General features: G+C 41.8%; 57 protein-coding genes and 1 pseudogene (1 of these 58 running past the window's edge). 24 read left to right on the top strand and 34 right to left on the bottom strand.

Annotated elements, in window-relative coordinates; genetic code table 11:
• Positions 1–192 precede the first annotated feature (192 nt).
• The 5 genes from cysZ (at position 193) to crr (ending at position 5020) form a co-directional block, all read left to right on the top strand.
• On the top strand, positions 193–963 hold the full coding sequence (gene cysZ, locus VRUMOI_RS08690) for a sulfate transporter CysZ (RefSeq protein ID WP_089140106.1): 771 nt from the start codon (positions 193–195) through the stop codon (positions 961–963).
• Positions 964–1155: 192 nt separating this feature from the next.
• Positions 1156–2124, top strand: coding sequence for a cysteine synthase A (cysK, locus tag VRUMOI_RS08695; protein WP_089140105.1), 969 nt, complete (start codon positions 1156–1158; stop codon positions 2122–2124).
• Positions 2125–2416: 292 nt separating this feature from the next.
• Complete coding sequence (locus tag VRUMOI_RS08700) at positions 2417–2674, top strand: HPr family phosphocarrier protein (protein WP_027696971.1); 258 nt, start codon at positions 2417–2419, stop codon at positions 2672–2674.
• 59 nt (positions 2675–2733) lie between these two features.
• A complete protein-coding gene (gene ptsI / locus VRUMOI_RS08705; RefSeq protein ID WP_089140104.1) occupies positions 2734–4458 on the top strand; it encodes a phosphoenolpyruvate-protein phosphotransferase PtsI in 1725 nt (574 codons plus the stop codon).
• 52 nt (positions 4459–4510) lie between these two features.
• The gene (crr, locus tag VRUMOI_RS08710; protein ID WP_089140103.1) at positions 4511–5020 is read left to right on the top strand and encodes a PTS glucose transporter subunit IIA; all 510 of its coding nucleotides are present in this window, start codon (positions 4511–4513) and stop codon (positions 5018–5020) included.
• A 205-nt stretch (positions 5021–5225) separates the two neighbouring features.
• On the opposite strand, the gene VRUMOI_RS08715 is transcribed toward crr, so the two are convergent.
• Both VRUMOI_RS08715 and VRUMOI_RS08720 read right to left on the bottom strand, forming a co-directional pair.
• Positions 5226–6128 carry a Dyp-type peroxidase gene (locus VRUMOI_RS08715; RefSeq protein WP_089140102.1) on the bottom strand — a complete coding sequence of 301 codons (903 nt, stop codon included), beginning with the start codon at positions 6126–6128 and terminating at the stop codon, positions 5226–5228.
• Between the two features lie 54 nt (positions 6129–6182).
• Positions 6183–6665, bottom strand: a complete 483-nt coding sequence (locus VRUMOI_RS08720; RefSeq protein WP_089140101.1) for a DUF2919 domain-containing protein — start codon at positions 6663–6665, stop codon at positions 6183–6185.
• A gap of 75 nt (positions 6666–6740) precedes the next feature.
• Between VRUMOI_RS08720 and VRUMOI_RS08725 the strand changes: the two genes are divergently transcribed.
• Positions 6741–7085, top strand: coding sequence for a DUF2956 domain-containing protein (locus tag VRUMOI_RS08725; protein WP_089140100.1), 345 nt, complete (start codon positions 6741–6743; stop codon positions 7083–7085).
• 13 nt (positions 7086–7098) lie between these two features.
• Here the strand turns inward: VRUMOI_RS08725 and VRUMOI_RS08730 are convergent, their stop codons facing one another.
• On the bottom strand, positions 7099–7386 hold the full coding sequence (locus VRUMOI_RS08730) for a helix-turn-helix domain-containing protein (protein ID WP_089140099.1): 288 nt from the start codon (positions 7384–7386) through the stop codon (positions 7099–7101).
• Between the two features lie 281 nt (positions 7387–7667).
• Here VRUMOI_RS08730 and VRUMOI_RS08735 point away from each other — a divergent pair, with 281 nt between their 5' ends.
• Genes VRUMOI_RS08735 through VRUMOI_RS08750 form a run of 4 tightly spaced genes read left to right on the top strand, consistent with a single transcriptional unit; the run spans position 7668 to position 10121 of the window.
• Positions 7668–8015, top strand: coding sequence for an ArsC family reductase (locus VRUMOI_RS08735; RefSeq protein WP_089140098.1), 348 nt, complete (start codon positions 7668–7670; stop codon positions 8013–8015).
• 13 nt (positions 8016–8028) lie between these two features.
• Positions 8029–9168, top strand: coding sequence for a succinyl-diaminopimelate desuccinylase (dapE, locus tag VRUMOI_RS08740; protein WP_089140097.1), 1140 nt, complete (start codon positions 8029–8031; stop codon positions 9166–9168).
• A 5-nt stretch (positions 9169–9173) separates the two neighbouring features.
• Positions 9174–9860: a M15 family metallopeptidase gene (locus VRUMOI_RS08745; RefSeq protein WP_089140096.1), complete on the top strand. Its 687-nt coding sequence runs from the start codon at positions 9174–9176 to the stop codon at positions 9858–9860.
• A gap of 24 nt (positions 9861–9884) precedes the next feature.
• Positions 9885–10121: a DUF2897 domain-containing protein gene (locus VRUMOI_RS08750; RefSeq protein WP_089140095.1), complete on the top strand. Its 237-nt coding sequence runs from the start codon at positions 9885–9887 to the stop codon at positions 10119–10121.
• Between the two features lie 75 nt (positions 10122–10196).
• Here VRUMOI_RS08750 and VRUMOI_RS19680 read toward each other — a convergent pair whose 3' ends face one another.
• The 4 genes and pseudogenes from VRUMOI_RS19680 to dapA all read right to left on the bottom strand — a co-directional run bounded on the left by VRUMOI_RS19680 (position 10197) and on the right by dapA (position 14065).
• Positions 10197–10625, bottom strand: coding sequence for a group II intron maturase-specific domain-containing protein (locus tag VRUMOI_RS19680; protein WP_331813021.1), 429 nt, complete (start codon positions 10623–10625; stop codon positions 10197–10199).
• Positions 10626–10733: 108 nt separating this feature from the next.
• Positions 10734–11235, bottom strand: a pseudogene (locus VRUMOI_RS19685) (reverse transcriptase domain-containing protein); the annotation flags it as partial.
• 869 nt (positions 11236–12104) lie between these two features.
• Entirely contained in the window at positions 12105–13133 is a 1029-nt protein-coding gene (gene bamC / locus VRUMOI_RS08760) for an outer membrane protein assembly factor BamC (protein WP_089140620.1), read from the bottom strand.
• A 53-nt stretch (positions 13134–13186) separates the two neighbouring features.
• The gene (gene dapA / locus VRUMOI_RS08765) at positions 13187–14065 is read right to left on the bottom strand and encodes a 4-hydroxy-tetrahydrodipicolinate synthase (RefSeq protein WP_089140619.1); all 879 of its coding nucleotides are present in this window, start codon (positions 14063–14065) and stop codon (positions 13187–13189) included.
• A 495-nt stretch (positions 14066–14560) separates the two neighbouring features.
• On the opposite strand from dapA, the gene VRUMOI_RS08770 reads away from it, so the two are divergent.
• Positions 14561–15109: a glycine cleavage system protein R gene (locus VRUMOI_RS08770; RefSeq protein ID WP_089140618.1), complete on the top strand. Its 549-nt coding sequence runs from the start codon at positions 14561–14563 to the stop codon at positions 15107–15109.
• A gap of 61 nt (positions 15110–15170) precedes the next feature.
• The gene (gene bcp, locus VRUMOI_RS08775; RefSeq protein ID WP_089140617.1) at positions 15171–15641 is read left to right on the top strand and encodes a thioredoxin-dependent thiol peroxidase; all 471 of its coding nucleotides are present in this window, start codon (positions 15171–15173) and stop codon (positions 15639–15641) included.
• Positions 15642–15756: 115 nt separating this feature from the next.
• Here bcp and VRUMOI_RS08780 read toward each other — a convergent pair whose 3' ends face one another.
• Both VRUMOI_RS08780 and VRUMOI_RS08785 read right to left on the bottom strand, forming a co-directional pair.
• Complete coding sequence (locus tag VRUMOI_RS08780) at positions 15757–16833, bottom strand: AI-2E family transporter (protein WP_089140616.1); 1077 nt, start codon at positions 16831–16833, stop codon at positions 15757–15759.
• A gap of 6 nt (positions 16834–16839) precedes the next feature.
• On the bottom strand, positions 16840–17064 hold the full coding sequence (locus tag VRUMOI_RS08785) for a sulfurtransferase TusA family protein (RefSeq protein ID WP_089140615.1): 225 nt from the start codon (positions 17062–17064) through the stop codon (positions 16840–16842).
• Between the two features lie 233 nt (positions 17065–17297).
• Between VRUMOI_RS08785 and bepA the strand changes: the two genes are divergently transcribed.
• From bepA to VRUMOI_RS08805, 4 genes are read left to right on the top strand one after another with little or no spacing between them, the layout of a single operon-like run.
• Positions 17298–18749 (top strand): beta-barrel assembly-enhancing protease, encoded by a 1452-nt coding sequence (bepA, locus tag VRUMOI_RS08790; protein ID WP_089140614.1) that lies wholly within the window; start codon positions 17298–17300, stop codon positions 18747–18749.
• A gap of 25 nt (positions 18750–18774) precedes the next feature.
• Complete coding sequence (arsC, locus tag VRUMOI_RS08795) at positions 18775–19125, top strand: arsenate reductase (glutaredoxin) (RefSeq protein WP_089140613.1); 351 nt, start codon at positions 18775–18777, stop codon at positions 19123–19125.
• Complete coding sequence (gene wrbA / locus VRUMOI_RS08800; RefSeq protein ID WP_089140612.1) at positions 19122–19739, top strand: NAD(P)H:quinone oxidoreductase; 618 nt, start codon at positions 19122–19124, stop codon at positions 19737–19739. Before arsC ends, wrbA begins: the two co-directional genes overlap by 4 nt.
• Positions 19740–19751: 12 nt before the next feature.
• The gene (locus VRUMOI_RS08805) at positions 19752–20186 is read left to right on the top strand and encodes a DUF2069 domain-containing protein (protein WP_089140611.1); all 435 of its coding nucleotides are present in this window, start codon (positions 19752–19754) and stop codon (positions 20184–20186) included.
• Positions 20187–20197: 11 nt separating this feature from the next.
• On the opposite strand, the gene VRUMOI_RS08810 is transcribed toward VRUMOI_RS08805, so the two are convergent.
• Complete coding sequence (locus VRUMOI_RS08810) at positions 20198–21112, bottom strand: LysR family transcriptional regulator (protein WP_089140610.1); 915 nt, start codon at positions 21110–21112, stop codon at positions 20198–20200.
• Positions 21113–21223: 111 nt separating this feature from the next.
• Between VRUMOI_RS08810 and VRUMOI_RS08815 the strand changes: the two genes are divergently transcribed.
• Both VRUMOI_RS08815 and VRUMOI_RS08820 read left to right on the top strand, forming a co-directional pair.
• The gene (locus tag VRUMOI_RS08815; protein WP_089140609.1) at positions 21224–22234 is read left to right on the top strand and encodes an NADP-dependent oxidoreductase; all 1011 of its coding nucleotides are present in this window, start codon (positions 21224–21226) and stop codon (positions 22232–22234) included.
• Between the two features lie 99 nt (positions 22235–22333).
• Positions 22334–23482: an iron-containing alcohol dehydrogenase gene (locus VRUMOI_RS08820; RefSeq protein ID WP_089140608.1), complete on the top strand. Its 1149-nt coding sequence runs from the start codon at positions 22334–22336 to the stop codon at positions 23480–23482.
• Positions 23483–23553: 71 nt separating this feature from the next.
• Here VRUMOI_RS08820 and VRUMOI_RS08825 read toward each other — a convergent pair whose 3' ends face one another.
• Together VRUMOI_RS08825 and upp are read right to left on the bottom strand one after the other, a co-directional pair.
• Positions 23554–24741, bottom strand: a complete 1188-nt coding sequence (locus tag VRUMOI_RS08825) for a DUF2066 domain-containing protein (protein WP_089140607.1) — start codon at positions 24739–24741, stop codon at positions 23554–23556.
• A 188-nt stretch (positions 24742–24929) separates the two neighbouring features.
• Positions 24930–25556 (bottom strand): uracil phosphoribosyltransferase, encoded by a 627-nt coding sequence (gene upp, locus VRUMOI_RS08830; protein WP_089140606.1) that lies wholly within the window; start codon positions 25554–25556, stop codon positions 24930–24932.
• Between the two features lie 210 nt (positions 25557–25766).
• On the opposite strand from upp, the gene purM reads away from it, so the two are divergent.
• Entirely contained in the window at positions 25767–26807 is a 1041-nt protein-coding gene (purM, locus tag VRUMOI_RS08835) for a phosphoribosylformylglycinamidine cyclo-ligase (protein WP_089140605.1), read from the top strand.
• Positions 26808–26965: 158 nt separating this feature from the next.
• Positions 26966–27622, top strand: coding sequence for a phosphoribosylglycinamide formyltransferase (purN, locus tag VRUMOI_RS08840; RefSeq protein WP_089140604.1), 657 nt, complete (start codon positions 26966–26968; stop codon positions 27620–27622).
• Between the two features lie 86 nt (positions 27623–27708).
• On the opposite strand, the gene VRUMOI_RS08845 is transcribed toward purN, so the two are convergent.
• Together VRUMOI_RS08845 and lpcA are read right to left on the bottom strand one after the other, a co-directional pair.
• On the bottom strand, positions 27709–28542 hold the full coding sequence (locus VRUMOI_RS08845) for a class II glutamine amidotransferase (RefSeq protein ID WP_089140603.1): 834 nt from the start codon (positions 28540–28542) through the stop codon (positions 27709–27711).
• Between the two features lie 29 nt (positions 28543–28571).
• Positions 28572–29150 (bottom strand): D-sedoheptulose 7-phosphate isomerase, encoded by a 579-nt coding sequence (gene lpcA, locus VRUMOI_RS08850; protein ID WP_089140602.1) that lies wholly within the window; start codon positions 29148–29150, stop codon positions 28572–28574.
• Positions 29151–29567: 417 nt separating this feature from the next.
• Here lpcA and fadE point away from each other — a divergent pair, with 417 nt between their 5' ends.
• Positions 29568–32042: an acyl-CoA dehydrogenase FadE gene (fadE, locus tag VRUMOI_RS08855; protein WP_089140601.1), complete on the top strand. Its 2475-nt coding sequence runs from the start codon at positions 29568–29570 to the stop codon at positions 32040–32042.
• A 109-nt stretch (positions 32043–32151) separates the two neighbouring features.
• On the opposite strand, the gene dnaQ is transcribed toward fadE, so the two are convergent.
• Entirely contained in the window at positions 32152–32901 is a 750-nt protein-coding gene (dnaQ, locus tag VRUMOI_RS08860; RefSeq protein WP_089140600.1) for a DNA polymerase III subunit epsilon, read from the bottom strand.
• 68 nt (positions 32902–32969) lie between these two features.
• Between dnaQ and rnhA the strand changes: the two genes are divergently transcribed.
• A complete protein-coding gene (gene rnhA / locus VRUMOI_RS08865) occupies positions 32970–33431 on the top strand; it encodes a ribonuclease HI (protein WP_089140599.1) in 462 nt (153 codons plus the stop codon).
• Between the two features lie 9 nt (positions 33432–33440).
• Here the strand turns inward: rnhA and VRUMOI_RS08870 are convergent, their stop codons facing one another.
• A complete protein-coding gene (locus VRUMOI_RS08870; protein ID WP_089140598.1) occupies positions 33441–34196 on the bottom strand; it encodes a methyltransferase domain-containing protein in 756 nt (251 codons plus the stop codon).
• Positions 34197–34362: 166 nt separating this feature from the next.
• Here VRUMOI_RS08870 and gloB point away from each other — a divergent pair, with 166 nt between their 5' ends.
• Entirely contained in the window at positions 34363–35145 is a 783-nt protein-coding gene (gene gloB / locus VRUMOI_RS08875; protein ID WP_089140597.1) for a hydroxyacylglutathione hydrolase, read from the top strand.
• A 233-nt stretch (positions 35146–35378) separates the two neighbouring features.
• The gene (locus VRUMOI_RS08880) at positions 35379–36926 is read left to right on the top strand and encodes a LysM peptidoglycan-binding domain-containing protein (protein WP_089140596.1); all 1548 of its coding nucleotides are present in this window, start codon (positions 35379–35381) and stop codon (positions 36924–36926) included.
• 94 nt (positions 36927–37020) lie between these two features.
• Here the strand turns inward: VRUMOI_RS08880 and VRUMOI_RS08885 are convergent, their stop codons facing one another.
• From VRUMOI_RS08885 to pyrH, 18 genes are all read right to left on the bottom strand, one after another.
• Positions 37021–37872 carry an endonuclease/exonuclease/phosphatase family protein gene (locus VRUMOI_RS08885; protein WP_089140595.1) on the bottom strand — a complete coding sequence of 284 codons (852 nt, stop codon included), beginning with the start codon at positions 37870–37872 and terminating at the stop codon, positions 37021–37023.
• 88 nt (positions 37873–37960) lie between these two features.
• Entirely contained in the window at positions 37961–38299 is a 339-nt protein-coding gene (gene glnB, locus VRUMOI_RS08890) for a nitrogen regulatory protein P-II (RefSeq protein ID WP_027696925.1), read from the bottom strand.
• A gap of 90 nt (positions 38300–38389) precedes the next feature.
• On the bottom strand, positions 38390–39739 hold the full coding sequence (tilS, locus tag VRUMOI_RS08895) for a tRNA lysidine(34) synthetase TilS (protein WP_089140594.1): 1350 nt from the start codon (positions 39737–39739) through the stop codon (positions 38390–38392).
• 80 nt (positions 39740–39819) lie between these two features.
• Positions 39820–40779, bottom strand: coding sequence for an acetyl-CoA carboxylase carboxyl transferase subunit alpha (gene accA / locus VRUMOI_RS08900; RefSeq protein WP_089140593.1), 960 nt, complete (start codon positions 40777–40779; stop codon positions 39820–39822).
• Between the two features lie 167 nt (positions 40780–40946).
• A complete protein-coding gene (gene dnaE / locus VRUMOI_RS08905) occupies positions 40947–44426 on the bottom strand; it encodes a DNA polymerase III subunit alpha (RefSeq protein WP_089140592.1) in 3480 nt (1159 codons plus the stop codon).
• Between the two features lie 218 nt (positions 44427–44644).
• Entirely contained in the window at positions 44645–45268 is a 624-nt protein-coding gene (gene rnhB, locus VRUMOI_RS08910) for a ribonuclease HII (RefSeq protein WP_089140591.1), read from the bottom strand.
• Positions 45265–46437, bottom strand: coding sequence for a lipid-A-disaccharide synthase (gene lpxB, locus VRUMOI_RS08915; protein ID WP_089140590.1), 1173 nt, complete (start codon positions 46435–46437; stop codon positions 45265–45267). Before lpxB ends, rnhB begins: the two co-directional genes overlap by 4 nt.
• Before the next feature lie 90 nt (positions 46438–46527).
• Positions 46528–47316 carry an acyl-ACP--UDP-N-acetylglucosamine O-acyltransferase gene (gene lpxA / locus VRUMOI_RS08920; RefSeq protein ID WP_089140589.1) on the bottom strand — a complete coding sequence of 263 codons (789 nt, stop codon included), beginning with the start codon at positions 47314–47316 and terminating at the stop codon, positions 46528–46530.
• Positions 47317–47326: 10 nt separating this feature from the next.
• The gene (fabZ, locus tag VRUMOI_RS08925) at positions 47327–47779 is read right to left on the bottom strand and encodes a 3-hydroxyacyl-ACP dehydratase FabZ (RefSeq protein WP_089140588.1); all 453 of its coding nucleotides are present in this window, start codon (positions 47777–47779) and stop codon (positions 47327–47329) included.
• A 197-nt stretch (positions 47780–47976) separates the two neighbouring features.
• Positions 47977–48996: a UDP-3-O-(3-hydroxymyristoyl)glucosamine N-acyltransferase gene (gene lpxD / locus VRUMOI_RS08930; protein WP_089140587.1), complete on the bottom strand. Its 1020-nt coding sequence runs from the start codon at positions 48994–48996 to the stop codon at positions 47977–47979.
• Between the two features lie 12 nt (positions 48997–49008).
• Positions 49009–49518 carry an OmpH family outer membrane protein gene (locus VRUMOI_RS08935; RefSeq protein ID WP_089140625.1) on the bottom strand — a complete coding sequence of 170 codons (510 nt, stop codon included), beginning with the start codon at positions 49516–49518 and terminating at the stop codon, positions 49009–49011.
• Positions 49519–49545: 27 nt separating this feature from the next.
• Positions 49546–51969: an outer membrane protein assembly factor BamA gene (bamA, locus tag VRUMOI_RS08940; RefSeq protein ID WP_089140586.1), complete on the bottom strand. Its 2424-nt coding sequence runs from the start codon at positions 51967–51969 to the stop codon at positions 49546–49548.
• A 54-nt stretch (positions 51970–52023) separates the two neighbouring features.
• Positions 52024–53382, bottom strand: coding sequence for a sigma E protease regulator RseP (gene rseP / locus VRUMOI_RS08945; protein ID WP_089140585.1), 1359 nt, complete (start codon positions 53380–53382; stop codon positions 52024–52026).
• Complete coding sequence (ispC, locus tag VRUMOI_RS08950) at positions 53382–54584, bottom strand: 1-deoxy-D-xylulose-5-phosphate reductoisomerase (RefSeq protein ID WP_089140584.1); 1203 nt, start codon at positions 54582–54584, stop codon at positions 53382–53384. The genes rseP and ispC overlap by 1 nt, the downstream gene beginning before the upstream one ends.
• Before the next feature lie 63 nt (positions 54585–54647).
• Positions 54648–55493, bottom strand: a complete 846-nt coding sequence (locus tag VRUMOI_RS08955) for a phosphatidate cytidylyltransferase (RefSeq protein WP_089140583.1) — start codon at positions 55491–55493, stop codon at positions 54648–54650.
• A gap of 14 nt (positions 55494–55507) precedes the next feature.
• Positions 55508–56260 (bottom strand): isoprenyl transferase, encoded by a 753-nt coding sequence (locus VRUMOI_RS08960; RefSeq protein ID WP_089140582.1) that lies wholly within the window; start codon positions 56258–56260, stop codon positions 55508–55510.
• Between the two features lie 89 nt (positions 56261–56349).
• Positions 56350–56907 carry a ribosome recycling factor gene (gene frr, locus VRUMOI_RS08965; protein ID WP_089140581.1) on the bottom strand — a complete coding sequence of 186 codons (558 nt, stop codon included), beginning with the start codon at positions 56905–56907 and terminating at the stop codon, positions 56350–56352.
• Between the two features lie 77 nt (positions 56908–56984).
• Positions 56985–57671: the 3' portion of a UMP kinase gene (gene pyrH, locus VRUMOI_RS08970; protein ID WP_089140580.1), read on the bottom strand. Its footprint extends 48 nt past the window's final position; 687 of the gene's 735 nt are visible here — the last part of the coding sequence; its start codon lies off the right edge, out of view; the stop codon is at positions 56985–56987.

A 57671-nucleotide genomic window follows, 5' to 3' on the forward strand; every position in this document is an offset into this window, starting at 1 on the left:
ACCAAAAAATTTATCCTCAAGTCACCTTTAGATATCAGGATTACAATATCTCTCAACGTGAATCAAAGTTTCAATGGAAAATATACCTGTTTTATTGGTGAGATTTTAGACCTCTTCAGCTCATCGCTCTTTTCTTATTTATCTATAACAGTAGAATAAAGATTACGCTTGTACCTTATCCATGGAGTGTTCATGTCATCACCAACCCCTAATTTGAGAGCCCCTCAACCACCCAAAACTGGTTTTGGTTACTTTATTTACGGAGCTCAATTATGTTTCAAGCCGGGCATTCGTCGTTTTGTCATTTTACCACTACTCACAAACATAATGTTATTCGGTGGCTCATTGTTTTACTTATATAGTAATCTCAGCGATTGGCTAGACAATTGGCTAGGCACACTTCCAGATATGTTGTCTTGGTTATCTTATCTATTATTGCCTTTATTAGGTATCACCATCATAGCAACATTCAGTTATTTTTTTAGTACAGTGGCAAACTGGATTGCAGCCCCCTTTAATGGACTTCTTGCCGAGAAATTAGAAATCCAATTAACGGGTCAAGGACCTGCAGACCAAAACTTATTTTCATTAATTAAAGACACGCCCAGAATTCTGCATAGAGAGTGGGTAAAACTAAAATACTACCTGCCTAAAGCTCTAGGATTATTTATTCTGTTGTTAATACCAGCGCTAGGTCAAACACTCGGTCCTGTATTATGGTTTGCTTTTTCAGCATGGATGATGGCAATACAATATTGTGATTATCCTTTTGATAATCATAAAGTTACCTTTCCAAAAATGAAGAATAATCTTAAAGATGACAAATGGAGAGCGTATAGCTTTGGGGGCTCAGTCGCCCTTTGTACTATGGTACCTATTGTCAATCTATTTGTTATGCCGATTGCGGTCTGTGGTGCGACAGCAATGTGGGTAGATCGTTACAAGGCACTGAATAACCAATAAACTTGATTAAACGCTGTGATCCCACCTCTGATTACAGCGTATTTCAGTCACGATACTGCTAGTCAGACTTTTCTCCATATCATATAACCATTTATTCCTTTCACCTTATTGACTGTAGATTTATGCTTTTAACCATGTACTAATAAAGTGCTTATCAATTCACACCCTACCGTGTAATGAAGGAACATCAACATGACAAAGATTTACGAAGATAACTCTCAAACTATTGGTAATACTCCTCTTGTACGCTTAAACCGTGTTAGTAAAGGTAATGTTTTAGCCAAGATTGAAGCACGTAACCCTAGCTTCAGCGTAAAATGCCGTATTGGTGCCAACATGGTATGGGAAGCAGAAAAAGCCGGTTTACTAAAGCCTGGTGTTGAACTAGTCGAGCCGACCAGTGGTAATACTGGTATTGCACTTGCGTACGTAGCTGCCGCTCGTGGTTATAAATTGACCCTTACAATGCCTGAATCAATGAGCCTAGAACGCCGTAAGTTACTAAAAGCACTTGGGGCAAACTTAGAGTTAACCGAAGCCGCTAAAGGTATGAAAGGTGCAATTGCAAAAGCTGAAGAAATTGTCGCAAGCGATCCTAGTAAGTACCTTTTACTGCAGCAGTTTAATAACCCAGCTAACCCAGCGATTCATGAACAAACAACCGGCCCAGAAATTTGGGATGCAACGGATGGACAAGTTGATGTGTTTGTATCCGGTGTCGGTACTGGTGGTACTTTAACCGGTACTAGCCGTTACTTGAAGAATACCAAAGGTAAAGCAGTGACAACCGTCGCGGTAGAGCCAGCTGAATCACCAGTAATCGCTCAAGCACTTGCAGGAGAAGAAATTCAACCCGCTCCACACAAAATCCAAGGCATCGGTGCTGGTTTTATCCCTGGTAACCTTGATTTAGAGTTAATTGATAAAGTTATTTCAGTCACTTCAGATGAAGCGATTGTTATGGCTCGCCGCTTGATGGAAGAAGAAGGTATTCTAGCTGGAATTTCCTCTGGAGCAGCAATTGTCGCAGCCAATAAAATAGCTGAACTACCTGAATTTGAAGGGAAAATGATTGTAGCTATATTACCAAGCTCAGGTGAGAGATATCTCAGCACTGCGCTATTTTCAGGTATCTTTAGTGAGAAAGAGAACGAGCAGTAAAACTGGTCCAAATCAATTTTTCTCGGAAAAAAGCTCCTTTATGGGGCTTTTTTGTTGATCCCTACCACTCCTTTAGTGATAATCGGGATGTTTTATTTTTAGCTTCAAAATAAAGAAGCCTGTTAATTAACCAACTAAGATTAGTTAACTGAAAATAAATAAATGATAAGTGATGACTGAAAGCAATCGATTAGTGCCACTTAATTTCTTCGCTAGCGAAGCGATAAATAAGAAGGTAAGCTAAACTACTTTTCAGTTTCCAACAAAAAGCAAATTAATCGGGGTAACACACATGTATCAGAAGCAAGTAGAAATCACTGCAGAAAACGGCCTTCACACTCGTCCTGCTGCACAATTCGTTAAAGAAGCTAAAGCGTTCGATGCTGATATCACAGTGACTTCTAACGGCAAAAGCGCAAGTGCTAAGAGCCTTTTCAAACTACAAACTCTTGGCCTAGTAAAAGGCACTGTAGTCACTATTTCTGCAGAAGGTCCTCAAGCTGAAGCGGCTGTTGATCACCTAGTTGCTCTAATGGATCAACTACACTAATCACATCTGTGATTCACGGTATTTTTACTTTTTATATTTGAACAAATTAAGGTAAGGCTATGATTTCTGGAATTCTAGCATCTCCTGGTATTGCTTTCGGTAAAGCACTACTTCTTCAAGAAGATGAAATTGTCCTAAATAAAACACCTATTTCGGACGATCAAGTTGAAGCAGAAGTAAAACGCTTCTTTGATGCTCGTAATAAATCTTCTGAGCAATTAGAAGGCATTAAACAAAAAGCACTTGAAACCTTCGGTGAAGAAAAAGAAGCTATCTTCGAAGGACACATCATGTTGCTTGAAGATGAAGAGCTAGAAGAAGAAATTTTAGCCCTCATCAAATCAGACAAAATGTCTGCTGGCCTTGCAATCCATACTGTGATTGAAGAACAAGCGACAGCACTTGAGTCTCTTGATGATGACTACCTTAAAGAACGTGCTACCGATATCCGCGATATCGGTACACGTTTTGTTAAAAATGCACTAGGCATTAACATCGTATCGTTAAGTGCAATCAATGAAGAAGTTATTCTTGTTGCTAATGACTTAACACCATCGGAAACAGCACAAATCAATCTAGAATTCGTTTTAGGCTTTGCGTGTGACATCGGTGGTCGTACATCTCACACTTCTATCATGGCTCGTTCACTTGAACTTCCAGCAATTGTGGGTACTAACGACATTACTAAGCAAGTGTCTAACGGCGACATTTTGATTTTGGATGCAATTAACAACAAAATCATCGTCAACCCTTCTGACTCTGAGCTTGAAGAAGCAAAATCAATTCGCGATAACTTCTTTGCTGAAAAAGAAGAATTAGCCAAATTGAAAGACCTTCCAGCCGTCACTCTCGACGATCACCACGTAGAAGTTTGCGGTAACATTGGTACAGTTAAAGACTGTGACGGTATTATTCGTAACGGTGGTGAAGGTGTTGGTCTATACCGTACCGAATTCCTATTTATGGATCGTGATTCTCTTCCAACTGAAGAAGAACAATACAAAGCTTATAAAGAAGTTGCTGAAGCAATGGGTGATCAAGCCGTCATTATCCGTACTATGGATATCGGTGGTGACAAAGATCTTCCATACATGGATCTACCACAAGAAATGAACCCGTTCTTAGGCTGGCGTGCAGTACGTATCAGCTTGGACCGTCGTGAAATTCTAAAAGACCAATTACGTGGTATTTTACGCGCATCAGCACACGGTAAGCTTCGCATCATGTTCCCAATGATTATCTCTGTTGAAGAGATCCGCGAACTTAAAGCCGCCATTGAAGAGTACAAAGCTGAACTTCGCAGTGAAGGTGTGGCATTCGATGAAGATATCGAGATTGGCGTCATGGTGGAAACACCTGCAGCGGCAGCGATTGCTCACCACCTAGCGAAAGAAGTTTCATTCTTTAGTATTGGCACAAACGACTTAACTCAATATACTCTTGCAGTTGACCGTGGTAATGAGTTAATTTCTCACCTCTATAACCCACTATCTCCAGCTGTGCTAACTGTGATCAAACAAGTTATTGATGCATCACACAAAGAAGGCAAGTGGACTGGTATGTGTGGTGAGCTAGCGGGTGATGAGCGTGCTACCCTACTACTATTGGGTATGGGCTTAGATGAATTCAGCATGAGCGGTATTTCTATCCCGCGCGTTAAGAAAATCATCCGTAACTCAAACTTCGCAGAAGTAAAAGCAATGGCTGAAGAAGCTCTTGCTCTACCAACTGCGGCAGAAATCGAAGCTTGCGTTGATAAATTTATCGCAGAAAAATCGAATTAAGAATATAATCTTTTAATTAAAGATTAAAAAGTTAACTGCTTAGGAGCACAACATGGGTCTGTTTGACAAACTTAAGAAGCTAGTATCTGACGACACAGCTGATGCAGGCGCGATTGAAATTATCGCACCACTTTCTGGTGAAATCGTAAACATCGAAGATGTGCCTGATGTGGTTTTCGCTGAGAAAATCGTTGGTGACGGTATTGCTATCAAACCAAATGGCGACAAAATGGTTGCACCAGTAAACGGTACAATCGGTAAAATTTTTGAAACTAACCACGCATTCTCTATCGAGTCTGACGATGGTATCGAACTATTCGTTCACTTTGGTATCGACACTGTTGAACTAAAAGGTGAAGGTTTCACTCGTATCGCTGAAGAAGGTCAAACTGTGAAAGCAGGCGACACTATCATCGAATTTGATCTTGCATACCTACAAGAAAATGCAAAATCTACACTGACTCCTGTTGTTATCTCTAACATGGACGAAATCAAAGAGCTAAGCAAGCTTTCTGGTAACGTTGTTGTTGGTGAAACACCAGTTATCCGTATCACTAAGTAATTTTCTTTGTGATATAAAAAACGCTGCTCATGGGCAGCGTTTTTTTATATCTGAAATAAACTCATAAGATAAAACTAAGCAACTATCTCATACTCGAAAATCATACTAATTCCAAATAGCACGCTCAACATACAAAAAATATAACCCACTAACTCGCGACTGTTTTACAAGCTCACATGCTAATTAGTGGGCCATACTATTCATATTAAGCTAACGCTAATTTAGACAACATTTCTTCTGATGGTGCAAAGAAATAAGCACCGGTTACAGCTTGAGTAAAACGCAATAAATGGTCAGTCTTACCATCAGTTTCACCGAACATGCTCCCAAGCAATACTTTAAAGTTATGTAGGCGATTACAGTAAGCAATAAACAATAAACCGTGCTCTCCTGATACGCTGCCATAAGGTAAGCTATGGCGAACCATTTTTAACCCTTTACCCTCTTCTTTAATATCAACACGGCCAACATGAGATTGAGCTGGAACGTTATCTAACTCAACCGAATCAGGCTTAGTTCGGCCAATCACTTTTTCTTGTGCGGCAACATTCAAACGATTCCAAGCAGGTAAGTCATGGACATAACGTTGAAGCATAACATAGCTACCACCTGCAAACTCACCATCAGGAATCACTGCAACTTGGCGACGCTCATCGCCTTCAGGATTTTCTGTCCCATCAATAAAATCAGTCATATCACGGCTATCTAAGAAACGATAACCATAAGTTTCATCGACAACCTCAACATCATCACTAATTTCAGTCATAAGCTTACGCAATATATAAAAGTGCAAATCATGGCGGTTGGAGTGGCAATGCAGTAAGACATCGACTTCCGTTGCCGGTGCGATAGTATCTCCTGAACCTAGTTCAACAAATGGCTCTAACTCGTGAGGCATAGTTTGGTTCGTTTTCAACCAGAATGAATGAGTAAAAGCTAATGATAAATAAAGGTTTGAGTTAGGTTGCTGATCATTTAGAGATGACACCAACTCTGGCAATAATTTTAATTGCTTTAATACATGGGAGTGGTTGGTCTTGATCTTCAGCAAGCACTGTAAAGAAAATGGGTTAACTTCAGGTATAATTGCGGATTGTGGTTTCGACATGGATACTTCCTTATTCGATTTTTTATCGTCATGATTAACCTCACAACGCAGGTATTACATTACATTCGGAATGGAAAAAGTGTCTTTTACTCTTTGTGATTGAAATAAATACATTAATAACCACACTAAACCAAGTAAGGTTAATGCATCACTCCAATTAAATAGCCATTGAGTTTGAGATAAATGATAAAGGGTTATGACAAATTGTGCCAATACAATAGCGGCCGTATAACTACGTCCAAAGGCGAGTATTTTATTTAGCCATTGACGCTCAGGCCTGCGTAAGGAAATTGTCCAAGCCAAGATCACAATAGGCAACCCAACCATTAACCCTAAATAAAGGCTATCCGTAACTGGATAAATAATGGATAGCAATTTTGCACTCATCGTCCGACTGGCACTCGCAATGATAAAGACAATCCAAGCTTTCGCTAAAAATAACCAACTTAACCATAACCACATTGGTGGTTTAAGAAAGCCATTTTTATCATAGTCATCGACACTATAAGTTATCGCATATTGCACAGTGGTCTTCATCCCTTTGCTACGGTTATGTTAGTCTAGGGAATATCCCTCGCTTGTACTACTTTAACAAAGAATGATCCCATTAAGATGAAAGTAAATAAAAAAAATATCTCACCAGAAACACAACAAGACGCACTGACTGTCGCAAAGTCGATCCAAAAACCGGGGCAAACTAAAGAGCAAACCAAGTTAATCGCTCAAGGCATTGAAAAAGGTATCGCTTTATATAAGAAGCAGCACAAAGAAAAACTCAGAGAAGCGGATAAATTACGTAAAAAACAATCTCAAAAAACCAACCAATCCCAAGAGAAATTGAGCTCTGAATTAAACGCTAACAACCACGGTGAATCGGTTAATCGCTCTGCATTGCCATGGGTATTTCTCATTATCAGCTGGATTGGTTTTGGCATTTATTTTTTGCTACAGAAATAACACGACAACTGGGCTATTGAGCTAAATCTAAAAACTGAGCAATATCAGATTGCCACTGTTTAAGAATTCTCACATCAAATGGCCCCCAGTTATTTACCGTGTAATATCCATCATTATGACGACGGCCATCTTGTACAAATGACAAATGAATGCCGATCGCTGGCAACGCCTTCAGTACGTCTTGAATGGTTCGTCGTGGCCACCCCGTTCTTTCCATTAATTTAGGCACATTTGGTCGTTCTAAGTCTTTAATCAACAGCGCGATATAAAGACGCCTTGCAAATACAGGGCTAAGCTCCACAGTGATATCCTCAAACAATGACCGATGAGATCAATAAAAACAATTGAGCCTATTATCACCATAAATGCTGAATACCATTTTGCGTAGGATCAATCCGAAGCCATACAAATCCTTGCCTCTTATTTCACCCGATTTATAAGCATGGAAACAAGTGCATTAACACGCTGAATTGTGTACGATTCGTTACATAAATAAAGCTAAGGCTTTAGAAAGTTTAGATTGCTAGATAACAAACGTTAATCCGTAAAACCGGTATCAAACCAAAGTAAAAGGGACCGTAAATAATGATTACCATGTATGGCATACCAAATTGTGACACGATAAAAAAAGCCAAGAAATGGTTAGATGCTAACGGCGTCGAGTATCACTTTCATGATTATCGTAAAGAGGGTATTGATACCGAGTTAGTCTCATTATTTTGCCAACAGTTTGGTTGGGAAACCGTTGTTAATAAGCGCGGAACGACTTACCGCCAATTAACCGATGAGAAAAAAAATACTCTAAATGCAGAAAACGCACTTCTATTACTGGTCGAGAACCCAGCAATGATTAAGCGTCCGATTTTATTGACCGACACAGCAGCATTAATTGGATTTAAAGCTGCTGACTATGAAACTCTATTAAAGTAAGGAAATAACAAGGATGTCAGACAGTCCCGTACTCACTCTTGCGCAAGATTTATTAAAGCGCCAATCGGTAACGCCAGAAGATGCGGGTTGCCAAGATTTAATGATTGAACGTTTAAAAGCACTTGGATTTGAAATCGAAGTAATGGTGTTTGAAGATACCACTAACTTTTGGGCTCGACGCGGCTCTAACGCCCCATTATTTGCTTTTGCAGGGCATACTGACGTTGTCCCATCTGGTCCATTAGAACAATGGCACACTCCTCCATTTGAACCGACGATCATTGATGGTTACTTGCACGCTAGGGGTGCGGCGGATATGAAAGGTTCACTGGCTTGTATGATTGTCGCAGTCGAGCGTTTCCTTGCTGAGCATCCCAATCACCAAGGCTCAATTGCATTTCTGATTACTTCAGACGAAGAAGGCCCTTTCATCAACGGTACAACTCGTGTCGTTGATACTTTAATGGCAAGAAATGAAATTATTGATATGTGTATTGTTGGTGAACCTTCCAGTACGACTCATGTTGGTGATGTAATCAAAAATGGCCGTCGAGGTTCCATTACTGGAGACCTAACGATTATAGGTACCCAGGGGCATGTCGCTTATCCACATTTAGCGAATAACCCAGTACACCAAGCACTGCCAGCACTGGCTGAGCTTGCGGCAACCACTTGGGATAACGGTAATGAGTTTTTTCCACCAACTAGTTTTCAAATCCCTAATTTAGCTTCCGGCACTGGCGCATCGAATGTCATTCCTGGTGAGTTTCATGTTCAATTTAATTTCCGTTTCAGTACCGAATTAACGGATGTAGAAATTAAGCGTCGTGTCCATTCTGTGTTGGATGCTCATGGATTGAACTATGATCTCAAATGGACATTAAACGGCCACCCATTCTTAACCGATAAAGGCCCGTTAATTGACGCGGTTGTTGAAGCGGTGAAATCGGTGAACCATCAACCAGCTCAATTACTCACAACAGGTGGCACTTCTGATGGACGCTTCATTGCACAAATGGGAAGTCAAGTTGTGGAACTTGGCCCTGTGAATGCCACTATTCATAAAGTTAACGAATGCGTTAAAATTGCCGATTTAGAAAAGTTAACCGATATGTACCAAAAAACACTCGAAAATTGTCTCACTGAGAAATAATTTGTATGACACACTATTCACTTGAGCAACTCACAGGATTAACTCAAACTCACTTAACCAGTGTTATGGTGGGAACAAAAGAGTTTCTGATCCATCGTGATATAAAAGCGCCATTACTCGCGCTCATTGACAATGCTCAAGTGAATGGCTTTGATTTTTCGATTGCCAGTAGCTTTCGTGACTACTCTCGTCAAGTCATGATATGGAATGCCAAATTCAGTGGTGACAGAAGTATTTTGGACAGTGATAGCCAGCCTCTTGACGGTTCTACACTCACAGAACTCGAGAAGATTCACGCGATCATGCGTTGGTCTGCTTTGCCTGGTGCGAGTCGCCATCATTGGGGTTGTGAGTTAGATGTCTACGCCCACAATCACTTACCTCCAGATACTCAACTACAATTAGAACCATGGGAGTACCAAACTGGTCATCAAAAAGAATTCAACCATTGGCTAACCGAAGCTATGCCTCAGTTTGGCTTTTATCGCCCTTATCAAAAAGATTTAGGTGGTGTGGCGATTGAGCCTTGGCATATTAGTCATATTACAACCGGGCAAACAATGTTAGCCCAGCTGTCGGTAGAGAAACTCAAACAAACTTGGGATAAGCACCCTTTTTTGGGGGTTAAATCAATATCTCAACACGCTGAAAGCTTATATAATCGCTATATCAGCAATATTAGTGTGGCGTAAATAAAACGCAACTAAGTAGGATTTATGGATATAGACTTACTGCTCAACCCTTGGGTTATTAGTATTATCATTATCGTATTTGTGATCGGTAATTTGGCATCAATGAAATATTTAGGTAAATCTCATTTAGTGCGTAAAAACCCAAAAGCAAAATCCGATCTTGATAAGCTGATCGAAATATATAAACAAAAAGATCAAGATGAAGGGAATGAATCCCCTAGTACTAAAAAGAAAGTCGATTCAAGTAAAACTGAAGATTGATGCTTTTAAACCAAGCTTCACTAGGCCAGTCACTAATTAAATCGAGTAGGAGGGGGCCTCACGGCCTCCGTCCTCTCACACCACCGCACAAGCGTGGGTCGCATACGGCGGTTCCGAATACATTTTCAGTATGTCATATCCATCTAGTAACGAATATAACCCCATCTCAGTGAATCTGACATTTGACATGGCATGATTTACTTGAGGTGTACGTGATAACTTCCACCAACCTTTATCTGACATGGCGATTTTCCAAGCATTACGTTCACTCACTCCATTATTTTGAAGCCATGTCGCTATGCTGTATTTTCGCTTACGTTGTTTTAGGCGGTAGCACCGCAGTCGGCGTCTTATCCAACTGTCTAGGTTTGTCATTACTCTTTTCCTCAGTGCTAGTTTGAAGTAATGCTGCCAACCTCTGAGGTATTGAGTTAGCTCCTTGATTATACGAGATAACTCCCTTCCTCTGTTCCGCTTCGTTATTTGTCTAACTCGTCTTTTCATTCGAGTTAGGGCTTCTGGTGAAATTTGAATTTCACCATTGCTCTTGAAACGGTGGCTTAAATAGCGTCTATTTTCTATTCGGGTGGCTGCACTTTTCTCTCGGTTTACCTTGAGTTTTAACTTGCCTTCCAAGTAGGACGTTATTGAGGCTTTTACCCGCTCTGCTGCTGCCTGACTACCGACATAAATTTGGCAGTCGTCTGCATATCGACAAAACTTATGGCCTCTTCTTTCTAGCTCTTTATCAAGCTCATCTAATACAACGTTTGATAGTAGCGGAGACAAGGGACCACCTTGTGGTGTTCCCTTTTGCCTCTTCTCCATTAAACCATTTCGCATCAGGCCAGATTGTAGATATCTTCTAATTAGTTTTAATACCCGTTTATCCTCAATTTGTTTGGATAAACGATGCATGAGCCGATCGTGGTTCACAGTATCAAAGTACTTTTCTAAATCGATATCAACGACAAAGCTTTTCCCTTTTCGAATGTAATAGCTTCCTTGAACAAGTGCATCGTGCACTTCGGTTCGGGCGAAAGCCAAAACTATTTGAAGAAAATGTTGGCTCAAGGATCTCCGTTAGTTTAATCACGATGGCTTGTTGAACCATACGATCGATCACTGTCGGGATCCCAAGCTGTCGAAATCCTCCAGAGGATTTCGGTATCTCTACACCTAGTACGGGTTGTGGTTGGTAACTACCATCTATAATAGATTGTCGCAGTTGCTGACCATTTCCGTTTTGCTTGAGCAGATTAATGGTTGCTTCAATGTTGAGTTTATCGACACCCGCACAACCTTTATTGCTTTTGACTCGGCGTAGTGCTTCGTTCAGATTAGCTGGTTCGCAGATGCTCTCCAGCAATTGAGATGTGTTTACCAAGACTCGTCCTTCTTTCTACGCCAATTTCGCTTGTCACGCTTCGTCACCCTCAGTGCTACTGGCGGTATTACCGATTGGGACGGAGAGATGGTTTTCATCGTTGCTGTGACTCCACTGAATTTGAGTGTCCTGCGACTGCTTCTTGATGTATTCGGTTCAGGCCTTCTTTTAAGCTGTACTAACTTAAAATACTATGCCTTCGGCTGACTTCTTATCACCCTTCACGACGCCTCACGGCGACGTTAGTCTTCTTGAAGACAGGCGGTAAGATCTCCCGAGGTAAGACGTTGCTCTTTCCTTTGGTTATGCTTGATTTACTTGTACACACTTCCCGTCGAGGCATTGGGCTATTCTATCTGTTGCAAGGTTACCCAAGTTGCACAAGCCTACTATCAAGTTTCTGTTCGTCATAACCAAATTTTGCCATTTGCTTCCTTCAGATTTCACCTCACGGTGAACACCCTTGCATAGGCTAACGGTTCTTGCTCGACTAAGCCCGTAGAGGACTTTCACCTCCTAGATCAACGCCATGCTCGGCGCACAACACAAAAAACACCGCCAACAAGGGCGGTGTTTTTTTATTCAATTTAGAAAAATTAAGGTTGTTTACTTATATCAAACAATACCTCTAACGCGGGAATCAAGGCTTGCAAATCCTCAGGAGGAATTGGTTTACCATTGTCATCCGTCACATTGATAGAGGTACGGTTATCTAAGTCACCAACTAATAACGTGTATTTCTTATCTGCTAAAGTCAAAGGTTGAACGCCTAAACTTTGCCACACTTCATCGTCGGGAGCCTTATAAGTCGTATCAATCGTACCTTGAGAGCGATTTTTATCTTCTATATTAAAGCCAATTTGTGGAAGCACACTTTCAAGTCTACTCCACACAAGATCATAAGGTGCTCGAGCAATAATAACCGGTAGGCCACTTCTATCTTTACCCATGGTAACCGGAACTTTATTGATTAACTCTAAAGCACGAATACGAGCTTCTTCTGTCACTTGTTTATCATATTGAGTCGTAATGTAGTTCACCATTGCGCTTGAATAACGATCTTTAATTTCCGGTGTTAACTCAATATCATCATTATTTTCTTTCCATTCCACAAGTGCCACATGGAATCCATAACGGCCAGACATTTCTAAACGATCGACTTTATAGCGCCCAGCGATTGGATATGACTCATCTTCCGCACTCAGGTTAACCCAATCTGTTTCTAGTGAAGTTGGACTATCTGAACGCAGTTTAATGTCTTTTTCATTCACCATGCGATGAATCATATCCCAAACTTTATTCAGTTCATCTTGGCTAATCAACCAAATGGTGACATCACTATCTTGCTTTTCAACTCGCGCACCAGGGATCAACTCTAAAACCTGTTGAGGTGCACGAATGTCGACGTCAGGCCCTAATTTTCCCTTATAATCCCCTTGGGGAATATTGTATTGAGGATAAAACTGCGGCTGAGCATCAGGGAGAGTCACCCATTCCTGATCCAAAGAAGTGTCTAAATAAGCAAAATCATCTTTAGCTTGTCGACGTTGTTCCGGATCCCCAGCACACGCTGACAATACCAATACCGCTAGTGAACTGATCACTAACTGGTGAGAGAATTTCATGTTGATACAACTCCTGAAAATAGATCTAAAGCCGTACGCTTCAGATCTATTTTTTATTGAATACCAGCGTCTTTAAGTGCTTGAGTCACTATCTCTTGGCCAGATTCTGTTAACTCTGTTAGTGGCAAGCGTAAATAACCTTCAGCAATCAAACCAAGCTTATGTGCTGCCCATTTTACTGGGATAGGGCTAGATTCAATAAATAAATTTTTATGTAATGGCATCAGCTTTTGATTAATTGCATCCGCTTCATCTAACTGGCCTTCTGCAGCAAGTTTAAACATTTTCGCCATTTCCGCCGCAGCGATGTTGTTGGTTACCGAAATAACACCATTACCACCACGTTTAACAAAATCTAAGCCTGTGGCATCGTCACCACTTAGTAAGATGAATTCTTCGCCACAAAGTTCACGAAATTTATCCACTCGAGATAAATCACCAGTTGCATCTTTAATCCCAACGATTTTATCTAATTGAGATAAACGACCAACGGTCTCTGGCAACAGATCAACGCCTGTACGCCCCGGAACATTATAAAGAATAACGGGTACTTCGCTAACCGCAGCAATCGCTTTATAATGTTGGTATAAACCTTCTTGGGTCGGCTTATTATAATACGGTGTCACACTTAAACACCCTGCAACACCAGAATCATTTAGCAAACGACTGAATGTCACCGCTTCATGAGTGGCATTAGCACCTGTACCAGCAATAATAGGGATCCTTCCTGCTGCAAACTCCACCGTTTTATTCACAACTTTGACATGTTCTTCAACGGTTAACGTCGCTGACTCGCCAGTTGTTCCAACCGCAACGATACCGCTTGAACCTGATTCAATATGGTATTCCACTAGTTTTTTAAGGCTATCATAATCGACTTCATCGAGATGATTAAAAGGCGTAACTAGTGCAACTATGCTTCCTGAGAACATGCTTCTCTCCTTATGAAATTCGATATACCCAAGTGACTTCAAGATACACAATTCAGAGCTATCCCCCAAACCTTTAGGCAAGGAAGATTAGCGAAGGAATAGCACCTTTCACACCAATCTGACGCTGCCTGTCTCTTATAAAAAAGAAGAGGTTTGGATGAAGCTCCCGAAGGACAAGTTAAAACCAACTTTATACTCCGTTAAATTGAACAGAAATAGAATCACTATGATCATGTTCAGTTTTCCTTGTCTAAAGCTGATTTTATTCTTGCTGAAACTCGTATCTTGAAGTCACTTGGGTGTAACATGTTACTTTAACAAGCTCAATAAAGACAAGGGGCCACCTTCCCTTTCTCAACATTTAAAACGAAATAATGACATTCGTTTACTTTCTCTATATAAAGCTCTAGATTTTATCCCTACAACATATACTTAAGTCGCCTAGTTTTATCTATGATAAGATAATCCCATTATTTCAATTTGGACGTTGAGATTATGATTCATCATCTAGTAATTACCGCTGTTGGTTCAGATAGACCTGGAATTTGCAATCGCTTAACCCAAGTCGTTACCCATTCAGGTGGAAACATCGTCGATAGCCGTATCGCATTATTTGGTAAAGAATTTACTCTAATCATGTTGGTATCAGGTGAAACCAACGCGATTACTCGTATAGAAACCTTACTCCCTTCAATGAGCGCAGAGCACGACCTTATGGTGGTGATGAAACGAACGGCGCCGCACCAACCACCGCAATATACTTATAGAGTTGAATGTACTATTAACTCTGAAGACCGAATGGGCTTAACCGAAGCTTTTACTCAATTTTTCTCTAATCATCAGATTAATATTTCAGAATTAAGTGCTCAAACCCAAAAAGCAGCGACGAACCAACACAATGAGCACACTGATCAGTTTCATATCTTTATTTCAGGGTTAACAGAACTTGACATCGATACGGACAAACTAAAGCAAGCATTTGAGCGATTATGTCAAACACTCTCTGTTATTGGTGACTTACAGATTCACGCTAAAGTTGATTGAACCGTATCACTCAACGATAACTTCAGCTTAGATCCCGAAACACAGCAAAAAAGGATGACACATGCAAACATTAACGGCTGGAACTCCCGCGCCTAACTTCTCTTTACTTGATCAAGATGGCAACAGCGTTTCTTTAGGTGATTTCAAAGGTAAAAAAGTCTTATTTTACTTTTACCCAAAAGCGATGACGCCAGGTTGTACTGTTCAAGCTCAAGGACTGCGTGATATTCAAAAAGAACTGACTGATAAAAACGTTGTTGTACTTGGTGTCAGTATTGATCCTGTAAAACGTTTAGGTAAGTTCATTGAAAGAGACAACTTAAACTTTACCTTACTCTCAGATGAGGATCACTCGGTCGCGGAACAATTTGGCGTGTGGGGCGAGAAAAAGTTTATGGGTAAAGTGTACGATGGTTTGCATCGTATTAGCTTTTTAATTGATGAAAATGGCATGATTGAACATGTCTTTAATAAATTTAAGACCAAAGACCACCATGAAGTGGTTCTTAGTTATTTAAATGACAACGCTTAACCCACTAAAGAGTTAAAAATATACCAAACAATAATGCCCAGGTTTCATGATGAACGCTGGGCATTATCTTAACAACAGTGAAATAAAATAATCACTCCGTTCAATTAAATATTCACTATTTAGACTCGGTTATCGATACTTCATCATTATTACTTGGCAGGGCATTCCAAACCGCTTTGACTAAAGTGGCTAATGGAATAGCAAAAAATACGCCCCAAAAGCCCCACAAACCGCCAAACACTAATACTGCAACGATAATCGCAACAGGGTGCAAATTAACCGCTTCAGAAAATAATACTGGCACTAACACATTACCATCCAGCATTTGTACAATGCCGTAAGCGATAACTAGCCAATAAAACTGAGGAACCAATCCCCACTGGAACAATGCTACTAGTACGACAGGGACCGTCACAGCCACCGCACCAATATAAGGAATCAATACCGAAAAACCGACTGCAACAGCAAGTAATACCGGATAGCGTAATCCAAAGACCAAAAATACGATGTAAGTTGCCACTCCCACAATCACAATCTCAACCACTTTACCGCGAATATAATTCGAGATTTGACTGTGCATCTCATCCCAAACTTTAGTCGCTAGGCGGCGATTTTGTGGCATGATCCCACTCAAGGTTGTCATTAACTCTGATTTATCTTTTAGTAAAAAGAAAATCAATAATGGCACTAGAACCAAATAAACTCCAAGAGTAGCAAGGCTCAATAGTGAAGACATGGAGCCTCGTAAAATGGCATCCCCCATACCAAGCACTTTGGTTTGTGCGTTATGCATAATCACCTCGATAATCTGCACATCGGCTAAATCAGGGTATCGTTGTGGCAAACTCGCAATATAACTTTGGAAAGTGTTGTACATGCTTGGCATATCATTTAACAAACTTGCGATTTGCTTCCAGATGGTGGGTACTAAGCCAAAGAATGCTAATAACATCAAACCAATAAAGGCACTAACAACCAGTAAGACACTCGCTAAACGAGGAAGGCCTATTCTTGAAAGGTGGATAACTGGCCATTCTAATAAATAAGCCAAAACAATCGCAACGAGGAGTGGTGCAATTAAGTGACCAAAAAAGTAAATGGTAATAAAGCCAAAAAATAAAATCGCAACTAAGCTCACAGCATGTGGGTCAGAAAATTTTCTTTTATACCAACGAGCTATCATTTCAAACATTCAATCTTATTCCTTTTTTGTGACTAACAAAGTACATTCATCATCATGATACTGAACTTTGATGGAGTAGGGATTTTGGTTAAAATATCGGATCATATCGTTAATTGAAGCATGATCATTCGACAATATGGTCAATGATTGATGGTTTAATAATTCGGCACCTCGTCTTTTGGCCAATAATAATGCCATCGGACAACGATAAGAACGTAAATCAAGACACTCTACTTTCATTTACCCATTCAATCTTTATGATAGAGTTACTAATACTCAGCGAGTATATACCCAAGCAACTTCAAGATGCGAGTTTCCGTAAGAATAAAATTTTTGGGTATAAATACTTTGCATAAAAAGAAACCAAGCAAGTGATTTAAGGTCTTATTCTCTGACAAATATGTTACTGAATATAATAAATACGCTGGGTTTACCTTTATAACGTGAATCAATTATGGATGTTGCTTAACGATATGCGCCAATTTTTTCGCACTACCGCATGCTTATGTCTTTCGACGTTATTATGCGTACAACCTATCGCCTATGCACAACAAGATCTACCGGATATAGGTACGACAGCAGCGGGCACATTGACCATTGCTCAAGAATTAGAGTATGGCGACGCGTATATGCGCATTTTACGCAGCAGTAGCCCAATTATCAGCGATCCGGTTATGGATGAATACATCACCGGATTGGGCCACCAGCTCGTTGCTAACGCCAATGATGTCAAAACACCATTTCACTTCCACCTAATTCGTGACCGCAGTGTTAACGCCTTTGCTTTTTTCGGCGGGTATGTTGTCGCGAATACAGGGCTATTTTTGCATGCTAACAATGAAAGTGAACTGGCCTCTGTTTTTGCTCATGAAATTTCACATATTACCCAGCGACACCTTGCTCGACATATGGAAGATCAAGCTCGACGCACCCCTTTAACTATTGCGGCATTAGTAGGCTCATTATTATTAGCGATAGCATCGCCTGAAGCTGGCATTGCCGCCGTGAATGCAACTACCGCAGGCTCAATGCAAGCAAGCATTAACTACACTCGTTCTAATGAACAAGAAGCCGACCGTTTTGGTATTGCGACTTTAGCAAGAGCCGGTTTTGATCCGGAAGGTATGCCTAATTTTTTTGGTCATTTAGCCGATCAATATCGTTATTCAAGCACGCCCCCACCGATGCTGCTCAGTCACCCTTTACCTAAGTCACGCTTAACTGAAGCACGAGATCGCGCTGGTCGTTATCCAAAAGTAAATCCATCAGTATCGTTAAATTTCCATCTGGCTCAAGCTCGTGTTATTGCTCGCTATGCTGACATCGATTTTTCACAATCCCTCAGTTGGTTTGAACGTCGATTGAAAAAAGCCACTCCTATGCTAAAACCCACTTTAGAATATGGTAAAGCATTGGTTTATATGGATAATGGGAAACTTGACCAAGCAGAAACGATCCTAACTCGCTTATTATCCAACGACCCATACAATAACTTTTATCTCGATGCTGCGGCCGATTTATACATTCATAAAAAGCAATATGACACGGCTTTAACCTTGTTACAAAAAGGCTTAGAAAGAAAACCGGGCAACCAAGTATTAACGGTAAACTATGCCAACGTGTTAATTGAAGCGAACCGCAACAAAGAAGCCATTAATATCTTACAAAGATACACCCATGCAAATCCGGATCAAACCGTCGGCTGGTCACTACTAGCCGATGCTAATGGCCATCTTGCTAATGAAGCCGAACAGTTAGCAGCCCAAGCTGAATTATTTGCGCTAAGAGCGAATTGGAATAAGGCAATTAGTAACTACACCAGAGCGAGCCAACTTGCCAAACTGGGTAGTTTAGAGCAAGCGAGATACGATGCCCGTATCGACCAGCTACGCCTTGAACAGCAGCGCTTTGCTGCTCTAAAATAATCATAGATAATAATAAGGAAATACCATGTCAGTCGTTATTTATCACAACCCTCGCTGCTCAAAAAGCCGTCAAACATTAGAGCTATTAACCGACAAAGGCATCGAGCCTCAAGTGGTTAAATACCTAGAAGAAACACCCGATGCGGATACGCTTAAAACCTTATTTAAACAATTAGGTTTATCGAATGTTCGAGAGATGATGCGTACTAAAGAAGATATCTATCAATCGTTAAATTTATCGGATAATAACTTAACCGAAGACGATTTATTCCAAGCAATGGTTGAAAACCCAAAACTCATTGAGCGCCCTATCGTCGTAGCCAATGGCCAAGCTCGACATGGTCGCCCACCAGAACAAGTCCTTGAAATCCTATGATTCAATCTAGTCTAACGCCTAGTACGATTACGATTATTGTGTTGTACCATAGTCGACATGGTACAACGCAACAACTCGCCCGTCATATTGCTCGCGGAATTGAATCGGTAGAACACTGCCAAGCCTCACTTCGCACAGTCGCAGACATCAACCCAGATGACGCTCACCCTACAGCGGATCCAATCATCGAAATAAAAGAATTGAAGCTATGTGATGGATTAGCGATTGGTAGCCCTGTTTGGTTTGGCAATATGAGTGCGGCAATGAAACACTTTTGGGATCAAACCACCTCTCTCTGGATCAGTGGCGATCTTATAGATAAGCCTGCTTGCGTTTTTACCTCTTCTTCATCACCTCATGGCGGTCAAGAAACCACCCAGCAATCGATGATGCTACCCTTACTCCATCACGGCATGATGATAATGGGCCTCCCCTATTCGGAACCCAATCTGCACACTAGCTTTAAAGGCGGAACGCCCTATGGTGCAAGTTCAATATCAAAGCAAGGGCATAGCGGGTTAGATAAACAAGTGACTGAACTAGCATTTGCACAAGGCCAACGTTTAGCAAAAGCGGCTTTAGCCTTATCATCGATCAATAACTCATTTCCTTAAGAAACGGATTTTATGACACAATCTTCAGTAACCTCGCCTTTATTCACCCGATACCTTGCCTTATTAAGCTACTTTGGTTTGCTTTTTTGGGTGCTGGCATGGCATGGGCTCATCTCACCTCATCCAGACTTAAACCCATTAGCTGTCACCATAGGTTGGTGTATTCCTCTGCTGTTACCTTTTGTTGGCATTATGAAGGGTAAACCTTATACCCATGCTTGGGCGAATTTCATTTTGATGTTTTATTTTTTGCATTCGCTCACCATCTTATACATCGATAATGGTGAACGTTTGCTGGCAGCCATCGAACTGATCCTCACCAGTATCAATTTTGTTGGTAATATTCTTTATGCACGCCACAAGGGCAAAGCATTAGGGCTCAAACTCACTCGACTTTCAGAAGTAGAGAAACAAGAAAAAGCCAAGTTTGAAGGCACTCATAAATAACTTATTTCTCATTATTGAATAAACGCTTGAGCCATTACTTTTTGAACTTCAGTTCTCAGCCAACGGTGTGCAAGGTTATTATGTTGCCTTGCATGCCACACCATATGATATTGATAGGCCGGAGTATCCACGGGCGTATCCATCACCACAACATCTAAATGTTCCGCCATTTTTCGAGCTAAACATCCAGGTAACGTCAACAATAAATCACTCTGCTCTATTGCATAGGGCGCGGCAGTAAAATGTGGCATTCTCAACACAACATTACGCTTACGGCCAATTTTTGCTAACGCTAAGTCAATCGTCCCCGCTCGATCACCGCCCATCGTAATTAAAGCATGAGCACTGTGACAATAAGCATCTAACGTTAAAGGTTGATTCGCTAAAGGATGATCTTTTCTCATCATGGTAACTAAACGATCCGGACCAAGCGCTTGAGCGTAAATATCAGCTTGTGGTTTTTGCACATCACTACTAAAACTTAAATCGGCCTCGCCAAGCGATAATTTTTCCATCATATCTGGCTGACGGTTTAAACAAGTCAATGATACTCCTGGCGCTTGCTCAAACAAGGTTTTATAAACCGGGGGCATAAAGACTTGCGAGAAAAAATCACTCATCATTAAAGTAAAATGCGTATTGGCCTGTTTTGGGTCAAATGCAGCAGGATTCAATAAGGTTTCTGCATGCTGCAATAAACAATCTAATGATGTCGACATTTCAATTGTGCGCTCAGTCGGCAGTAATCCGCCCTTTGTTCTAACAAAAAGTGGATCGCCAAATTGATGACGCAAACGTTGTAAGGTGCGACTCATAGCAGACTGAGTAATGTTGAGTTGTAAAGCCGCTTTGGTGACACTTTTGGTTCGTATCAACGCTTGTAGTGCGACCAACAAATTGAGGTCGACTTGGTTTAACTTATTCATAATATGACTTTAACTCATTTTGGTAATTATCAATATGCATTAGGAATATATTACGTTTCTCGCTATTCTAACAACATAAAATTTCAGCCAATCAATTTGATAGAGGTTCCAATGCATATTCAAAGTAAAGGTTACGCCTTGAAACAGCGCCCAGCAGGCATGCCAACTCAAGAGTGTTTTGAATTACAAACTGAAATCATCAGCGAAATTTCTGACGGTCAATTCATCATCAAAAACCTTTGGTTATCGGTTGATCCGTACATGCGTGGCCGAATGACTGATGCTGACAGCTATGTGCCGCCTTTCCAACTTGGCGAATTAATGCAAGGTTCTGCGATTGGTGAAGTGATTGCATCTAAACACCCAGATTTTCAGGTAGGTGATAAAGTCAACAGTATGTTGGGTTGGCGTGAATACGCTGTCTCAACTGGAGAGATGGTACAAAAACTGCCACAAACCACACTTCCCGATCAAAGCTTTCTTGGTGTTGCTGGCATGCCAGGTTTAACCGCTTGGGTTGGCCTAAATATCATTGGTGAGCTAAAAGAAGGTGAAACCGTATTAGTTTCTGCCGCTTCTGGCGCCGTAGGGAGCCTTGTCTGCCAATTTGCTAAGCTAAAAGGCTGTCGTGTTATTGGAAGTGCAGGCAGCAATGAAAAAGTAGAGTGGTTAAAATCACTTGGCGTCGATGGCGTCATCAACTACAAAGATTATTCTAATGCTGCTGAACTTGAAGCGGCGCTGGCAAAGTATTGTCCTGAAGGCGTAGATGTGTGCTACGAAAACGTCGGCGGCGATCACTTAGAAGCCGCATTAAACTTATTAAATCGTTATGGCCGCATGAGTGTTTGCGGAATGATTGATTTATATAACCTAGAAGATGCTAAAGCAGGTCCTAATAATCTGGCGAATATCGTCAAAAAGAGCTTACGCATTCAAGGTTTCATCGTGTCTGATCATTGGGAACATTACCCAAGCTACGTTGCCCAATTAACTCAATGGGTTGAGCAAGGAAAAATCAGCTGGAAAGAAACCACGCGCCAAGGAATCGAAGCCGCCCCAGATGCTTTCCTTGGGTTATTCAAAGGTGAGAACATCGGTAAGATGCTGATCCAGCTATAATGTATTTTCAGCATCACCCCGTATCCAGCATTCTACACGTTATACAAATTCAATAACGTCGCTTTCAAGCAAAAGCGACGATTTACTCGGGAGCAATAAATGAACAATTTCAGCTATCAAAATACGACTCAAATTCATTTTGGACAAGGTCAGATTGCAGCAATCACCAATAGCATTCCTAAAGACAAAAAAATTCTTGTCACCTACGGTGGTGGTTCAATCAAAAACAATGGTGTGTATGACCAAGTTGTCACGGCACTTAAAGATCATACTTGGGACGAATTTTCTGGTATCGAACCAAACCCACAATACGACACATTGATGAAAGCGGTTGAAAAAATTCGTGCAGAAGGTTTTGATTACCTACTTGCCGTTGGTGGTGGTTCAGTGGTTGATGGTACTAAGTTCATTTCAGCCGCAGTTGGTTTTGAAGGTGATACTTGGGATATCCTGACAAAAGGAGCAGAAATCTCGAGTGCTTTGCCACTAGGTTGTATTTTAACGCTACCTGCAACTGGCTCTGAAACGAATATCGGCGCAGTAGTCACGCGTGGCAAAGACAAACTAGCCTTTATGAATCCGCTGGTTCGCCCCCAATTTGCGGTATTGGACCCACAAACGACATTAAGCCTATCAGAACGTCAAACGTCTAACGGTGTGGTTGATGCGTTTGTTCATGTCATGGAGCAATACTTAACTTATCCCGTTAACGCTAAAATCCAAGATCGTTTCGCTGAAGGTATCTTGCTTACCCTTATCGAAGAAGGTCCAAAACTGATCGATAACCTACAAGATATTGAAGCACGTACTAACGTGATGTGGGCAGCAACTCAAGCATTAAGTGGCTTAATTGGTGTCGGTGTGCCTCAAGACTGGGCAACCCACATGATTGGACATGAGCTGACGGGTAACTTCGGCGTAGATCATGGCCGTAGCTTAACCATTGTATTACCTGCAGTTATGAATGTATGTCGTGAAGAGAAGAAAGCAAAATTACTTCAATATGCAGAGCGTATCTGGAATATCACCGAAGGCTCTGATGATGCTCGTATTGATGCAGCCATCGAGAAAACCAAACAATTCTTTAGCCAGATGAAAACACCGGTATCACTGAGCGAAATCGATCTTGCTCAAGCGGATGTTGATACTGCAATGACAAGCTTAGAAGCGCATGGCATGACCAAATTAGGTGAACATGGAACGCTTGATATCGCACGTTCACGTAAAGTGCTAGAAACCGCTCTTTAATGTTGTCTCAACAACCATAAACAAAAGGGAGCCAAATGGGCTCCCTTTTTATTGATATTTTTATATATTGATTACAACTGAAACCATAGTTGTTCATCGGCATGAGGTTGATTAAGAGTGCTTTCTTCCTGTCGTTCTTGACCTTGTGTCTCTTCCGCTTTGATATCAGCGGTAGACTGGTTATCTTTCAACTCATTTAAGCTACCTTGATCTGCCGCTGTTTGCTGTGCGACAACAGAAGGTTCGACGGGGGCAGTCGTTTGCTCTACCCCTTTCAGTTCGGCAACTTGCTTTTCAAAGTCGGCTTTATTGGACAACAATTGAACCTGAAATGTTACGCTATCTCCCTGAGCAGAATGAACTTGAACCGTTGCCACACTCTCTAAAGCCATCAAGGCTTTCTCTAACATAAAGAAAGATTTGGCTGACTGAATACCAGAAAAATTAGCCCAAACTGCATCATCGGCAACTTGGGTAGCACTTGGCTTATTCTTCTTAGCATAATAAGCACTCACTCGATCAATGGCTTGATCAATCGCTTGAGCAACATCACCGGTCTCAACACCTGTCACCGGTGGTTTTGCTGAGGCCGTAATACTATCAGGGGCAACATCATACAGCTGCCAATTGACTTCTGAACCTTCCGCATGTTGACCGACTTTGAGTACCAATACAGAATCCACAGGGTAACGAGTACTCGCAGCTTCAAGTGGCTCAGGAAAACTCCCCCACAAATCAGGGGCAGAAATTTTTGTCAAATCATCCATATCACCAAGTGGCAACGTGATCGGCAATCCAGACTGGTCAGCAGAGGTTTGCAATGCAGCAACCGATTCTAAGCCCGATTGTTCCCAACCAATTTGACGCTCTACGTCATCATCTTGAACCAGCCAAACCAAAACATTCTCTCGTTCTTTAGGCCAAACCGATGCATTAGCTTGTGACAACAATAAGTTAATTTGTTTGGGGTTATATTGCATATCTAAACTTTGTTCACCGTTTAACGTGCCATATTTAAACTTAGCTAAATAGTCCGAACCATCACGCAGCGCTTTTTTAACTACTGCATTATTAGCAATATTGGCATCACCCGACGCCTTGACTAGCACTTGTTCTAGGCCTTGTCCCCATGCAATAGAGCGAGCATGTTTTTGATTGGTTAACACCACTTCGGCATGATAAACATCCACCGTCGTTTTCGCCGATGCCGTGAACGGAATTAAAATTAAAGCAACAAGAGGGACAACAAGATAACGCATAACAAACCTGTTTTTATTTAAAAAATCATTCAGTATAGAAACTGCAGCTTTCTATTAAGCCACTCATCATACATGAAACATATCGGCTTTTCTTTGATGCATAGAGCAATAAAAAAGCGACTCTAATCAGTAGAGTCGCTTTTTTACAATTAATTCCCTAGATTCAAGAATATTAGGGATTACAGTACTTATTGCGTACCAAAAATCTTATCGCCAGCATCACCCAAACCTGGGACGATGTAACCTTTATCATCCAATTTTTCATCAATCGCAGCAGTATAAAGCTCAACATCAGGGTGCGCTTTTTCTAATGCTTCAATCCCTTCCGGAGCGGCAACCAAAACTAATACTTTAATTTGATTACAACCCTGCTCTTTTAAAAGATCAATGGTAGCAATCATAGAGCCGCCAGTCGCCAACATTGGATCAACAACGAGAGCAATACGCTCTTCAATACTTGAAGTCAGCTTATTGAAATAAGGGATTGGCTCAAGTGTTTCTTCATCTCGATAAATACCAACCACTGATATACGAGCACTTGGCATGTGTTCAAGTACCCCATCCATCATTCCAAGACCCGCACGAAGAATCGGCACAACGGTGACTTTTTTCCCTTTAATTTGGTCAATTTCAACAGGGCCATTCCAACCTTTAATGGTCACTTTTTCAGTTTCAAAATCAGAGGTCGCTTCATAAGTGAGCAAACTTCCCACTTCTGTTGCTAATTCGCGAAAACGCTTTGTACTGATATCGCCTTCGCGCATTAGACCAAGCTTATGCTTAACCAGTGGATGTTTAACTTCTACGACTTTCATGTCCAACTCCGTGCTTAATTTTGACAAACATCTGAATTATACCCCAAATAAACCAGAATTCATTGATAGATCTCATTTAAATTCCTAAGGGCGATTAACAGAACAAATGATGCAAAAAAAACTGACGCAAACGTTTTCCTTTTCACTTCATCCCCTGTTAGAATAGCCCCGTTTTTCACATCCAATCAAATCAAAGGCGAGGATATCCCCGTGAGTGGTAACAATTCTTCTCTAAGCTATAAAGACGCTGGTGTTGATATTGATGCAGGTAATGCATTAGTCGATAAAATTAAAGGTGTGGTAAAGCGCACTCGTCGCCCAGAAGTAATGGGTGGTATTGGTGGCTTTGGAGCTTTATGTGAGCTACCAACCAAATACAAGCAGCCGCTTTTAGTTTCAGGCACAGATGGTGTTGGAACAAAACTGCGTCTGGCTTTGGATATGAAAAAACATGACACCATTGGTATCGACTTAGTAGCGATGTGTGTAAATGATTTAATCGTTCAAGGTGCTGAGCCGTTATTTTTCTTAGACTACTACGCAACGGGCAAACTAGATGTCGATACAGCCGCTGAAGTTGTCACCGGTATCGGTGAAGGCTGTATTCAAGCGGGTTGTTCATTAATCGGTGGTGAAACGGCTGAAATGCCAGGCATGTACGAAGGCGAAGATTACGACGTAGCGGGATTCTGTGTTGGCGTAGTAGAAAAAGCGGATGTCATTGATGGTAGTAAAGTCGCTGCGGGTGATGCATTAATCGCGGTCGGTTCAAGCGGCCCTCACTCAAATGGATATTCATTAATTCGTAAGATTCTGGAAGTCTCTCAAGCGGATTTAAATGAAGATTTAAATGGTCGCACGATTGGTGAGCACCTTATCGAGCCAACCAAAATTTATATCAAATCTGCGCTAAAAATGATTGAACAACACGATATACACGCTATCTCTCATATTACTGGCGGCGGTTTTTGGGAAAACATTCCTCGCGTATTACCGGAAGGTACTAAAGCTGTCATCGATGGTAACAGCTGGGAATGGCCGGCAATTTTCTCTTGGTTACAACAAAAAGGTAATGTTGAAACCTATGAAATGTACCGCACTTTTAACTGTGGCGTTGGCCTAATCGTTGCGCTTCCGCAAGAGCAAGCGCAAGCAGCAGTAGCACTCCTTAATGCTGAAGGTGAGAGCGCTTGGATCATCGGCCAAGTAGCAACCGCTGCAGCTGGTGAAGAACAAGTAGAAATCAACTAAGCCGAGAGCCGAGAGCCGAGAGCCGAGAGCCGAGAGCCGAGAGCCGAGAGCCGAGAGCCGAGAGCCGAGAAATTTTGACCCGCCCATAACTCGTGTCAATTCTTTTCGGCTCCCGAGCACAGCATCCTCGAAACGCGCTCCCTTTCTTTAAGGAACTTATGAAAAATATCGTTGTATTAGTTTCAGGTAATGGAAGCAACTTACAAGCCATTATCGATGCTTGTGAATCCGGACAAGTTCAAGCCAAAGTCACGGCCGTGTTTTCAAACAAAGCCGAAGCTTATGGTTTAGAGCGTGCAAAAAATCATTCAATCGCTGCTCACTCCCTTTCAGCTCAGCACTTTTTAGATTCAGACGGAAAACCTGATCGCGTTGCCTTTGATGCTGAATTAATGAATCAAATTGATGCCTATCAACCTGACTTAATTATTCTTGCGGGTTACATGCGCATTTTGAGTCCTGATTTCGTTCAACATTATTTAGGTCGAATGATGAACATTCATCCTTCACTATTACCTAAATACTCTGGTTTACATACTCATCAACGTGCGATTGATGCAGGCGATAATGAGCATGGTACTAGTGTGCACTTTGTGACTGAAGAACTAGACGGTGGCCCGGTTATCCTACAAGCCAAAGTACCGGTATTTGACGATGATAGTGCCGATGATTTAGCACAAAGAGTGTTAGTTCAAGAACATCAGATCTACCCACTGGTTGTGCAGTGGTTTATCGATGGTCGTTTAGCAATGAAAGATCAACTCGCTTACCTCGATAACCAGCCACTCGGCTTACATGGCTATGCCGAAGAATAATCGTAATCTGTTGCGAGAAAGTATTTCGTAAACAAAAAAGCAGCACCCATAAAAATGTTAGTGCTGCTTTGAAAATATCTTGGTCATCAGGAACTAGGAACTATACTCTTCGGTGCAAACGGCTCATCAATCAAATCTAAACTGTTATCTAAAATCAATTCACCAAAATGAAAGACACCGTACTCACTCGGTTTCATTTTATGCCAGCGTTCGTTATCGGTTAATGGCTGAGTAGCGATCACTGAAACCACATCATTGGGTGTCGTTTCCTCTTGAAAATCGATGCTAACCTCTTCGTCAATCAATGTCGCTTTACCAAAAGGTGCACGCCTTGTGATCCAGTGAAGATTGTTGGTGCAGTACATCATGACATATTCACCATCGCTCAATAGCATGTTAAACACGCCTAACTTTTTCAGCTCATCACAACACTGTGCAATAAATTGAAACACTTCCGTCATTCGATCAGAATGGGGAGGTTCAGGGTAACGGTCTTCTAATTGCTTCAGTATCCAGCAAAACGACAATTCGCTATCAGTCTCTCCAATTGGACGATGACGCCCCGTATCCAATCCTTGATAGTCACTCAATTGACCATTGTGGGCAAACGTCCAATTCTTCCCCCAAAGCTCACGAGTAAAAGGATGGGTGTTTTCTAAATTCACCTCACCTCGATTCGCCTGACGTATATGGCTAATGACTGCACAACTTTTTATTGGATAGCTTTGTACTAGCTCAGCAATTTTAGAATGGCAGCTCGGTTTCGGATCTTTAAAATTACGGCATCCTTTCCCTTCATAAAAAGTGATCCCCCAGCCATCACGATGAGGGCCAGTTTTTCCACCACGTTGTATTAATCCGGTAAAACTGAAGCAAATATCGGTTGGGACATTGGCACTCATCCCGAGCAGTTCACACATTCCTATTTCCTTTATAAAACTAAGCGCAACTAGGCTTCCATTTCTTTTTCAATTAACTGGATAACAATGTGAATAATCTTGATGTGTACTTCTTGAATTCGGTCTGCATAACCAAAGTGAGGAACACGAATTTCAACATCCGCGATACCCGCCATTTTGCCGCCATCTTTACCGGTTAAAGCAATGGTCTTCATACCTTTTTGCTTAGCCGTTTCCATCGCTTTCAGAATATTTCCTGAGTTGCCGGATGTCGACAGGCCAAATAACACGTCACCGGTTTGCCCTACCGCTTCAAGGTAGCGAGAAAACACAAATTCATAACCAAAATCGTTACTCACACAAGAAAGATGGCTTGGATCCGAAATAGCGATACCAGGATAGCCTGGGCGATTTTCACGATAGCGCCCTGTCAATTCTTCAGCAAAGTGCATCGCATCACAATGAGAGCCGCCGTTACCACAAGACAACACTTTGCCACCCTGCTTAAATGAATCAGCTATTACTTTCGCCGCAGCTTCGATGTCCTGAATATTTTTATCATCTGCTAGAAAAGCGTTGAGTACTTGAGCGGCTTCTGTAAGTTCACTTCGAATCAAATCTTGATACATGGGACATTCCCTTATTTTGGATAATTATCAATCCTGAGTTTACCTATAAAGAATAAGACCTGTCACCCACTGGATGAAATATTTTCTCAATTAGGAATCATAGCCTCGCCCAATATTGCAACCGACGTTATTCCTATCAGCAAAACCCCGATCTATTCACTACGCTTTAATTAAGAAAGCGAAGAAGAAATCAGAGCCAGACCGACTCATTAACAGCCCGTTCATTGGTTTGACTAAGCACAAAATATAAACAGTCATTTAAAACACTCATTTTATGCTTGAGATCACTTTTCAACCATATTGACCTTTTACATTTGGTCAACAAGATGATTACAATGAATCTATCTGGTATGACCACCTTGCTTTTAGTTATAAGCAGGTTCGGCTTTATCATTCATCATAATAAGGAAGACAAAGATGACCACCCTACTCACCATTATCGTTGCGCTTGTCGTATTCGGTTTTTGTTTATATCACCGCCGTTCTCAATGGATAACGATTGCTTCGATGGCAGCTGTGCTTGTGATTTCAACTGCGCTTGGCGGGCTATCCCCAATCCTTCTTGGAGCGTTTATTATCATTTCAGCGTTAATTGCCACGCCGCAAATTCGACGCTCTCTATTTAGTAAACCGGCATTAGCTGTATTTCGTAAGATCTTACCGGCGATGTCACAAACCGAAAAAGAAGCGATCGATGCAGGTACCGTATGGTGGGAAGCCGAGTTATTTAAAGGAAAGCCAGATTGGAAAAAGCTATCTGATATTCAAGCACCAAAATTAAGCGCTGAAGAACAAGCCTTTATTGATGGACCAGTAAATGAAGTTTGTCGCATGGCCAATGACTTTGAAATCACTCATGAATTAGCCGACTTACCACCAGAAATTTGGCAATACCTTAAAGAGCATAAATTCTTCGCTATGATCATCAAGAAAAAATATGGTGGCTTAGAATTTTCTGCTTATGCGCAATCTGTAGTACTACAAAAACTAACGGGGGTGTCAGGAGTACTCTCTTCAACGGTTGGCGTTCCGAACTCATTAGGTCCGGGTGAATTATTACAACATTACGGGACTAAAGAACAACAAGACCATTACTTACCTCGCTTAGCGGAAGGTAAAGAAATCCCATGTTTTGCTTTAACTAGCCCTGAAGCAGGCTCTGATGCCGGTGCGATCCCTGATTTTGGTATTGTGTGCAAAGGCGAATGGCAAGGTAAAGAAGTCCTAGGTATGCGCCTAACATGGAATAAACGCTATATCACGCTGGCACCTGTCGCCACTGTACTTGGGTTAGCATTTAAACTCCGTGACCCTGATGGACTACTTGGTGACCAAGAAGATATCGGAATTACTTGTGCTTTAATTCCAACCGATACAAAAGGCGTCAAAATTGGCCGCCGCCACTTCCCACTGAATGTACCATTCCAAAATGGTCCAACTCAGGGTAACGATATTTTCGTTCCTCTAGATTACATTATTGGTGGGCCAGAAATGGCAGGTCAAGGCTGGCGTATGTTGGTCGAATGCTTATCGGTTGGCCGTGGTATTACTCTGCCTTCGAACTCTACCGGTGGTACCAAAACGGCAGCGTTAGCAACTGGCGCTTATGCACGTATTCGCCGCCAGTTTAAGCAGCCAATTGGCCACATGGAAGGTATCGAAGAGCCATTAGCACGACTTGCGGGTAATGCGTATGTAATGGATGCTGCAAGTCAATTAACCGTCGCTGGAATTGATTTGGGCGAGAAGCCATCCGTTATCTCTGCCATCGTCAAATACCATTGTACCCACCGTGGACAACGTGCATTAATTGATGCGATGGATATTGCAGGCGGTAAAGGTGTTTGTATGGGGCCTGCGAACTTCTTAGCTCGTGGTTACCAAGGTGCACCGATTGCCATTACCGTTGAAGGAGCTAATATTTTAACCCGCTCAATGATCATTTACGGACAAGGCGCAATTCGCTGCCATCCTTATGTTTTAGAAGAAATGGAAGCGGCTCATTCCACTGAAAAAAATGCATTAGCGCGTTTTGATGCCGCGGTGTTTGGCCATATTGGCTTTAGTATGAGTAATGCAGTGCGTAGCTTCTGGCTAGGCTTAACGGATGGTCGAGGCTCAGATTATGCGGTACCAAATGATGCCAATTTTAACGGAATCATTCACGACCAAATAAAAGGCTATTACCAAAAACTTAACCGTTACAGCGCTAACATTGCTTTAATGTCTGATATTTCAATGGCGGTATTAGGCGGCTCATTAAAACGTAAAGAGCGTTTATCGGCTCGCTTAGGTGATGTGTTAAGCCAACTTTATTTAAGCTCTGCCACGTTAAAGCGCTTTGAGATGGAAGGTTACCAAGAAGCGGATCTACCACTGGTGCATTGGGGCGTTCAAGATAGCTTACGCCAAGCAGAAGAAGCGATTGATGACTTCTTGCGTAACTTCCCATCACGTGGTGCCGCAGGTTTAATGCGCGTACTTATTTTACCGCTTGGTAAAGTACGTAAAGCGCCAAGTGATAAGCTCGACAACCAAGTCGCGCAAATTTTACAAACGCCATCAGAAACTCGTTCACGCATCGGTCGTAACCAATACTTAGAAGCCAGTGAATTCAACCCTGCCGGTAAAATTGAATTGGCACTACAAACGATTCTACTTGCCGAGCCAATCTTTGATGAAGTGGTCAAACAATCCGGCAAGCGTCGCGCTTTTGTTCAATTGGATAAAGTTGCTGAAATGGGTCTAGAAAATGGCTGGATTAACGAAGAACAAGCGAAAGTATTGCGTGATGCAGAATTCTATCGCTTAGAAACCATCAACGTTGATGACTTTGACCCAAGTGAGCTGATTGTAAAAAAGCCGCAACAAAAAATGAGTGAAGTGGCTTAACTCGACACTCGAAATAAACTAAAACACCTCAATACTAAACCAAGTATTGAGGTGTTTTTAGCAAGTTAAGCTAGTCTATGAGTTGGTAAAATGGGTATTCGTTATTGAATCACTCCGATTCAGGCTCACAACGCCATAAACAAGTCCCTTTTTTAGCAAAGAGATCCAAACGTTCTTCATGCTGTTGCAACTCTTCGTCCGTCGCTCTCAGCACTTTCAAAGCCTTACGTCCCGTCACTCGCTTAATAGTTTCACCAACACCACCATCTTTTGACTGACCGGCATTAAACTGCATAGCGGTTTGGCCACCGGTCATTAATAGATAAACGTCGGCTAGAATTTCTGCATCGAGCAAAGCGCCGTGCAAAGTACGATGGGAGTTATCTATGCCATAGCGATCACATAAAATATCTAGGTTATTTCGTTTACCGGGGAAGATTTTTTTGGCCATCGCCAAGGTATCGGTAATTTTACAAATCTGCGATGTTTTTACGTCTTGATTCGCCAGTTCGAACTCATAATCCATAAAGCTCACATCAAAGGGCGCATTATGAGCCACCAGCTCAGCACCTTTGATAAACTCTAAAAATTCTTGGTGAACTTGCTTATATTCAGGCTTATCAACTAAAAACTCATCGGTAATACCATGTACTGCAATCGCTTCAGGATCGATATCACGGTCAGGCTTAATATAGACATGAAAATGTTTACCGGTCAGTTTGCGATTAACAATTTCCACCGCACCAATCTCAATGATTCGATGCCCCATATACACTGGGCCACCTTCTCGGTTCATACCCGTGGTTTCGGTATCAAGAACAATGATGCGATCATAAGAAACATTAGTGCTGGTATTCATAATAAACTCTTGTCAGACTAGCCGTATTAATGACTGGTTATTCCAATATGGACTCATAGTATCAAATCATGACGAAACACGTAGAAATTTTCACAGATGGTTCTTGTTTAGGTAACCCTGGCCCGGGCGGTTATGGCATTGTATTGCGCTATAAAGGTAAAGAAAAATACCTATCTGAAGGCTATACCATGACCACCAATAACCGCATGGAAATGATGGCCGCCGTTGTTGCCTTAAAAGCACTCACTGAGCCTTGCCAAGTAACCTTAACCACTGACAGCCAATATGTTCGTCAGGGTATCACCCAATGGATCCACGGTTGGAAAAAGAAGAATTGGCAAACGTCCGCTAAAAAGCCGGTGAAAAATGTCGATTTATGGAAAGCACTCGATGAAGAAACCGCTCGTCACCAAGTCGAGTGGAAATGGGTAAAAGGCCATGCTGGACATAGAGAGAATGAAATTTGTGATGACTTAGCCCGCGCAGCGGCGGAATCTCCAACTCAAGAAGATAAAGGCTTTGAAGGCTAACCTCTTCGGTTACATTTTATCATTTTTCATTTTAGGTGACGCTTGTTTATTAAATCCTACACTGGCAGGTGAGAAGCGGCGTCGCTTAACTTTCCAGTGAGGTTTAATCGGTTTTAGTGGGTACATGCGTTTTTTAGCCACAATAAAATACACACTACCGAATGTCGATGCACAAGAGCCGAGGCCGTGCTCTAACCAAGTCGTGACCGCTTTGCCTTTGCGCACAGGAAACAGAGCATAAGTATCACAATGAACCACTTCATAATTGAGTAAGCCCAACCAATCTTTAATTCGATACGGGGTGAACATCCGGCCACTCCAAGGCAGATTATTTTTACGCCAAGGTAATAAACTCGCCATTCCCGTTAAACTGATAGGATTAAAGCCCGTTAGAATGATATGCCCGTCATCGATAATTATTCTATCAATCTCTCGCAACAAGCGATGAGGATCGCTACAATAGTCTAGCTGATGGCAAACCAATGCCGCATCGATGCTTTTTTCAACAAACGGCAAATCATAAGCATCAGCAATGACGGAATGAAGCGGATTCGTAATATCGACATTCACTTGGTGCTTGATATTGCAATTATGCGTGGTCAATTCACAACTTAAGCCACCTAGTTTTAACATGTGATAACCAAATAGCTTAGGGCACCATTCATCAAGGCGAGTCTGAATCGATTCTACGACCCACTCACCATTTTTTAGCTGCTGCCAAGAATGAGGTTGCTCGAAAGACTTTTGAATACGTGCTGGCTTCATAGATTTTACCCAAAGTAATTGGAATTGCAGCTAGGCGACAAGTGAATGAGGCCCCATGAGCATAGTTCGCCTATTCGATTGGGGCGAATGAACGCCGTCAACAAAGCTGTAACTTCAAGTGCGAAGGGTATAGATATCTCTTCGCAGTCCGGATTGGAGATCCACAATGTTAACTGATAAAAACAATTCAAGCTTAACGGTCAAAAGCATACCTGCATTTAACGATAATTACATCTGGCTGATTCAAAATAATAGTCCGTCTTGTGCCCTAGTCGATCCGGGTGAAGCAGCGCCAGTTTTAGAACGCTTAAAACAAAATAACTTAGATCTAGAACTCATCCTAATTACACATCATCATCCTGATCATGTCGGCGGGGTGGCAGAGTTATTACGCCACTATCCGAAAGCCCAAGTCATCGGTCCAAGCAATGATCCTGTCATGATGTTGACGCATTCCGTACAAGGTGGTGACCAAATCGATCTGTTTGGAGAAACCTTTTTAGTATTAGATGTCCCTGGGCACACCAATGGTCACATTGCTTACGTTGGTGACGGTAAACTATTTTGTGGTGACGTCCTTTTTTCTGCGGGTTGTGGGCGTGTATTTGAAGGCACTTATGAGCAAATGTTTGAGTCTCTACAAAAACTCGCTTCTCTCCCCCAAGAAACCGAAGTGTATTGTGCACATGAATATACATCTTCTAACCTTTCTTTTGCTCTCGCAGTAGAACCCGATAATCAATTACTGCATAACTATCGTGATGAAGTGAACCGACTCCGAGCACAGGAAAAACCAACGATTCCGACGACTATTCGCCAAGAAAAATGGATCAATCCGTTTTTGCGTTGTCAAGAACCTAGCGTAATGAAAGCGGTATCAGCACGAACAGATGAATTAACAGAACTCTCTGTCTTTTCCGCTTTACGGGAATGGAAAAATGAATTTTAGAGGTTAACGCCTCTAATTTGTCTTTTTTACCGCTCTTAACTAAAATATTTTGTTACTTTTTTTTAAGAGCAGTAAACCGCTGCTAAATTAATCAATTTGTTCATAATTTTACCTAAAACCCCATTTAAACCGATACATTTTGTAAGGTTTTATTGGGTTTTAGGGCAATTCTCACTTGCTACTTATTCATAAACCCAAGTATCATTTGCAGCCGTTTTTTAGAGGTTGTTTTAATGAATTCAAAATACATTTGGGCTATGGCATTACTATTAGTAGGCTGTCAAAGCACGCCGACATCCACCGTTCAACAGACCGATGCGCCGGAAAAAGCTAGCCAAACTGTAATGGTTGAATCATCGAAACCCGTTCAAAAACCCGTCAAGTTGACACCTCAACAACAGCAAGATTTATGGCAACGTATTGCTATGCAATTTAAGCTGCCAATTTCTGATGATCCGAGTATTGAATACTACCGGAAATGGTACCTAAAACATCCTGACCATTTGAAAACCGTTTCTCAGCGCGCCGAGCCATTCTTATATCTCATCACAACAAAAATTGAAGATCGCGGTTTACCGCTAGAGCTTGCGCTATTACCCGTTGTAGAAAGCGCGTTTGACCCTTTTGCCTACTCATATGGTAGTGCGGCAGGTTTGTGGCAATTTGTCCCCGTCACCGCTGACCGATTTGGCTTAGAGCGAAATTACTGGTATGACGGACGACGCGATGTCAACGCCGCTACCGATGCCGCTCTAGAGTACATGACGTACCTAGGTGATCGCTTTGATGGTGACTGGGAAAATGCAATAGCTGCCTATAACAGTGGTGGTGGCCGTGTATCAAGCGCAATCCGAAAAAATAAAAAACTCGGTAAACCGACCGATTTCTTTTCTTTAGACTTACCGAAAGAAACGCGTGGCTACGTACCTAAACTGCTAGGGTTAGCGGACATACTTGCTAACCAAAAAGAATATGGCATTGATATTCCATCCATACCGAATAAACCTGTATTGGCTCAAGTTGATCCTAAAGAGCAGCTCGACCTTGCCATTGCCGCTCAATACGCAGGGATCTCTGTAAAAGAATTACAAAGCTACAATCCAGCATTTAACCAATGGGCAACCTCACCAACTGGCCCTTACGCTTTCTTAGTCCCGTTAGACAGCGTGGATCGCTTTAATGAACAAGCAAAAAAAAATCGCGGTAAAGGTATTAAGCTGATTCGTTATAAAGTAAAACCAGGTGATAGCTTAAGTGTCATTGCACAAAACAACCAAACCACCACCAAAGTAATTCAAACGGCGAACAACATGGACGATGTAAATATCCGCGTTGGCCAATATTTGATGGTGCCGCGCTCCACACGAAATAATAAACAATACGCCTTAAGTGCAACCAATCGATTAGCGAAAATTCAATCGACTTCACGTGGCCAATTAAAGTCCGAATACAAAGTGAAAAATGGGGATAACTTCTGGATTATTGCTAAACAAAATAACGTATCTGTTCAGTCACTAGCAAAGTGGAATGGGATGGCACCAAAAGATACATTACGTGTCGGTCAAAAATTGGTGATCTGGAAAGAAAATAAAACCGGTGCTGTGGTTCGCACCGTTTTCTATAACGTTCGTTCAGGTGACACCGTGGGGAGTATTGCACAAAAATTTAAAGTCCAAACTCACCAAGTACTCGCTTGGAATGGTTTAGATAAACAAGACTACCTAAAGCCAGGTCAAAAATTAAAGCTTTACGTTGATGTAACTAAAGTAGGTAGTGCTTAAGGACTTAACCCCCGACGCTTACATAATAAGAAAAAAGAAAGCCTCGTTAATTCGAGGCTTTCTTTTTATGGCTTAAAAGCACCGAGTTGAATGACTATTTAATCAACTCAAAGCTCACTAACATTGGATTATGATCAGAAGCGATTGTAACGGGTGATATCGCCATTTTTAGGTTTAAATCACGATAGAAGACATGGTCGAAAGCCAAATCATTAATAAATAACCGGCGATGATCTGGTTTAAATTCAACTTCTTTCATTTGTAAAGCTTGCATAATTTGACGCAATTCTTTTAGCCTAGCTTCACTCCAAGTATTAAAATCTCCCGCAATAAGTAACGGTCCTTGATGCTTATCAACGGCTTCTTTTAACCGTTCAACTTGCTGCGTAAACTCAACTGTTCCAATCGTAAAGTTAATCGCATGCACATTGATAACGACCAAATCTTGCCCGTTAGATAAGGAGTAACGAGCGTACAACGCCGATTTAGGTAACTGAATCCAAGGTTCAACACTGGTATAGGCACACGCTCGATTTGGTAATTGAGCCGCTAGATTCACAACACCAGAACTGGTACCAAATACCTTAAATGCGTTGACGTAACTGGCTCCCCAAGATTGTTGATTAACCCATTGTTTAAATGGCTCAGTTAAACTCGCTTCTTGAAGTAGGATCAACTGTCTATTATCACTAAAGCGCTCCAGCGCTCCCTGCCAATCAGGATCCGCTTGCTTATGAATATTCCATACCAAAACATTCAGTCTGCCATTGATATCAATAGCAGATGTTTGATGTTCAGATTGATGACAGTACCAATCCGATTGTGAACTCTGCTTATCAATTGAAATCAATTGCGGTTGATTAGGAATGGTAAAAATTGAATTAAAACTAATAACGCCAAGGGCGACAATAGCTACTCCCCCCAACGACCAATGCTTCATTTTCATCGAATAACTCTAATTTAATGGATAAAAAAAGGAAGCATTCGCCTCCTTAAGTACTTTACATTAAACAGTGGTTACTATTGAAGTAAACTTACACCGCTTCATCATCTTCTTCGCCGGTACGGATACGAATCACACGTTCGACTTCAGTGACAAAGATTTTTCCATCACCAATTTTACCGGTTTGTGCGGTTTGCATAATGCAATCAATACACTCATCTACCACATCGTCAGAAACGACAATCTCAAGCTTCACTTTAGGTAGAAAGTCAACCATATACTCGGCACCACGATATAGTTCTGTGTGACCTTTCTGACGACCAAAACCTTTAACTTCCGATACTGTCATACCTGTAATGCCAACATCGGCTAATGCTTCACGTACATCATCAAGCTTAAATGGTTTGATGATTGCTTCAATTTTTTTCATTGGTTCTTATCCCTAAAACACTCAAATTATTCAGAGTATACCCCTCATCTAACATTGTGAAAAGATACAATCCTAGATGACTCTAATCCGTTATTTTTTATGCCAAATCAATTGGTAATCGGCACCACTGTAATCTTTGCACACACACAAACCTGCGGCTGCAATCAATTCCTTTCCATTCACTAAAAGAGGAATACGTTGTCGCTGCCAAACCGGTATTCCATATTCTTGCAGTAGTTTTTTTAATCCACGTCCATGTTGGCGCCCTTCAGGATGGGCATGAATACCCGTCGCGCTAAACTTGACGACTACTTGAGTATAGCCGACAGGAAGTGACAGTGTTTGAATACTCAAAGCTTCTAAGCTTGCGATATTAAAACTCGTCTCATTAATGCAAGGTCTACATTCTAAACGCCCTAACCCGTCGGGCAAAATTAATGGCTGAGTGATGTCCCAATCAAAAGTTAGATGGGCAATATCTGTCACTTGATTAAAAACCCAAAGCTTTTGTTGATGACGACCAATATGGGTTTTCCCATAACAGAAAACAGGAGTAGCATCAGGTTGAGCTAAAGCCACATCTTGCCACATTTGTTTTAACTGCTTTTCACTCGGCATAGGAAAGTCTTGCTCTTGCAACCAAAGCCTTAATATCGCGCCTCTCGCGACGTCTGACTGTGCTTTTAATAAAGAAATGGATATTGCCCCATCTTGATCGCACATTTGCGTATAACGGTCATACAGAAGCTCTTTTAATAACGCTTCCTGCTGAGCACACAACGCCGCACTTCGAGATACGGTTTTTTCTATATTTGGCCAACGCTGCTTTAAAATAGGGACCACTTGATGACGAATAAAATTTCGGTCAAAACGCGTATCAAGATTACTCTCATCTTCTATCCAATCAAGTTGATGTTGCTTAGCATAAGCTGACATGTCAGAGCGAGCAGTATCCAACATAGGGCGTAATAAGCGTGCTGATTCAAACTCACCTTCCATTGCCATTGCAGATAAGCCTTTTGGGCCGCTGCCACGCTTTAGCGCGAGTAGAAAAGTTTCCAGTTGATCGCTTTGATGATGTGCCGTTAATAACACAGAACCATTATCAATATATTTGGATAATGCCGAATAACGAGCGGTTCTAGCGGCTTGCTCTAAACTAATACGATTACCTAACTCTAGTTTCACCCGCTCGGCCAAAAATGGTATTTCAGCCTGCCATGCCCACTGTTGACAACGTGCTAACCAATGATCAGCATTGTCGCTTAATCCATGATGAACATGCACCGCTAAGTAATCATATTGCGGATAATCACGCTTAAATCGTGCGAGTAAATGCAACAAGACCCGAGAATCAAGCCCACCACTTAGCGCCAACACCAAACGAGTTGACTCTCTGATATGGTTCAATAAACGCTGAACAAAGCCTTGATACAACATGTTAATCCCACTAAAAACAAAAGCAAAAAGCGAGCCTAAGCCCGCTTTACCATTTTAGTCATCGTTATCGCTAAACAAGTTTAGCAGTAACCGTAGCTCATTAGACGCTGGTAACGACGCTCCAAACGGTCATCATTATCTAATGCTTCAATTTCATCTAATTGTGCCAGCAACGTCGCCTTCATATTTTCAGCCGTAGTGACATAATCACGATGAGCGCCACCTAATGGCTCACTGATTACCGTATCAATCAGGCCGAGCTCTTTAAGACGAGGGGCAACTAAACCCATCGCTTCCGCAGCTTGCGGCGCTTTATCTGAATCACGCCATAAAATCGAAGCACAACCTTCTGGTGAGATAACAGAATACGTTGAGTATTGCAGCATGTTGACGTAATCGCCAACACCGATAGCAAGTGCACCACCCGAACCGCCTTCACCAACAACATTACAAATAACCGGTACTTTCAAACCTGACATCACTTTTAAGTTGCGAGCAATCGCTTCTGATTGACCACGCTCTTCAGCGCCAACACCAGGATAAGCCCCCGCAGTATCAATAAAAGTAATCACAGGAATGTTAAAACGCTCTGCCATTTCCATTAAACGCAACGCTTTGCGGTAACCTTCAGGGCGAGGCATACCAAAATTACGACGTACTTTTTCTTTGGTCTCGCGACCTTTCTGATGACCAATCACCATTACTGGACGGCCTTCAATACGAGCTAGCCCCCCAACAATCGCTTTATCATCAGCGTAAGCACGATCACCAGCAAGCTCATCAAACTCAGTGAAAACATGCTCAATATAATCGAGAGTGTATGGGCGTTTTGGGTGGCGAGCTAATTGAGCGACTTGCCATGCGCCTAAATCACTAAAGATCTTCTTCTTTAGCTCTAAAGATTTTGCTTCTAATTGATTAATTTCTTTTTCTAAATCAACCGATGCATCGCCACCGTGGCGTGAAACCTCACGTAGAGCTTCAATTTTAGCTTCAAGTTCAACAATAGGTTTTTCAAATTCAAGAGAATCTAGGCTCATCAATGGATCCTTTATATCATTTTAATTCTTTCATCACTTTCAGGTATTGAACCATAAACCGCGATAAAAAATATACAGAGCGTCACTGAAAATATTCAAAAAGAGCAAGTCAACCGAAGCAAACCATCCTTAATTTGAATAACAATGTGTTAATAATGCCCTGTTCTTTAGTTAAATTCGAGTTCTACTTGCTTAGAACCGATCAGAAGTTTTAATTCATCTAACAAATTATCGTCAGGTGTTACCCGCCACTCAACCCCAAGAGATAATTTTGCTCTTGCATCTTGGCGTTGATAATAAATATTTACTGGTACCGTACCAGCTCGATAAGGCTCTAAAGCTCGGCTAAATTTTTCAAAGAATTGACCGTCAATCTGTGATTGTTCTAAAGAAATCGACAATCCTTTGGCATATTTTTCACGTGCATCCGCGAGACTCATCACTTCTCGGGCTGACATCTTAAGCCCACCGTTGAAGTCATCAAAGCTGACCTGTCCAGAAACCACCACTATTTTGTCTTGTTCTAACAATTCCGCATATCGCTCTAGGGCATCAGAGAACAACATCACTTCAAGCCGACCTGAACGATCATCAAGCGTCATTAGGCCAATACGAGTGCCACGTTTAGTAGTCATAACACGAGAAGCGATTACTAACCCAGCGACTGTCATCGATTGATCACGGCGAGTGGGTTGCAAGTCATTCAATCGGCATTGAGTATATTTTGATAACTCTTTCAGATAAGCATTAACGGGGTGTCCCGTCAAATATAGACCTAAAGTGGCACGCTCACCTTCTAACCACACTTTTTCAGGCCATTTCGGCACTTGTGCATAGGCTTGTTCAACTTCTTCTGGCGCTTCTGTCAATACGCCAAACATATCCGACTGGCCAAATGACTCAGCCTGATGGAATTGCCCAGCGGCTTTTACCGCTTCGTCCAGCGACGCCATCATTGCCGCACGGTGTGGCCCTAAGCGATCGAGAGCCCCCGCCTGAATCAGTTTTTCAATCACGCGCTTATTGCATTTTTTCAAATCAACGCGAGCACAAAAATCGAATAAATCTTTAAAATACCCCCCTTGTTCACGGCAAGCGATAATATTTTCAATCGGAGCTTCACCGACCCCTTTTATCGCACCAATACCGTAAACAATCGCGCCATCTTCATTGACATTAAAGCGGTACAAACCTGAGTTCACATCCGGTGGCAACACTTTAAGATTCATGCGAATGCATTCATCAACCAGACCCACCACTTTTTCGGTGTTGTCCATATCGGCCGTCATTACCGCCGCCATAAATTCAGCAGGATAATGCGTTTTTAACCACAAGGTTTGATAAGAAACCAGTGCATAAGCTGCCGAGTGGGATTTGTTAAAACCATAGCCGGCAAACTTTTCTACCAAGTCAAAGATCTTCATGGCAAGCTCGCCATCCACCCCGATGCTTTCAGCACCGGACTTAAAGATCGAACGTTGCTTCGCCATCTCTTCTGGTTTTTTCTTACCCATAGCACGACGCAGCATATCCGCGCCGCCGAGAGTATAACCTGCCAAAATCTGGGCGATTTGCATTACCTGTTCTTGGTACAAGATAATGCCATAGGTTGGCTCTAAGGTTTCTTTAAGAGATTCATGCTGCCATGTTGAATCGGGATAAGAAACTTCTTCTCGACCATGTTTACGGTCGATAAAGTTATCTACCATGCCAGATTGAAGTGGACCTGGACGGAACAAGGCCACCAAAGCGATAATATCTTCAAAACAGTCTGGTTGAAGGCGCTTGATCAAGTCCTTCATGCCACGCGATTCTAACTGGAATACCGCGGTGGTTTCTGAGTTTTGCAGTAAGCGGAATGACGCCGGATCATCCAAAGGAATCGCTTCGATACGAACCGGATCTTTACCTTCTTTTTTCAGCCTTGGGTTAATTAAGCCTAATGCCCAATCGATAATGGTTAACGTTCTCAGGCCTAAGAAGTCAAACTTAACCAAACCGGCCGTTTCAACATCATTTTTATCAAACTGGGTAACAGGGAAATTACCTTCCGAGTCACAATAAATAGGCGCGAAATCGGTAATGGTCGTAGGTGAAATCACCACCCCGCCGGCATGCTTACCGGCATTTCGAGTACACCCTTCCAGAATTCGACACATGTCGATCAATTCTTTGACATCTTCATCGGCCGCATACAACTCTGGCAACTGAGGTTCGGCATCAAACGCTTTGGCTAATGTCATTCCCGGATCGGGTGGGACGAGCTTTGAAATACGATCAACGAAGCCGTAAGGATGCCCTAGCACCCTACCCACATCGCGAATTACCGCTTTGGCTGCCATGGTGCCAAACGTAATGATCTGAGATACCGCATCACGACCATACATTTCGGCAACGTGATCGATTACCCGATCGCGCTTATCCATACAAAAATCGATATCAAAATCGGGCATAGAGACACGTTCAGGGTTCAAGAATCGTTCGAATAGTAAATCGTATTCTAGCGGGTCAAGGTCGGTAATTTTAAGCGCATAAGCCACCAATGAACCCGCACCAGAACCACGACCTGGTCCAACTGGAATATCGTTATCTTTTGACCATTGGATGAACTCCATTACGATCAAGAAATAACCGGGGAACCCCATTTGGTTGATAACATCCAGCTCGATTTGCAAACGCTCGTCATAGTCTGGGCGCTTTTCTAAACGAACTTTTTCATCAGGGAATAAGAATTCTAAACGTTCTTCTAAGCCTTCTTGAGATTTTTTGACCAAGAAGTCTTCAATGGTTAAGTCACCGGTAGGGAAATTGGGTAAGAAGTATTCTCCTAAGCGTACGGTGACATTACAACGTTTAGCAATTTCGACACTGTTTTGCAGGGCTTCTGGTATATCTTTAAACAGCTCGCACATTTCATCTTCAGTACGAAGATATTGTTGAGGACTGTAATTTTTAGGACGGCGAGGATCTTCTAACGTATACCCATCATGAATGGCCACGCGAATTTCATGGGCGTCAAACTCTTCAGAGGTTAAAAACACCACTTCATTAGTGGCGACAACCGGTAAGTCATACTGCTCTGCAATATCGAGGGCAAAGTGTAAGTAACTTTCTTCATCTGCACGGCCTGTTCGAGTCAACTCAAGATAGAAATGATCAGGGAAATGCTCTTGATAGAAATCGATACAACGTTCAACAAGCGGTTGATTGCCTTTTAGTAACGCACGCCCTACTTCACCGACACGACCACCAGACAGGATAATTAACCCTTCTTTATGGTTCACGAGCCATTCTTTATCGATGACAGGCTGATGTTGAACATGGCCACGTTGATAGGCCTCAGAAATCAATAACGTTAGGTTGTTATAACCGACGTTATTTTTGGCCAGAACGGTGATTTTGGTTAGCTCATCGGCAAAGTCGTCCGATTGCAAGGTAAAATCAGCACCAATAATCGGCTTAATACCACAACCATGAGCAGTACTATAAAATTTCACCAAGCCACACAGATTGGTAAAGTCCGTCAATGCCATCGCTGGCATATTAAGCTCGGCGACTTTTTTAACCAATGGCGGCACTTTCGATAGGCCATCAACCATCGAATAATCACTGTGAACACGCAGGTGTACGAACTTTGGATCAGACATAAATTTACTGTACTTAGCTTTTATTAATGAAAGTGCTAGATAATGTTGAAAGTGTAAGGGTTAATAGCCAGCGCAACAACGCTTTTATTCGTTGTTCTACCCAATGTAATTGGCGTTGCTGTGAGGAGGCAACTGAATGAGGCCCATGAACATAGCTTGTCTATTCAATTGGGCCGAATGAACGCCGTCAACAACACTGTTGCCTCAAGTACGAAGGGTTAGATTGCTAATACTTTCTTTACTGGCTTATAACTTTTGCGATATTGCGCCAAAAGCTCTGGCATTTGCGCGATATCATTATCGACTATCGCTTGCATGTGTACCTTAGTTGGGTAGCCATTGTGCTTGGCAAAACCAAACATAGGGTACTTAGCATCAAGCTGCTTCATCTCTTCATCACGAGCCACTTTGGCAATGATCGATGCAGCGCTTATTTCGGCGACACGTAAATCCCCTTTCACGACTGCAGCACTTGCCATTGGCAAATCTGGTGTTCTGTTACCATCAATCAATACAAATTCTGGCTTAATCTTTAATCCAGCAACCGCTCTTTGCATCGCCACCATGGTCGCTTGTAGGATATTAAGCTCATCAATTTCCCACGCTTCACAGCGACCTAATGACCAAGCTAATGCTTTCTCTTGAATTTCAGGCAATAACGCTAGACGTTTTTTTTCGGTCAACTTTTTAGAGTCGGTTAATCCCTCAATGGGATTATTAGGATCAAGAATCACCGCTGCAGTCACCACAGCCCCAACTAACGGGCCACGGCCGACTTCATCGACACCAGCAAATAAACTAAAGCCTGAGGGATATTCAAATTCAGGTAGTTCAACACTCATTGTTTTGTCTCTTTTTCTGACTGAAGATTCTCTGCATCGATAAGATTTAGCACCGCTTTAGCGGCCTGCACATCCGCATCTTTACGAATCCACTGATGCATTTCATGAAAAGAATCTTGCATCTGTTGCCCTTTATCACTCATTAATCGAGTCACTTCTGTGGCTAAGTTTTCTGGCGTGCACTCTTCTTGTAAGAATTCTTTGACCAATTCTTTGTCAGCCAAGATATTAGGTAGTGATACATACGCGGTTTTTAACATACGGCGGGCAATAAATGCGCTTAATGCATTAACTCGGTAGCCGACCACCATCGGGCGATTGACTAGCATGCATTCCAATGCAACGGTTCCGGATGCCAGCATCACGACATCGGAGGCTTCCATCACAGTACGCGCGGTGCCATCTCGAAGTTCAAAATGCAGTTCAGGTGCAAACTCTTTCCATGCGGCTTCAAACTGCTCACGTCGTTTTTGATTCACCAATGCAACCACAAAACCTAAGTTTGGATTTTGTTTGGCAAGTTGTTGGCAAGCTTTTAAAAATGGTTCACATAGCATTTTCAATTCAGCATTACGGCTTCCCGGCAACACCGCTAACCAGGTTTTATCTTGTGCTAAACCTAATGTCTCTCTTGCCGCAACTTTATCCGTTTGCATAGGGATCGTATCGGCTAAGGTATGGCCAATAAACTCACAAGGAACATTGAACTTGTCATAAAACGCTTTTTCAAACGGCAAGAACGCCAACACCAAATTGGTGGCTTTGGCGATACCATGAATGCGATTTTGACGCCAAGCCCAAACGGAAGGGCTAACATAGTGAACGGTTTTAATGCCCGCTTGTTTTAATGCCAGTTCAACACGTAAATTAAAATCGGGAGCATCAATACCAATAAACACATCCGGTGGATTTTGCTTAAAATAATCCACGATCGATTTTTTGATTTTCAGGATACGAAATAATCGACCAAGAACTTCGACTAAGCCCATCACGGAAAGCTCTTCCATATCAAACAATGACTGGCAACCTTCCTCGATCATTTGTGGGCCACCAATACCAACAAACTCTGCATCTGGGTGAATAGCTTTAATTGAACGAATTAATCCCGCCCCTAAGGTGTCACCGGATAACTCCCCCGCGACCACACCAATTCTTAATCGACGCTTCATATACCTTTCCTAATAAAAAAGGCCCGCATTGATAAGGGCCTCTTTAGGGTCTTCTGACCTTAATAATTGATTACGATCCTAGCTCGGTTCTTAACGAACAATACCGCGCTTAGAAGAATCAATAAACTCAATCATTGCTTGCACAGACTCAAACTGAGCGGCATCTTCTGCCATTTCTAACTTAGCTTCTTCTATCGTATTTTTATTACGATACAGTGACTTATAAGCGCGGCGAATCGCATGGATTTCTTTTTTCTCGAAACCACGACGTTTTAAGCCTTCAAAATTTACACCGTATGGTTTGGCATGGTTACCTTGTGCAATCACAAATGGAGGAACATCTTGAGCGACACCAGACGCGCCACCAACCATACTATGCTGACCAATTTGACAGAATTGATGCACAGCAGACATACCACCGATGATTGCGAAATCACGAACGGTTACGTGGCCAGCCAGAGTCGCATTATTCGCAAGAATACAGCGGTTACCGACAATACAATCATGAGCAACATGCACATTGATCATAAATAGGTTATCGCTGCCGACTCGTGTAATGCCTTCATCTTGCGTTGTACCACGGTGCATACTCACACTTTCACGAATAATATTACGATCACCAATGATTAACTTGGTTGGCTCACCTTTGTATTTCAAGTCTTGACATGCTTCACCAATAGAAGCAAATTGGTAAATTTTATTTTCTTTACCAATGACTGTTGGGCCTTTTATTACAACGTGAGAATAAATTTCAGTGCCTTCGCCGATTTCAACATCGGCACCAATATAAGTAAAAGGACCAATTTTTACGTTGGCAGCAATCTTCACACCATCTTCAATAACAGCAGAAGGGTGAATTTGAGCAGTTTCATGGATCATAAGGCTACCTTTAAAATTCGCGACGAGCACATTTCAGTTCAGCAGAACACACAACAGCGCCATCTACCTTAGCTACGCCATTAAATAGTGCGATTCCACGGCGATCTTTAATAAATTCAACTTCTATAATCAATTGGTCACCTGGTACCACTGGCTTGCGGAATTTCGCATTATCAATACTGGCAAAATAGTACAACTCATTTTCAGCTGGCGCACCAAACGATTTAAATGCCAATAACCCCGTGGCTTGAGCCATTGCTTCTAAAATAAGGACACCTGGAAAAATAGGTAATTGCGGGAAATGACCTGTGAACTGAGGTTCGTTTACCGATACATTTTTCAAGGCTACTAGATACTTCTCTTCTTCATAATCTGTAACACGATCAATCAATAGGAATGGGTAGCGATGAGGAAGAAGTTCGCGAATTTCCGTAATATCTAGTGTTTTCTTTTCTGTAGTCAAAATTATTATCCTATTAATAATCATCAAAGTCGGTCTAATTTAGCTAATTATATACTGAACTCATTTAGCTATAAACAAAAAGACCTGCGATGGGCAGGCCTTTGGTATCCCAATTGGCTTCAATAGGTATCGTTCAGTGTTTTATTACGATATAAAACACCTTGAAGCTAGATGGAAAATAAATCAGACCGATAAAATTACTCTTCTATTTTCTTTTCTAATGCTTTCAAACGTTTGTGCATTTCATCGATTTTAAGTGTACGAGCTGCTGTCTTACGCCACTCTTTATTGGTTTGCAAAGGAATACCTGAAGAATAAACTCCTTTTTCACTGATACTACGCATTACCATGCCCATACCAGTAATGGTGACACCATCAGCAATCTCAATGTGTCCATTAAGCACAGAAGCGCCGCCTATAATACAGTACTTGCCAATTTTGACACTACCTGCAACAGTGGTACAACCAGCCATCGCGGTGCCATAACCAATATGCACGTTATGAGCAATCTGAATATGGTTATCAATAATAACGTTATCTTCGATCACCGTATCGTCGATCGCACCACGGTCAATCGTAGTACAAGAGCCAATTTCAACGCGGTTACCAATAATTACTGAACCAAGTTGAGGGATCTTAACCCACTCACCACGATTATTCGCATAACCAAAACCATCAGAACCAATTACTGTGTTGGATTGAATTAAGCAAGCCTTACCGATTTCAACATTATGGTAAATGGTAACATTTGCCCACATTTTTGAGTTGTCACCAATTTTGGCATTTTTACCAATAAAACAACCCGCGCCGATCACAACGTTATCACCCAACACAACGCCGGACTCAATCACCGCATTATGGCCAACACAAACCCCTTCTCCGAGTATCGCATCAGGCGCAATAATAGCGCTCGCTTCAATTCGCTCAGCAGGCTCTGGTGTGGTATCGAGAGCTTGCGCAATTAACGCAAACGCTAAATAAGGGTCAGCGACAACAATCGCATTAGTTTGGCAAAGTTCCAATTCACTGGATTTAATTAAAATCGCAGTGGCTTGGCATTGACCAAGGTGTTTACGGTATTTTGCGTTAGTCAAAAAGGTAATTTGACCTTCACCCGCTTTATCCATAGCAGCGATACTGGAAACGGTCAATTCACCGTTCCCATGTAATTCACCACCAGTAATCGTTGCTAGTTCAGCAAGAGTAAGTTTTGGCATTATCGGCTTCTATTATTTAAGTTCTTTAATTACAGCGTCTGTGATGTCTGAGTCAGGTTTGGCATATTGAAGCGCTTGAGCATCAATAACCATGTCATAACCTTGTTTTTCAGACACTTTTTTAATTGCATCCTGAATAGTTACAAATAGCTTCTGTTTCTCAGCGCCTTCACGTTGTTTAGCATCATGCTCTAGAGATTGAGCTTGTACTTTGTATTCCGCTTGAAGTGAACCAATTTCAATTTGCAGTTTACGCATATCGTTTTCACTTAGCAGTTGACCATCACGGCGAGCTTTATCCATTTTAGTCTGAATTTTTTTCTGTAGAGAATCTAGCTTAGCTTTTTGGTCTTTAAATTCAGACTGAAGTTTTTTAGCGATAGCCTCACGTTGCGGCAACGTTTGGAAAACTTTCGCCGTGTTTACATAGCCAATTTTTTCCGCAGCTTGAGCAGCATTAGCCGCTAAAGACGAGGTAAGAATAACGAGGCTGATGCCAGCGACTTTAATAAATTTTTTCACAATCATTTCCTTACAAAAAGCTAAAAGTTAGAAAGTTCGACCAATCGTAAAGGTAAAGAATTCTTCATCATCACCTTCATAAATTTTAATTGGTTTCGCCATCGAGAAAACCAAAGGTCCCATCGGTGACATCCACTGCATTGCGACACCATAAGAAGCGCGAATAGCAAATGGATCCGAATAATCATAATAGTAATCTTTACCCGCCATATTAGCATCGGTATCTCGATACTTAAATTCGGTATCCCAAACACTCGCCATATCAACAAAAACACTGGTTCGTAGCGATTGCTGCACCTCTTCAGAAGCAAATGGCGTTGGTACAATCAACTCAATACTGGCGAGTGCAGTGGCGTTACCACCAACCGATTCATCAGTCGCAGTATAATTAGGGTTATTACCACCATTACCACCACCTTCATCATAAACAGCTCTAGGGCCTACCGAGTTATTACCAAAGCCGCGTAGTGAAGAGAAACCACCAGCGTAATAGTTTTCATAGAATGGGAACAAATTGTCATTCCCTTTCGTTGAGCCATAGCCATTACCGTAACCTAATCGACCACGAAGCAATAAGGTAAAGTCTTGTTTCTTAGTCAATGGGATGTACTGCTTGGCATCATATTGGATTTTATAATATGGAACGTCAGAGCCAGGTACGGTTATTTTAAAAGTTGCCCTTTGGTGGTTACCAGCCGTTGGAAAGTAACCTCTATTTAAATTGTTTCGAGTCCAAGAAATATTAACGTCAAAATCATCAACATTGAGTTCATCGCCATCGTAATTCCCAGCTTCACTTTGTGTTTGTAAGAAGCCTTCATTTTGAACATATGGGTCAATATTAGAAATTTTTTTATGAGTGTAACCTATCCCTAATTCGACATAGTTCAGCTCATCTAGTGGGAAACCCCAAGTCAGATCAAGACCGTAACTTTTATTGGTATAGTCAACGATGCCTGCATCCGACGCTTCAAATTCGTTGTAGAAAACCTTACCACCAAGGCTTACGCCATCCAAAGTCCAATATGGGTCACGGTATTCTAAACTGATATTTTTTTGGTAATCATTGGTCATCGCGTTAATGCCAATACGATTACCGGTTCCTAAAAAGTTATCTTGCTGCAGACCAACCTGAAAACTTACGCCCGATTCAGTGCCATAACCAATACCAAAGTTAATACTACCTGAGTTCGCTTCTTTTACGTTGTATACGATATCTACTTGATCATCGGTACCTGGAACACGTTGTGTTTGAACATCAACAGTTTCAAAAAAGCCAAGTCGGTTTAAACGAGCTTTACCTGTTTCAACCGATTTAGAGTTTAACCAGCCACTTTCCATTTGACGCATTTCGCGACGCAACACTTCATCTTTAGTGATGTTATTACCAGTGAAACGAATATCACGTACATACATACGGTTACCCGGATCAACCTGAACCGTAAGTGTGACTTCTTTCTTCTTGTCATCAAACTCAGGGATCGTCTGTACTTTTGGATAAGCATAACCAGATTCGCCTAGCGTTTTCTTAATGCTTTCTTCAAGAGCGGTTACCATGGAACCATTGTAAGTATCGCCATTTTCAAATGGCACCATCGCATTAAATTCATAATCTTTACCAATCAAATCACCGCGGAACTTAATTCCCTTGATGGTATACGGTTCGCCTTCACTCACATTTAGCGTGATGTACACACCTTTTTTATCTGGTGAAATAGAAACTTGAGTCGATAAAACTTGGAATTTCAAATAACCACGGTCAAAGTAATAAGTACGTAACTTTTCAATATCACCCGCTAATACTTGCTTTTGATACTTTTCATCAGCCATGAAATTCCACCACGGCACATCAGCATTCAAATCAAAACGGGAAAGGAGTTCATCATCGGTAAAGACTTCATTACCAATAAAGTTAATTTGTTGAATTTTTGCTGACACGCCTTCAGTAAAAACAAACTTCAGGTCAGAACGGTTACGTGGTAGCGGCGTGACAACCGCTTTAACGGTCGCGTTATATTTACCAACACTGTAGTAAAAGTCTTCTAAGCCCTTTTCAATTGTACTCAATTTGGTGCGGTCTAACGCTTCACCAACTCGAATATTAGAGGCATCTAAGTTCTGCTGCAGCTGCTCATCTTTAATCGCTTTGTTACCAGAAAAAGAAATTTCCGCGATGGTTGGGCGCTCTTTCACTTGCACCAATAATACATCACCATCTCGGTAGACTTTCACATCTTCAAAATTGCCCGAAGAGTACAAAGCTTGAATAATAGCGGAAGCATCCTGCTCATCAACGGTATCGCCTACACGTACTGGCATTTTGAGTAATACCGCACCTAATGCAACTCGTTGCAAGCCTTCGATTTTTATATCCGATACTGCGAAAGAGTCTGCTTGTGCCGCCGTGCTGAGCATCAGCAAAGTTGAAATCCATAAACGTTTGATCGCCATAAACTTTATTATTAATCCTTTATACTTCTTGGCCTTATTAAACCACTACTGGCACTACAGGCGAGCAAAATCATTGAAAATTGCAATTAACATCAGTGAAAAAATTGCAGCACTACCTATACGATATCCCACTTCTTGAACTTTTTCTGGAACCGGGCGACGAATCACAGCTTCTATTGCAAAAAATAACAAATGCCCTCCATCAAGTACAGGTAAAGGCATCAAATTGATAATACCTAAATTTACACTGATTAATGCTAAGAAACCTAAAAAGTAAACCAAACCATAATCAGCAGTTGCACCAGCGCCCTTAGCAATAGAAATCGGACCGCTTAAGTTCTTAATACCAACGTCCCCAGTGAAAAGTTTCTTCACCATAGTCAGAGTCAGATCAATAATTTGTCCCGTTTTTTCTACAGCTTTAGGAATAGACGCAAACACACCAAACTTTTGCTCAAAACGATAAGACTCTGGCCATTCACCCATTGATGGGGCAACGCCAGCAAAACCGATTATGTCACCATTTTTTAGCTTTTTGCTATCAGGAATCAAGCTTAACGTTAGAGGTTTGTCATCTCGTGTGACTTGTAAGGTTAATGCCCTCTCAGGACTTGCTTTCACACTATCAACAAATTGTTGCCAATTGGTCACCGATTTCCCTTGTATCGAAACAAGTTTATCTCCAACTTTTAATCCAGCTTTATCCGCTGCGCTACCTTCTGTAATGTTCGAGATAGTTGAAATAATCTCTGGACGATAGGGTTGAAAACCTAATGTGCCCATTGCTGAATCCGATTCAGGATCGAATTTCCATTCTTTAGTATTTAAAGTAACAACACGCTCTGTACCGAACTCACCAGCGGAAGCAACCTTTAAGACAATTTGCTCATCCCCTATATGTGAAACGAGCGCCATATTGACCGAGTCCCAATCTGAAGTTTGGATACCCGAAATTTCTTTAAGTTCCATTCCAGTTTCAATTCCAGCTTTCGATACAATAGAATTGGGCGTCACCTCACCAATCACAGGTTTTACAGCCGGAACACCGATCATAAAAACTAACCAGTAAGCAAAAATAGCAAAGAAAAAATTAAAGGCCGGGCCTGCAGCAACAATCGCACTACGGCGCCACAAACTTTTATGATCAAAGGCAAGGTGCTTATCATGCTCTGCAACATCATCAACTCGTGAATCGAGCATTTTGACAAAGCCACCAAGTGGGATCATCGAAATGGAATATTCAACACCATCCTTGCCCTTACGGCTCCATAGTGATTTACCAAAGCCAATCGAAAACTTCTCAACCTTCACACCACAACGTCTTGCCACCCAAAAGTGACCAAATTCATGTACGGCGACAAGTATGCCAAGTGCGACGATAAATGAAGCTAAATTCCATAATATGCCAGTCATTAATTACGCTCTGTTAAAATTTCTGTTGCATAGATGCGAGCTATTCTATCTAGCTCAAGTAAGCTTTCCAAACTCTCAGTCCCAAGAGTAGATAAGCCACACACTTTATTCATCACTTTTTCATTGACCCGTACGATATCGGTAAATTTCAACTCACGGTTAAGAAACGCGGCCACGGATATTTCATTGGCTGCGTTTATTGCTGTTGTGGCAGATTGTCCAGTATAACAAGCATCAATCGCCAACTGTAAACAAGGGTATCGTGCCATATCCGGAGCCAAAAATGTCAATTCACTTAATGCCGTAAAATCTAATGGCTTAACACCAGAAGGTATACGGTCAGGGTAAGACATTGATAATGCGATTGGGGTGCGCATATCTGGCTCCCCCATCTGCGCTAATACCGAACCATCATTATATTGCACCATAGAGTGAATGACGGATTGAGGGTGGATTAAAACTTTTAATTGCTCTTGTTTTGCATTAAATAGCCACTTAGCCTCAATAAATTCGAGGCCTTTATTCATCATAGTGGCCGAATCCACAGAAATTTTCGGTCCCATTGACCAATTAGGGTGGGCAATTGCCATTTCAGGCGTAACAGAATCAAGACTCGTAATATCGCTGTAACGAAATGGGCCACCAGAACCGGTAAGCAAAATGGAGTGCACTCCAGCCTCATCAAGATCGCAAAAGCCTAATTGGTTTTGCACCGTTTGTGACAAGCACTGAAAGATAGCATTATGTTCACTATCAACAGGAAGAATTTGAGCGCCATACATCTTTGCCGCGTCAATGAAGAACTGGCCAGACATAACTAATGATTCTTTATTCGCAAGCAGGATTCGTTTACCAGCTTTCACCGCCGCCATGGTTGGTAGAAGCCCTGGGGCTCCAACTATTGCCGCCATCACCATATCGACTTCATTGGCTGAAGATATCGCGCATAAACCGTCAACACCGGCCAAAACCTGAGTTTTGCTATTGCTCTGCTTGAGTTGTTTTTCTAACTCTAAAGCGGCAGTTTCATTGGCCATTGCGGCAAATTCAGGCTGCCACTTGGCACACAATGTTAGCATGCTTTCCACATTTGAAGCGGCCGCTAACGCATACACTTCAAACTGCTCTGAATTGTGTTCAATTACCGATAAAGTACTTGCCCCAATTGAACCTGTTGCCCCTAGAATCGTTATCTTTTGCATGATAAATAAACCATTGAAAATAAGCGCATCAATATTCTTCCTTTTAACTTAACGTAGAGCAGATTATTGACAGATAAAGTACAACAGAGCAAAGACTGGGAATGCCGCAACTAAGCTATCGATACGGTCGAGTATGCCACCGTGCCCTGGAATGATATTACTGCTGTCTTTAATATTAGATACGCGCTTAAACATACTTTCAACTAAGTCGCCTAAAACGGAAATCACCACAGTAACAAAAGTAATAAACAACATTATTGTCAAACTTGCGAAATGGATATCCAATAAAGAAGACGCAAACCAGCCAACCAACATAGCCAAAATCACTCCACCCAATAAGCCTTCTAACGTTTTATTCGGGCTTACGTTAGGCGCCATTTTATGTTTACCAAATGTTTTACCAGAAAAGTACGCCCCCGTATCGGCAGCCCATACAAGCAAACAAACAAACATAACCAATTTGGCACCATGATAAGGCGCAATAGCGTAATCCTGAGCTCTCAGTAAAAAAACGCTCCATACAAAAGGAATCAATGACAGCATGCCGAAAAGGTGACGCAATGAAACCTTATTCTCCCATAAAGACATACTGTTGGGATAAGTCAGAGCAAGACAACTTGCCACTCCCCACCAGACTGCACCCACTACCAAGAGCCACATATGAGAATCAGCGACTAACGATAAGCTTAACGTATCAAAAGGAAAAACCACAAAAGTGACCGCAAGCACAGCCAAAGAAGGTACTAAGCTCACTATTCGTGATTTTGGTAGAACAAATTGAGTCCACTCCCAAAAGCCAATAATAGAAATCGCCGTCAACGCAATAATGAAGAAAGGAATGGAAAGATCAAACACTCCCCACAAAACCAAAGGAGCTAAAATCAATGCTGTTATTATTCTTTGTTTCAAACTTTCGTCCTTTATTATTTAATCATCAACGATTGCAGCTGTTCACTGGTGCAGCCAAAACGTCTTTCACGGTTGATAAACCATGCAATTGCGTCCAGCAATGCTTGCTCATCAAACTCAGGCCAAAATAAATCAGTAAAATACAATTCCGCATAGGCCATTTGCCAAAGCATAAAATTGCTAATGCGACATTCACCACTGGTGCGAATCATTAAATCGACATCGGGTAAATCTGACATTGATAGATATTGAGAAATCGTCGATTCAGTAATATCTTGTGGTTGAAGTTGTCCATCAGAAACTTGCTGAGCAACCTGCTTTACCGCTTCTGTAATGTCCCACTTACCACCATAGTTAGCCGCAACATTAATAACTGTCCCCGTATTGGCTTGGGTAAGTTCTTCTGCCGCCGCTATTTTTTTCTGTAATGCGCGGCTAAATCGAGTTTTATCACCAATAATTTGCAAACGTAGATTATTCTTATGAAGTTTTTTTACTTCTTTGGTCAACACCGCCATAAACAAATCCATGAGCACGCTCACTTCTTCCTCTGGGCGTTTCCAGTTTTCACTGCTAAATGCGAATAAAGTAATGGCTTTAATTCCTAAACGACTTGCCGTCGAGATCGTTTCTCGTACTGACTTAACAGCCATTCTGTGACCATATATACGAGGTTTTCCTCGTTGCTTAGCCCAGCGACCATTACCATCCATAATAACGGCAATATGTTGAGGTAAAAGATCAGATGAGAATTGAGTACTAGACATTATTTTATTCATACTTGTAGGCAGGTTTTGCATAAAAAAAGCGCTATGCTGTCCAGCACAGCGCCCTTAAGCAGAAAGTGAAAAAGAGATTAAACTTCCATTAACTCTTTTTCTTTCACAGCAAGCAGTTCATCAATATTTTTAACTGCGACGTCTGTGATTTTTTGAATTTCGTCTTGAGCTTTACGATCTTCATCTTCTGAGATTTCTTTATCTTTCAGAAGCGCTTTAAGATCCGCATTCGCATCACGACGGATATTGCGTACTGCAACACGACCGCCTTCAGCTTCACTACGTACGATCTTCACTAAATCTTTACGACGTTCTTCCGTTAACGGTGGAAGAGGTACACGAATTACCGTACCAGCAGACATTGGATTAAGGCCGAGATCTGATTTCATAATGGCTTTTTCTACCATTGGAGTCAGTTCTTTATCAAACACGGTAATCGCTAATGTACGAGCATCTTCAGCAATAATGTTTGCTACTTGGTTTAGAGGCGTTGCCGCACCGTAATATTCAACAGAAATATTTTGTAGAATACTTGGGTGTGCACGGCCTGTACGAATTTTTGACAGATTATTTTTAAGTGCTTCAACACTTTTTGCCATGCGCTCTTGAGCGTCTTGTTTAATTTCGTTAATCACGATATCACCTTGTTATTTGTATTTTCTACAGAGCGAATACCTTCACTCTCGCGACATTCTTGGTTAGACAGCTCGCGCTATTCAGGCTGTTCGCCGATTAAAGTGCCTTCTTGCTCACCCATCACAACACGACGTAAAGCACCAGGCTTGTTCATATTGAATACGCGGATTGGCATCTTGTGATCACGAGCTAAAGTGAAAGCAGCTAAGTCCATCACTTTTAATTCTTTCTCAAGTACATTGTTGTAGCTGAGTTTATCACACAAAACTGCATCTGGGTTAGCAACCGGATCAGCTGTATAAACACCATCCACTTTGGTCGCTTTTAGAACGATATCTGCTTCAATTTCGATACCACGCAAGCATGCTGCTGAATCAGTCGTAAAGAATGGGTTACCAGTACCTGCAGAGAAGATAACCACTCGGCCTTGACGAAGTTGGCTAATCGCATCAGCCCAATTGTAATCGTCACACACACCTTTTAATTGAATAGCTGACATCACACGCGCATTCACATAAGCACGATGAAGCGCATCACGCATTGCGAGTCCATTCATGACGGTTGCTAACATTCCCATATGATCACCAACCACACGGTTCATCCCCGCTTCGGCTAAACCAGCGCCACGGAATAAGTTACCACCACCAATCACAACGCCAACTTGTACACCAAGTTCAACGAGTTCTTTAATTTCTTGAGCCATGCGATCCAAAACGGCTGGATCAATACCAAAACCTTCTTCACCCTGTAGAGCTTCGCCACT

Source organism: Vibrio rumoiensis, assembly GCF_002218045.2.
GTDB classification, from domain to species: Bacteria; Pseudomonadota; Gammaproteobacteria; order Enterobacterales; family Vibrionaceae; genus Vibrio; species Vibrio rumoiensis.

What these genes read in the sequence shown, in the direction of transcription:
- rseP (WP_089140585.1), bottom strand. Translation starts at nt 53,382, where the DNA reads ATGACTGGCATATTATGGAATTTAGCTTCATTTATCGTCGCACTTGGC.
- VRUMOI_RS19680 (WP_331813021.1), bottom strand. Translation starts at nt 10,625, where the DNA reads ATGAAAAGACGAGTTAGACAAATAACGAAGCGGAACAGAGGAAGGGAG.
- VRUMOI_RS08815 (WP_089140609.1), top strand. Translation starts at nt 21,224, where the DNA reads ATGCATATTCAAAGTAAAGGTTACGCCTTGAAACAGCGCCCAGCAGGC.
- VRUMOI_RS08750 (WP_089140095.1), top strand. Translation starts at nt 9,885, where the DNA reads ATGGATATAGACTTACTGCTCAACCCTTGGGTTATTAGTATTATCATT.
- ispC (WP_089140584.1), bottom strand. Translation starts at nt 54,584, where the DNA reads ATGCAAAAGATAACGATTCTAGGGGCAACAGGTTCAATTGGGGCAAGT.
- VRUMOI_RS08880 (WP_089140596.1), top strand. Translation starts at nt 35,379, where the DNA reads ATGAATTCAAAATACATTTGGGCTATGGCATTACTATTAGTAGGCTGT.
- VRUMOI_RS08870 (WP_089140598.1), bottom strand. Translation starts at nt 34,196, where the DNA reads ATGAAGCCAGCACGTATTCAAAAGTCTTTCGAGCAACCTCATTCTTGG.
- bamA (WP_089140586.1), bottom strand. Translation starts at nt 51,969, where the DNA reads ATGGCGATCAAACGTTTATGGATTTCAACTTTGCTGATGCTCAGCACG.
- lpxA (WP_089140589.1), bottom strand. Translation starts at nt 47,316, where the DNA reads ATGATCCATGAAACTGCTCAAATTCACCCTTCTGCTGTTATTGAAGAT.
- cysZ (WP_089140106.1), top strand. Translation starts at nt 193, where the DNA reads ATGTCATCACCAACCCCTAATTTGAGAGCCCCTCAACCACCCAAAACT.
- ptsI (WP_089140104.1), top strand. Translation starts at nt 2,734, where the DNA reads ATGATTTCTGGAATTCTAGCATCTCCTGGTATTGCTTTCGGTAAAGCA.
- lpxD (WP_089140587.1), bottom strand. Translation starts at nt 48,996, where the DNA reads ATGCCAAAACTTACTCTTGCTGAACTAGCAACGATTACTGGTGGTGAA.
- VRUMOI_RS08825 (WP_089140607.1), bottom strand. Translation starts at nt 24,741, where the DNA reads ATGCGTTATCTTGTTGTCCCTCTTGTTGCTTTAATTTTAATTCCGTTC.
- VRUMOI_RS08725 (WP_089140100.1), top strand. Translation starts at nt 6,741, where the DNA reads ATGAAAGTAAATAAAAAAAATATCTCACCAGAAACACAACAAGACGCA.
- VRUMOI_RS08960 (WP_089140582.1), bottom strand. Translation starts at nt 56,260, where the DNA reads ATGTCTAGTACTCAATTCTCATCTGATCTTTTACCTCAACATATTGCC.
- VRUMOI_RS08715 (WP_089140102.1), bottom strand. Translation starts at nt 6,128, where the DNA reads ATGTCGAAACCACAATCCGCAATTATACCTGAAGTTAACCCATTTTCT.
- crr (WP_089140103.1), top strand. Translation starts at nt 4,511, where the DNA reads ATGGGTCTGTTTGACAAACTTAAGAAGCTAGTATCTGACGACACAGCT.
- wrbA (WP_089140612.1), top strand. Translation starts at nt 19,122, where the DNA reads ATGATTCAATCTAGTCTAACGCCTAGTACGATTACGATTATTGTGTTG.
- VRUMOI_RS08745 (WP_089140096.1), top strand. Translation starts at nt 9,174, where the DNA reads ATGACACACTATTCACTTGAGCAACTCACAGGATTAACTCAAACTCAC.
- VRUMOI_RS08770 (WP_089140618.1), top strand. Translation starts at nt 14,561, where the DNA reads ATGATTCATCATCTAGTAATTACCGCTGTTGGTTCAGATAGACCTGGA.
- VRUMOI_RS08820 (WP_089140608.1), top strand. Translation starts at nt 22,334, where the DNA reads ATGAACAATTTCAGCTATCAAAATACGACTCAAATTCATTTTGGACAA.
- VRUMOI_RS08810 (WP_089140610.1), bottom strand. Translation starts at nt 21,112, where the DNA reads ATGAATAAGTTAAACCAAGTCGACCTCAATTTGTTGGTCGCACTACAA.
- accA (WP_089140593.1), bottom strand. Translation starts at nt 40,779, where the DNA reads ATGAGCCTAGATTCTCTTGAATTTGAAAAACCTATTGTTGAACTTGAA.
- bamC (WP_089140620.1), bottom strand. Translation starts at nt 13,133, where the DNA reads ATGAAATTCTCTCACCAGTTAGTGATCAGTTCACTAGCGGTATTGGTA.
- dapE (WP_089140097.1), top strand. Translation starts at nt 8,029, where the DNA reads ATGTCAGACAGTCCCGTACTCACTCTTGCGCAAGATTTATTAAAGCGC.
- VRUMOI_RS08700 (WP_027696971.1), top strand. Translation starts at nt 2,417, where the DNA reads ATGTATCAGAAGCAAGTAGAAATCACTGCAGAAAACGGCCTTCACACT.
- cysK (WP_089140105.1), top strand. Translation starts at nt 1,156, where the DNA reads ATGACAAAGATTTACGAAGATAACTCTCAAACTATTGGTAATACTCCT.
- VRUMOI_RS08805 (WP_089140611.1), top strand. Translation starts at nt 19,752, where the DNA reads ATGACACAATCTTCAGTAACCTCGCCTTTATTCACCCGATACCTTGCC.
- tilS (WP_089140594.1), bottom strand. Translation starts at nt 39,739, where the DNA reads ATGTTGTATCAAGGCTTTGTTCAGCGTTTATTGAACCATATCAGAGAG.
- lpcA (WP_089140602.1), bottom strand. Translation starts at nt 29,150, where the DNA reads ATGTATCAAGATTTGATTCGAAGTGAACTTACAGAAGCCGCTCAAGTA.
- rnhB (WP_089140591.1), bottom strand. Translation starts at nt 45,268, where the DNA reads ATGAGTGTTGAACTACCTGAATTTGAATATCCCTCAGGCTTTAGTTTA.
- arsC (WP_089140613.1), top strand. Translation starts at nt 18,775, where the DNA reads ATGTCAGTCGTTATTTATCACAACCCTCGCTGCTCAAAAAGCCGTCAA.
- VRUMOI_RS08885 (WP_089140595.1), bottom strand. Translation starts at nt 37,872, where the DNA reads ATGAAAATGAAGCATTGGTCGTTGGGGGGAGTAGCTATTGTCGCCCTT.
- bcp (WP_089140617.1), top strand. Translation starts at nt 15,171, where the DNA reads ATGCAAACATTAACGGCTGGAACTCCCGCGCCTAACTTCTCTTTACTT.
- upp (WP_089140606.1), bottom strand. Translation starts at nt 25,556, where the DNA reads ATGAAAGTCGTAGAAGTTAAACATCCACTGGTTAAGCATAAGCTTGGT.
- VRUMOI_RS08785 (WP_089140615.1), bottom strand. Translation starts at nt 17,064, where the DNA reads ATGAAAGTAGAGTGTCTTGATTTACGTTCTTATCGTTGTCCGATGGCA.
- lpxB (WP_089140590.1), bottom strand. Translation starts at nt 46,437, where the DNA reads ATGAAGCGTCGATTAAGAATTGGTGTGGTCGCGGGGGAGTTATCCGGT.
- dapA (WP_089140619.1), bottom strand. Translation starts at nt 14,065, where the DNA reads ATGTTCTCAGGAAGCATAGTTGCACTAGTTACGCCTTTTAATCATCTC.
- VRUMOI_RS08845 (WP_089140603.1), bottom strand. Translation starts at nt 28,542, where the DNA reads ATGTGTGAACTGCTCGGGATGAGTGCCAATGTCCCAACCGATATTTGC.
- dnaQ (WP_089140600.1), bottom strand. Translation starts at nt 32,901, where the DNA reads ATGAATACCAGCACTAATGTTTCTTATGATCGCATCATTGTTCTTGAT.
- VRUMOI_RS08720 (WP_089140101.1), bottom strand. Translation starts at nt 6,665, where the DNA reads ATGAAGACCACTGTGCAATATGCGATAACTTATAGTGTCGATGACTAT.
- purN (WP_089140604.1), top strand. Translation starts at nt 26,966, where the DNA reads ATGAAAAATATCGTTGTATTAGTTTCAGGTAATGGAAGCAACTTACAA.
- glnB (WP_027696925.1), bottom strand. Translation starts at nt 38,299, where the DNA reads ATGAAAAAAATTGAAGCAATCATCAAACCATTTAAGCTTGATGATGTA.
- fadE (WP_089140601.1), top strand. Translation starts at nt 29,568, where the DNA reads ATGACCACCCTACTCACCATTATCGTTGCGCTTGTCGTATTCGGTTTT.
- dnaE (WP_089140592.1), bottom strand. Translation starts at nt 44,426, where the DNA reads ATGTCTGATCCAAAGTTCGTACACCTGCGTGTTCACAGTGATTATTCG.
- VRUMOI_RS08780 (WP_089140616.1), bottom strand. Translation starts at nt 16,833, where the DNA reads ATGTTTGAAATGATAGCTCGTTGGTATAAAAGAAAATTTTCTGACCCA.
- rnhA (WP_089140599.1), top strand. Translation starts at nt 32,970, where the DNA reads ATGACGAAACACGTAGAAATTTTCACAGATGGTTCTTGTTTAGGTAAC.
- bepA (WP_089140614.1), top strand. Translation starts at nt 17,298, where the DNA reads ATGCGCCAATTTTTTCGCACTACCGCATGCTTATGTCTTTCGACGTTA.
- gloB (WP_089140597.1), top strand. Translation starts at nt 34,363, where the DNA reads ATGTTAACTGATAAAAACAATTCAAGCTTAACGGTCAAAAGCATACCT.